Source organism: Enterobacter mori LMG 25706 (assembly GCF_000211415.1).
Lineage (GTDB): Bacteria > Pseudomonadota > Gammaproteobacteria > Enterobacterales > Enterobacteriaceae > Enterobacter > Enterobacter mori.
In genome coordinates, this window is sequence record NZ_GL890776.1 from 119,975 (window position 1) to 175,115 (window position 55,141).

Consider the following 55,141-nt stretch of genomic DNA (forward strand, 5'->3'; position numbering starts at 1 on the left):
TTGTGGTGGTGTAGTTTGACGTTATCGTTGCAGAATATATTGTACAATCTCGATTGTGAGCAGAGAGTTGTACAACGGCAAAATAAGGCTTTGTAAATGCGCTAAATCATTGACGTATAAATTATTTGTTAAGTAATGAATGTGCTATAACAACACTCTATCCACGATCTTTTCGTGGCCGAACCTATAAACCCCCAGGAATAGCATGCTAACAACCATCATTTACCGCAGTCATATCTGCGAGGGCGTTCCGGTGAAAGCGCTGGAAGAAATGGTAGCTGCTGCAAATCGTAAAAATCGGCACTCCGATGTCACGGGGATCTTGCTGTTTAACGGCACACATTTTTTCCAGTTACTTGAAGGGCCAGTCGATAATGTGACGGCCATCTATCAGCATATCTGCCGTGACCCGCGACATCATAATGTGGTGGAACTCATGTGCGATCACGGTCCCTTCAGACGCTTTGGCAATGTGGGCATGGAGCTTTTCGATTTGCGTCAATTTGATACAGACGAGGTGCTCCAGCAGGTGCTTGATAAAGGGACGACGAAGTACCGGTTGACGTATAACGACCGTGCCCTGCAGTTTTTCCGGACCTTCGTTGAGGCCACAGAAAAAGCCAACTACTTTGAACTGCCTCCAGCGAACAGCTGGGATTTTCTTCCTGAAGAGACGCCCTTATCCGCGCAGTCAGAGGTTGTGGCAAAAGGTGCAGATTGCAGCTTTGCGTTTCAACCTATTGTCGATCCCTTTATGCAGCAGATTGTTTCCTGGGAAGCGCTGATTCGTACGCCCGAAGGAGATTCACCTGCGGCCTATTTTCAGACTCTGGCGCGAGACGCGCTTTATGAGGCCGATCTGAAAAGCAAGCAGGTGGCACTGTCGATGGCCAGCGCGCTGGGGTTGCACACCCAAACGCTGTCCCTCAATCTGCTGCCGATGACGCTGGTTAACGTGCCTAACGCGGTTGATTTCCTGCTTACGGTCATTGAGGCGAATGGTTTTGTGCCGGAACAGATCGTTGTCGAGTTCACAGAGAGTGAAGCGATCTCCCGCTTTGACGAATTTACACACTCAGTCAGGCAGTTAAAGAGCGCGGGAATCAGTGTGACGATCGATCACTTTGGCGCAGGGTTTGCCGGGCTGCAGCTGCTGGCGCAGTTCCAGCCGGACAGAATTAAGATTAATCGGGATTTGATTGCCAACGTGCACAAAAGCGGCCCGCGCCAGGCGATTGTACAAGCCATCATCAAATGCTGCGCGTCCCTGGAAATCCAGTTCTGCGCGGTGGGGGTAGAGCTGGCTGAGGAGTGGATGTGGCTGGAATCCGCCGGGATTTCGCAGTTTCAGGGGCATCTGTTCGCCAGCCCGCGTCTGGGCGGGATCCCGGCTGTTGCCTGGCCTGAGAAAAAGAACGATTTCTAAAAACCTGTACATGACACTCGAGAGTTAACTGTACGAAGAGATAAATTTAGACAACAATAGATAAACGAGTGAAAGGATTTGACCCCTTTCACTTGTCTCAGAACGAGGAGTTGGTTATACAAATGCGTTGTACAATCTGATAAGGTTGGTGCGGTTAGGTATGGAAGTGTTGAGCGTGAGGGAGTTAATGGCCTATTACAGTATCGGCGAAGTCGCCGAACGATGCGGTATCAACCCCGTTACGCTGCGTGCCTGGCAACGCCGTTATGGTTTGTTGAAGCCGCAACGCAGCGAAGGGGGCCATCGTCAGTTTGACGATGAGGATATCCTGCGTATCGAAGAGATCAAGCGCCTGATGAAAACCGGCGTCTCGGTCGGAAAAGTCAAAGCGTTACTGGAAAACAAAGAAGAGCTGACGCAGGGCAACTGGATCTCTTTCCAGGAAGAGATGATGACGGTTCTGCGTTACGCCAGCCCAGGTAAACTGCGCGCCAAAATCGGCGAGTTCCGCCGCGATCATGCGATGGATGCGCTGATCGATAACATTATTTCTCCGGTCCGACAGCGAATGAACCAGGACCAAAACACCGTGCGTCACATGGCGAGTCTTTTTGACGGCGTACTGATCGAATTCGCGGTCGCAAGCCTCGCGGAATCCCGCAAGAAAGCCGGTAAAGATGCTCTCCTGATCGGCTGGGAATGCGACGACCGAACGCATCTTTGGCTTGAAGCCGCGCGTTTGGCACAAAAGGGCTGGCATATTGACGTGCTGGCTGAACCCATCGATTCACCACGTCCTGAACTGTTCCCGGGGCAAAAAATCTTCGTCTGGACGGGGAAATCCCCCACACCTCGCCAGCAGGAACAGCTCGATCACTGGCGTGAACAGGGATTTGCTGTTTCATTTCATCACCGATCGTAAGAGGCCTTGAGGGCCTTTTTTTGTTTTTATCACTTCCTGAGCAAAAGCTATCTTAAAAATAGGCATTTCCGATGCATATTTTACTTTTCTCCTGTCCGCCACAAATGCCGCGGCGAAATACATTATTTATCAATGTATTGAACAATTAAATCCATCCTGCCTGCATCCTTCCACAGGGTCTATGCTTAATAAAAGTAACCAAAAAGGGCGGTTTACCCAGATGCCCCTACTGACAGGGGGTTGAAGTGATAATCGTTATCACTAACATGGTGTTATGCCCTGATGGCTATTCAGACGAGGTGGACCTATGGAACTGCATTCAGAAACCTTTAATCCGGCCGATTTTGCCTGGCGTGGTTTAACGCTCACGCCAGCGGCGGCGGCACACATTCACGAGCTGGTGGCGAAAAAGCCCGAGATCCTCGGCGTGCGTTTAGGCGTCAAACAGACCGGATGCGCAGGTTTTGGTTACGTGCTTGATACCGTCACCGAACCCGAGAAAGATGACCTGGTCTTCGAAACCGATGGCGCGAAACTGTTCGTGGCGCTGCAGGCGATGCCCTTTATCGACGGCACCGAAGTGGACTACGTCCGCGAAGGCTTAAACCAGTTATTCAAATTTCATAACCCGAAAGCCCAGAACGAATGCGGCTGCGGCGAAAGCTTTGGGGTATAGGCGGTACTATGTCTCGTAATACTGAAGCAACGAGTGATGTGAACACCTGGAGCGGCGGACACCTGAATTATAAAGAAGGGTTCTTCACGCAGCTGCAGACCGATGAGCTGGCGAAAGGCATCAACGAAGATGTCGTGCGGGCGATTTCGGCCAAACGTAACGAGCCCGAGTGGATGCTCGAATTTCGTCTGAGCGCCTTCCGCGCCTGGCTGGAAATGGAAGAGCCGCACTGGCTGAAAGCGCACTACGACAAGCTGAACTATCAGGATTACAGCTACTACTCCGCGCCCTCCTGCGGCAGCTGTGACGACACCTGCGCCTCGCAGCCGGGTGCGGTACAGCAAACCGGCGCAGAAAACAGCTTCCTGAGCAAAGAAGTTGAAGAAGCCTTTAATCAGCTTGGCGTGCCCGTTCGCGAAGGGAGAGAGGTGGCGGTGGACGCCATTTTCGACTCCGTCTCGGTGGCGACCACCTACCGCGAGAAGCTGGCAGAGCAGGGGATCATTTTCTGCTCTTTCGGCGAAGCGATTCACGACCACCCGGAACTGGTGAAAAAGTACATTGGGACAGTGGTGCCCTCTAACGATAATTTCTTCGCGGCGCTCAACGCGGCGGTGGCCTCCGACGGTACCTTTATTTACGTACCAAAAGGCGTACGTTGCCCGATGGAGCTGTCGACTTATTTCCGTATCAACGCGGAAAAAACCGGCCAGTTTGAACGTACCATTCTGGTGGCCGATGAAGGCAGCTACGTCAGCTATATCGAAGGCTGTTCCGCGCCGGTACGCGACAGCTATCAGTTGCACGCGGCGGTGGTGGAGGTCATCATTCACAAAGATGCTGAGGTGAAATACTCCACGGTGCAAAACTGGTTCCCGGGCGACGGCAACACCGGCGGCATTTTGAACTTCGTTACCAAGCGCGCGCTGTGCGAAGGCGAAAACAGCAAGATGTCCTGGACCCAGTCGGAAACCGGCTCGGCCATTACCTGGAAATACCCGAGCTGCATCCTGCGCGGGGATAACTCCATCGGTGAGTTTTACTCGGTGGCGCTGACCAGCGGCCATCAGCAGGCCGATACCGGCACCAAGATGATCCACATTGGTAAAAACACCAAATCCACCATTATCTCGAAAGGGATCTCCGCCGGGCACAGCCAGAACAGCTATCGCGGGCTGGTGAAAATCATGCCGACGGCCACCAACGCGCGTAACTTTACCCAGTGTGACTCGATGCTGATTGGCGCTGACTGCGGCGCGCATACCTTCCCGTACGTCGAGTGCCGTAATAACACGGCCCAGCTTGAGCACGAAGCGACCACGTCGCGCATCGGGGAAGACCAGCTCTTCTACTGCCTGCAGCGCGGGATCAGTGAAGAAGATGCCATTTCAATGATTGTGAACGGCTTCTGTAAGGACGTGTTCTCTGAACTGCCGCTGGAATTCGCCGTTGAAGCACAAAAACTCCTCGCCATTAGTCTTGAACACAGCGTCGGTTAAGGAAAGCACATGTTAAGCATTAAAGATTTACAGGTTAGCGTGGAAGAGAAAGAGATCCTGCGTGGCCTCAATTTTGACGTCAAGCCGGGTGAAGTTCACGCCATCATGGGGCCGAACGGCTCCGGGAAAAGTACGCTTTCCGCGACGCTGGCAGGACGCGAAGATTACGAAGTCACCCATGGCTCCGTCGAGTTTAACGGCAAAGATCTGCTGGAGATGTCGCCGGAAGAGCGGGCTGGGGAGGGCATCTTTATGGCCTTCCAGTACCCGGTAGAAATTCCGGGCGTCAGCAATCAGTTCTTCCTGCAGACGGCGCTGAACGCGGTGCGCAAATATCGCGGTCTCGACGCGCTGGATCGCTTCGACTTCCAGGATCTGATGGAAGAGAAGATCAAGCTGCTGAAAATGCCGGAAGACCTGCTGACCCGTTCGGTCAACGTCGGCTTCTCCGGCGGTGAGAAAAAGCGTAACGACATTCTGCAGATGGCGGTGCTCGAGCCCGAGCTGTGCATTCTTGATGAGACCGATTCAGGCCTGGACATCGACGCCCTGAAGATTGTCGCAGACGGGGTGAACTCGCTGCGTGACGGCAAGCGCTCGTTTATTATCGTCACCCACTACCAGCGCATTCTTGACTACATCAAACCAGACTACGTCCACGTCCTTTACCAGGGGCGCATTGTGAAATCCGGCGATTTCACGCTGGTTAAACAACTGGAGGAGCAGGGTTATGGCTGGCTTACCGAACAGCAGTAATGCACTCCAGCAGTGGCACCGGCTGTTTGAAACGCAGGGGCAATCGCGTTCTGAACAGGCCCAGCAGCACCTTCAGCAGATGCTGCGTCTGGGTCTGCCGACCCGTAAGCACGAAAACTGGAAATACACACCGCTTGATGGCCTGCTGAACGGCGAGTTTGTCACGCGCTCGGCGGACGTCACTCCGGCCCAGCGAGACGGGCTGGCGTTACCTGTGGATGCGTTGCGTCTGGTCTTTGTCGACGGCGTGTTTCACCCGGAACTCAGTGACGAGACGCGACACAGCGGCTTCGAAATCGCCGTGAATGACGTTCATCAGAGTCTGGCCGCACCGGTACAGCCGGAGGTCTTTCTGCATCTCACCGAAAGTCTGGCGCAGTCTGTGACGCATATCAGCGTAAAACGTAACCAGCGTCCGGCGAAGCCGCTGCTGCTGATGCACATCACTCAGGGGCTGGACGGTGACGAAATCAACACTGCGCACTATCGCCACCATCTTGAACTGGCGGAGGGGGCAGAGGCCACGGTGATTGAACATTACGTCAGCCTCAACGAGACGCGCCACTTTACCGGCTCGCGTCTGACGATGAATGTGGCGGCCAATGCCCAGCTTCACCACATCAAGCTGGCATTTGAGAACCCGCAGAGCCACCACTTTGCCCATAACGACATTTTACTTGGGCAAGATGCCGCGGCCTACAGCCATAGCTTCCTGCTCGGCAGCGCGGTGCTGCGCCACAATACCAGCACCCAGCTTAACGGTGAAAATACCACGCTACGCATTAACAGCCTGGCGATGCCGGTCAAATCTGAAGTGTGCGACACGCGCACCTGGCTTGAGCACAACAAAGGCTATTGCAACAGCCGTCAGCTGCATAAAACGATCGTCAGCGACAAAGGGCGCGCGGTGTTTAACGGCCTGATTAACGTGGCCCAGCACGCCATTAAAACCGACGGACAGATGACCAACAACAACCTGCTGCTGGGGCGTCTGGCGGAAGTGGACACCAAACCGCAGCTGGAGATCTACGCCGATGACGTGAAATGCAGCCACGGTGCGACGGTCGGGCGGATTGACGATGAGCAGATGTTCTACCTGCGCTCCCGCGGTATCGATCGGCAGGCGGCGCAGAAGATGATCATCTACGCGTTTGCCGCCGAGCTGACGGAAGCGCTGCACGATGGCGCGTTAAAACAGCAGGTGCTGGCCCGTATAGGTCAGCGTCTGCCTGGAGGCGAAGCATGAGTTTTCCCGTCGAGAAAGTACGGGCAGATTTTCCCGTTCTGACCCGTGAAGTGAACGGTCTACCGTTGGCCTATCTGGACAGCGCGGCCAGCGCGCAGAAACCGAATCAGGTGGTGGATGCAGAAGCCGAATTCTATCGTCACGGCTACGCCGCCGTGCATCGCGGTATTCATACCCTGAGCGCCGAGGCGACCCAGCGTATGGAAAACGTGCGCACGCAGATTGCCGCCTTCCTCAATGCGCAATCGCCTGAAGAGCTGGTCTTCGTGCGCGGCACCACCGAAGGGATCAACCTGGTCGCCAACAGCTGGGGCAACGCGCAGGTGCATGCGGGCGATAACATCGTCATCACGCAAATGGAGCACCACGCCAATATCGTGCCGTGGCAAATGCTCTGTGAGCGCGTTGGCGCGCAGCTGCGGGTGATCCCGTTGAATGCCGACGGGACGCTTCAGCTTGAGCAGCTTGACGCGTTGCTGGATGAGCACACGCGGCTGGTGGCGGTCACCCAGGTCTCTAACGTTCTGGGGACTGAGAACCCGGTGGCGGAGATTATCGCAAAGGCCCATCAGGCAGGGGCGAAGGTACTGATTGACGGCGCGCAGGCGGTGATGCACCACGCGGTTGATGTCCAGGCGCTGGACTGCGATTTCTATGTCTTCTCGGGACACAAGCTCTACGGCCCGACCGGGATTGGCGTGCTGTATGTGAAAGAAGACATCCTGCAGGCGATGCCGCCGTGGGAAGGGGGCGGGTCGATGATCGCCACCGTTAGCCTCTCAGAAGGGACTACCTACGCCCGCGCGCCGTGGCGTTTTGAGGCGGGCACGCCCAACACCGGGGGCATTATCGGGCTGGGGGCGGCGGTCTCCTACGTTTCTGCGATTGGCCTTGATGCCATTCAGGAATATGAACAGCTGCTGATGCACTATGCGCTTGCCCAGCTTGCCAGCGTACCGGATCTTACCCTCTACGGACCTGCCGACCGGCAAGGGGTGATCGCGTTTAATCTCGGGAAACACCACGCCTATGACGTGGGCAGTTTCCTCGATAACTACGGCGTAGCGGTCCGTACCGGGCACCACTGCGCCATGCCCCTGATGGCGTTTTACCAGGTGCCGGCAATGTGTCGCGCGTCGCTGGTGATGTACAACACAACGGAAGAGGTCGACAGGCTGGTGGCGGGGCTTAAGCGCATTCACCAGTTGCTGGGCTAACGGAGAGGCGAAAGATGGCAGAACTGCCGGATAAAGATAAATTGCTGCGCAACTTCGGGCGTTGCGCTAACTGGGAAGAGAAATATCTCTATATTATTGAGTTGGGGCAGCGTTTAGCGCCGCTCAGCGAAGAGGCGCATAACCCGGATAATATTATTCAGGGTTGCCAGAGCCAGGTGTGGATTGTGATGAAACAATCTGCCGATGGCACTATCAAATTACATGGCGACAGCGACGCTGCGATTGTGAAAGGGCTTATTGCCGTCGTCTTTATTCTCTATCACCAGATGTCGGCGCAGGACATTGTCGCTTTTGATGTTCGTCCCTGGTTCGAAAAAATGGCGCTCACCCAACATCTCACCCCGTCCCGATCCCAGGGACTGGAAGCGATGATCCGCGGCATTCGCGCCAAAGCTGCAATCCTTAGCTAGACTTAGAGAACAGCATTCATTCTGTTTCGCGAGGTGGTTCCCGCCTCGCTGGTTTTTCAGCTTTCTGGCGTTCTGTCAGTGAATAAGGAATCTCAGCATGAAGCGCGCGTCTCTAATAACTCTATTACTCCTTGGTTCGCTCGGTGTGCTTAATTCGGCCCGGGCGGTGGATTATCCGTTGCCGCCCGCAGGCAGCCGTCTGATTGGGCAAAATCAAACCTACACGATTCAGGAAGGCGACAATAAACTGCAGGCCATTGCCCGCCGGTTTAATACGGCTGCGCAGCTTATTCTTGAAACCAATAATACCATTGCACCGGTGAATCCCGCGCCGGGGACGGTGATCACCATTCCTTCTCAAATGCTGCTGCCGGATACCCCGCGGGAAGGGATCGTGGTCAACCTGGCTGAGCTTCGGCTTTACTATTTCCCGCCGGGGGAGAATATTGTTCAGGTCTTCCCGCTCGGTATCGGGCAGCTGGGACTGGAAACGCCGGTGACGACCACCCGCGTGAGTCAGAAAATCCCTAATCCAACCTGGACACCGACAGCGGGCATCAGGGCGCGCTCTCTGGCGCAAGGAATTAAATTGCCGCCGGTCGTGCCAGCAGGGCCAAATAACCCGTTAGGACGCTTTGCGCTGCGTTTAGGCGTTGGGAACGGTGAATATCTTATCCACGGCACCAGCGCGCCGGACAGCGTCGGTTTACGGGTCAGTTCAGGCTGTATGCGGATGAACGCGCCGGATATCAAAGCGCTGTTTGGGCAGGTGCGTGTTGGCACACGGGTCCAGATTATCAATGAGCCGGTGAAGTTTGCCGTCGAGCCGGACGGGAAACGCTACATCGAAGTACATCGCCCGCTGGCGCAGGTTGAGGGGGAAAACCCACAGGTAGCGCCCATTAGCCACTCCGAAGATTTCACGACCTTCGTGTCTCAATCGGGGAGTGATAAAGCGCTTATCGATAAAGCCCTGTCACGTCGTGCGGGGATCCCGGTAGCAGTGTCTGCCGGTAATGGCCCATCAGCCAGCAACAGCGTGTTGTCGGTGCAGAACAGTCGGGTGTCAGCTGCGGTAGCCGAAGAGGAAGGGGAGAGGGTGACGCAGTAGGGGTTTGACGAAGGCAAAAAAAATGGCGCACAATGTGCGCCATTTTATTAACAGGTACTATTACTTACGGTATTTAGTAGCCTGGTTGTCCAGACGCTGGTTAGCGCGAGCTGCGTCGTCTTTAGCAGCCTGAACGTCGGAACGGATTGCGTTCACGTCGTTGCTCAGCTGGTCAACTTTAGCGTTCAGAGTCTGAACGTCAGAAGACAGCTGATCGATTTTAGCGTTGCTGGAGCAACCTGCCAGCAGAGTAGAACCCAGGATTACCGCGCCCAGTACCAGTTTAGTACGATTCATTATTAATACCCTCTAGATTGAGTTAATCTCCATGTAGCGTTACAAGTATTACACAAAGTTTTTTGGGTTGAGAATATTTTTTTGATGGGAATACGCCTATTTTTGATCGTTCGCTCAAAGAAGCAACGAATTTGGCCTTTTTGTCGAAAAAGCCATGTTAAAAAAGGCATTTTTCATCGGATTCATCTTAGATAAATCGCAATTAAATAGAAAAACCCGATTTGCTTTTTGAATAGATAGGGCTAATGACAGGAATAAAAAAAGCGCCTCGAAGGACGCTTTCTATCAAAAAATTATTCGTTCAGAAATTATTACAGTACGTGAACAGATGCAGTGTTAGTGGTACCTGCTGGAACCAGGGCACCAGAAACCATCACCACAACGTCGCCTTTCTGTGCCAGACCGCTTTCCAGCGCCATCGCTTTACCCTGAATGTAGAAATCATCGGTAGACGCGATCTCTTTCACCAGATGGGCAACCACGCCTTTGCTCAGCACCAGCTGACGCGCGGTGGTTTCATTGGTGGTCAGGGCCAGGATGGTGGCATCCGGGAAGTATTTACGCACTGCACGAGCAGATTTACCGCCCTGGGTCGCTACCACGATCAGCGGTGCGTCCAGTTTCTCAGCGGTTTCAACTGCACCGCGGCACACAGCTTCGGTGATGCGCAGTTTGCGGCTGTCGTTGTTGAAGTCCAGACGGCTGGTCATCACGCGGTCAGTACGCTCGCAGATGGTCGCCATGATGCCGACCGCTTCCAGCGGGTATTTACCCTTCGCTGACTCACCGGACAGCATCACTGCATCGGTACCGTCGAGGATGGCGTTCGCCACGTCGCCTGCTTCAGCGCGGGTAGGGCGTGGGTTTTTGATCATGGAGTCCAGCATCTGCGTTGCAGTGATAACCACTTTACGCGCGCGAACGCATTTCTCGATCATCATCTTCTGCGCGAAGATCACTTCTTCAACCGGGATCTCAACACCCAGGTCGCCACGTGCAACCATGATGCCGTCAGACGCTTCGAGGATTTCGTCGAAGTTGTTCAGGCCTTCCTGGTTTTCGATTTTGGAGATGATCTGGATCTTCTCGCCGCCGTGCGCTTTCAGGTGCTCACGGATCTCAACCACGTCAGAACGCTTACGGATGAAGGATGCAGCAACGAAATCAACACCTTGCTCGCAACCAAAGATAAGGTCCTGTTTGTCTTTTTCAGCCAGTGCTGGCAGCGCGATAGAAACGCCCGGCAGGTTAACGCCTTTGTTTTCGCCCAGGTCGCCGTTGTTCAGCACTTTACAGATAACCTTGTTACCTTCGATTGCGGTAACTTCCATACCGATCAGGCCATCATCCACCAGCACGGTGTTGCCGACGGACAGATCGCTGGTGAAGCCTTCGTAGGTCACTGCAACGATTTCGCTGTTACCGACAACGGATTTGTCGGTGGTGAAGGTGAAGGTCTGGCCCGCTTTCAGAGAAACGTCGTTACCGCCTTCCAGTTTAATGGTACGGATTTCCGGACCTTTGGTATCCAGCAGAATAGCGGCTTTTTTGCCGGTCTTGCTCATCACGTTGCGCAAGTTCTGGATACGCTGGCCATGCTCTGCATAGTCGCCGTGGGAGAAGTTCAGACGCATCACGTTCATGCCGGCATCCAGCATTTTGCTCAGCATCTCTTCAGATTCGGTTTTCGGGCCGATAGTACAAACAATTTTCGTCTTTTTCATGACAGTCTTAGTCTTTAAGTTGGGAAGGATATGGAAATCTCGCTCCGGGGGCGCACCGCCGCGGAGTCAAACCTGTGTTGCAAAAGAGTATATGACACGCACTAAGGATAGGAGACATCAAATGAGCGTGCATAAGAAAGTGTGCCTGAGTGTCAGCCCAACGAAGGAGAGGAGAAGTTGTACATTGTTTTTTGTATTCCAAGCGCTGAAACCATTCACCAGGGATTTGGCGCGCATTATACGCTGATTTTAAGATAAAAGGAAAATGGAAACAGCGTTTCAAAAATAATCTGTGCAGATTCACATAAGTTTGTTATCAATGCGTTAAGGCATAATGACAACTTATGGCGGCAGGTGCCTGACCTGCCGCGTTTTGCTTATTTTTGCAGCGCCTGGCTGAGGTCGGCAATCAGGTCTTTTGGATCTTCAATTCCGACTGACAGGCGGATCAACTGCGGCACAATACCGTTGGCCAGGCGTTGTTCCAGCGGAATTGACGCGTGGGTCATGCTGTAGGGCTGGCTCACCAGACTCTCCACGCCGCCCAGGCTTTCCGCGAGGGTGAACAACTTCAGGTTGCGGATCACCTCGGTGGCGCGTTGCGCATCGCCTTTCACCACGACGGAAATCATCCCGCCTGGCAGCGCCATCTGCGTGCGGGCAAGCTGATATTGTGGATGCGATTCCAGACCGGGATAGAAAACGTTTTCCACCAGAGGATGCTGATCGAGCCATTGCGCAATCGCCAGCGCGTTGGTGCTGTGCTTTTCGACGCGCAGCGCAAGGGTGCGAATACCGCGCAGGGTCAGGAAGCTGCTGAACGGATCCAGTACGCCGCCCACCGCGTTTTGCAGATAACCCAGCTTATCCGCCAGTTCCTTGTTGTCCCCGACAATTGCCAGCCCGGCCACCACGTCTGAGTGGCCGTTCAGGTATTTGGTGGCGGAGTGCACCACGATATCGAAACCTGATTCCAGCGGACGGTGGATCACCGGCGACGCGAAGGTGTTATCCGCCACGCTGATGACGTTATGACGACGAGCAATTTGCGCAATGGCCGCCAGATCCGCCAGCTTCAGCAGCGGGTTGGTTGGCGTTTCAACCCACACCATGCGGGTTTCCGGACGAATGGCGGCCTCAAGCCCGGCCAGGTCGTCCGGTTTAACCCAGCTGACCTGCAGACCAGTGCTGCGCTTGCGCACGTTTTCAATCAAGCGATACGTCCCGCCGTAAACGTCATCAATGGCGACAATATGGCTGTCTTTATCCAGCAGTTCGAGCACCGTGGAGATGGCCGCCAGACCGGAGGCAAACGCGTAGCCGCGCGAGCCGCCTTCCAGTTCGGCGATGGCGGTTTCCAGCGCGTGGCGGGTGGGGTTGCCACTGCGGGAATACTCATAGCCGGTATGCTCACCGGGTGACGGTTGCGCAAACGTCGAGGTAGCGTAAATCGGCGGCATGACGGCGCCGTGCTGGTCGTTGAACTCGCCGCTGTGAACGCTCAGGGTTGCCAGGTTTTTCATCTCTTATTCCTTTATTGTTGTAGACGGTTGCGCCAGGCGGTCAGGACGTCGCTGCGCGTGATCAGACCCAAAAAGCGGTCGTTGTCATTAATAACGGCCACCAGGCCACGGTCGAAAATAGCGTTCAGGGCGCTCTCAGGGGCGTGTTTATCAAGGAACTCCACCTGACGCGTCATGGCTGCCGTCACCGGAAGGGCGAAGCGATCGCCATCGCCGCCGATATGCCGCAGCAGATCCCACTCGTCGATGATGCCCACCACCTTGCCGTTCTCCAGCACCGGAAGCTGGGAGATGTCATACAAACGCATGCGCGCCAGTACGGTTGAAAGCGTGTCGTCCGGGGCGGCGGTGACGGTGGCACCTTCATCGTGACGCAGGGCAATATAGTCGGAGAGATCGCCAGCCTGAGGACGCGTGATGAGCCCTTGCTGACGCATCCAGTCATCGTTGAACATCTTCGAGAGGTATTTATTGCCGCTGTCGCAGGCGAAGGTGACCACCCGTTTCGGCGTGGTCTGCGCCTGACAATATTTCAGCGCCGCCGCCAGCAGCGTGCCGCTGGAGGAGCCCGCCAGAATGCCTTCCGTTTTCAGCAGATCGCGTGCGGTGGTGAAGGCTTCCCGGTCGGTGATGCGCCAGGCGCGATTCACCCCTTCGATGTGGGCCAGCGGCGGAATAAAGTCTTCGCCAATCCCTTCAACCAGCCATGAGCCTGCATCGTGATAGCGTCCGGTTTCCACCTGGTCGGCCAGAACCGATCCGGCCGGGTCTGCCAGGACAAACTCCGTATCGGGGGAATGTTCCGCAAACCACGCCTGCAATCCCCCCAGCGTGCCGCCAGAGCCCACGCCGACAACAATGGCATCGATCCGCCCATCAAGCTGTTCAAACAGTTCCGGCGCCGTCGTGGTGCGGTGCGCAAGCGGGTTGGCCTCATTATTGAACTGGTCGATGTAAAACGCGCCGGGCAATTCGTTGGCCAGACGCTGGGCGTAATCCTGGTAATAGGCCGGATGCCCCTTATTCACATCGGAGCGGGTCAACACCACCTGAGCCCCCAGCGCGCGCAGGTGGAAAATCTTTTCGCGGCTCATTTTGTCGGGTACTACCAGAATCAGCGAGTAGCCTTTCTGCGCAGCGATCAGGGCCAGGCCGAGGCCGGTATTGCCCGCCGTCGCTTCTATAATCGTGCCACCCGGCTGCAGTTGGCCGGTGCGCTCCGCTTCGTTGATCATCGACAGCGCAACGCGGTCTTTAATCGAGCCGCCGGGATTTTGGTTTTCCAGCTTCAGGAACAAGGAGCAGGGACCGGTATCCAGTTTGTGCAGCTGGATAAGCGGCGTGTGGCCAATCAGTTCGGTGACGGAGTGATAAATCGTCATGGTCTTTTTCCTTTAACGAGGTCATGACCGGATGATAGGACCATGAAAATTTCTCAATAAAGAACGTTTCACTGCCTTTTAGAACAGAAAGGAATATTCAGCATGTTTTCGGATGTAAGGACAGCAAGACGTAAAGTTGTCTGGATGTGAGGATGGCTATATCGGGATAAAATGCTGCAAAAATGACCATTTTTTCAGCGGGTCAGCCATCGAATATGCGTATGGCAGATAATCATTGCTGAAAATGATCTAAATGCTTTCCAGCCGTTAAATTCACGGTTTATTTCCGAAAGTTATAACAAATTCTTTTTTGTTCATTTAAAACCTGATAACGCCTGTTTACACTCATTTGGACATCCATACTGCTAAACCGCCATGAGCGGAACGGATAACGAATAAGAATGATTGTACTGAGCAATATTTCGAAGGTTTTTGACAACGGAAAGGTGGCATTGACAGCCGTTGATAATGTCAATTTGACGATAGCGCAGGGACAGATTTACGGGATTATCGGTTACAGCGGCGCCGGGAAAAGTACGCTTATCCGCCTGCTGAACGGTCTGGAAAAGCCCAGTACCGGCAGCGTAACCATCAACGGGCAGAATATTTCTGCCGCTAAGGGCGAAGCCTTACGACAGGCGCGACTGAAGATCAGCATGGTGTTCCAGCATTTCAACCTGCTCTGGTCGCGAACGGTTAACGATAACATCGCCTTCTCGATGCAAATCGCGGGCGTGCCAAAAGCCAATATCAAGGCGCGCGTTGCTGAGCTGGTGGATTTGGTCGGCCTGAAAGGGCGTGAGAATGCGTACCCGTCCCAGCTGAGCGGCGGGCAAAAACAGCGCGTGGGCATTGCGCGCGCGCTGGCCAATAACCCGGACGTGCTGCTCTGTGACGAAGCCACGTCGGCTCTTGACCCACAGACCACCGATCAGATCCTCGATCTGCTGCTGGATATTAACCGTCGTTTCAAACTCACCATCGTGCTGATCACTCACGAGATGCACGTGGTGCGCAAAATCTGCGACCGCGTGGCGGTGATGGAGAATGGCAAGGTGGTGGAAGAGGGCGACGTCCTGAGCGTCTTTACCCATCCGCAACAGCCCATCACGCAACAGTTTGTTCGTCAGGTGAGCCAGTACGCCGAGGAAGAGACCTTCAACGCTGAGCTGGCAAATGAACTGGAAGGCACGGTTATCAAGCTGACCTTTACCGGACATAGCACGCATAAGCCTGTCGTCGGTGAATTAACGCTGCGCTATGGCCTGCCGTTTAACATCCTGCACGGAAAAATGACGCAAACCGCCCACGGTGTTTTCGGGCAACTCTGGGTGCACGTAGTGGCATCTGATGAACAACTGAACAATATCCTCGCCGACCTGCAGCACAGCGATATTGAAGGCGAGGTGATTAAACATGGCTGAGGATCTCTTTCCGCATCTGAAGTGGGACCAGCTGTGGGCAGCAACCCAGGAGACGCTGTACATGACCGCGCTCTCCGGCGTGGCGACCTTTGTTCTGGGGCTCGTGCTCGGTCTGGCGCTGTTTTTAACCGCGCGCGGCGGGCTGTTCCATAACCGCACGGTCTACAGTGTGATTTCGATTGTGGTGAACGTTTTCCGCTCCATTCCGTTCATCATCCTGATTGTATTGCTGATCCCGTTCACGAAAACCATCGTGGGGACCATCCTTGGCGCCAACGCGGCACTCCCGGCGCTGATTGTGGGCGCAGCACCGTTCTACGCACGCCTGGTGGAAATCGCCCTGCGTGAAGTGGATAAAGGCGTTATAGAAGCAACGCGCTCGATGGGCGCACGACTGAGCACGTTAGTGTTTCGGGTTTTACTGCCGGAATCATCACCTGCACTGGTTTCAGGTATTACGGTGACGCTGATTGCGCTGGTGAGCTACAGCGCAATGGCGGGGGTGATTGGTGCCGGCGGTTTGGGAAATCTGGCTTATCTGGAAGGATTCCAGCGCAACCATGGTGACGTCACGCTGGTGGCAACGGTGACCATTTTAATCATCGTTTTCATTATCCAGTTCTGCGGCGACATCATTACTTCACTGTTAGATAAAAGATAAACACGAATAACACACAGGAACCATCATCATGAAAAAGACACTGACACTGATCGCCGCAGCAACCCTGAGCGCCCTGAGCTTCGCCTCCTGGGCTGACACGCTGACCGTAGGCGCGTCCAACACGCCGCACGCCGAAATTCTGGAGCAGGCTAAGCCGATTCTGGCGAAGCAGGGTATCGACCTGGAGATTAAACCGTTCCAGGACTATATTCTGCCTAACACCGCGCTGGCGGGACGTGACATCGATGCGAACTATTTCCAGCACATTCCTTACCTGAATAGCGTGCTGAAAGATCATGCGGGCGATAAGGACTACGATTTTGTCAGCGCAGGCGCGATCCACATTGAGCCAATCGGCATCTACTCTAAAAAATACAAGTCGCTGAAAGACCTGCCGGAAGGCGGTAAGATCATTATGCGTGACGCGGTTTCCGAAGAGGGTCGCATTCTCTCTATCTTCGAGAAAGAGGGCGTGATCAAGCTGAAGCCGGGCATTGATAAAGTGACCGCGCGCATCAGCGATATCGTCGAAAACCCGAAAAAACTGCAGTTCACACCTAACGTCGAAGCGTCTCTGCTGCCGCAGATGTACAACAACGACGAAGGCGCTGCGGTGGTGATCAACGCCAACTACGCGATTGATGCAGGTCTGGACCCGGTTCACGATCCGATTGCGGTAGAGAGTGGTGAAAATAACCCGTACGCCAACATCATTACCGTACACCGCGGTGATGAGAAGAAAAAAGACATCGTCGCGCTGGTGAACGTCCTGCACTCCAAAGAGATTCAGGACTGGATCCGCACCAAATACAAAGGCGCGGTCATTCCCGTAAACAACTAATTAGCTGATTTTACAGATGAAGCCCGGCGAGTCTCTCGTCGGGCTTCTTTTTTGTATCCGGCAGGAGAATCATTTAAGCTCAACGTTTAAAAGGCAATGGAGTGATGACGATGGGTAACGTGACCAAAGATGAAGCGCTTTACCAGGAGATGTGCCGGGTGGTCGGGAAGGTCGTGCTTGAGATGCGTGATTTAGGGCAGGAGCCAAAGCATATCGTGATTGCCGGCGTGCTGCGAACCGCGCTGGCGAACCAGCGCGTCAAACGCAGTGAATTGACAACCGAAGCGATGGAAACGGTGGTTAAAGCGCTGGCCGGGTAATGCGCCAGCGCTTCGCGAGTTGCTCAAGCGAGCAGCACAGCAGGTAGTAAACCACCCCCGTAAAGATAAAAATGGCCGCCGGGTAGATTTGCACCCGGTTGTTCACCTGGCCCGCCACGGTGGTCAGTTCAGGTACGTTCACAATAAACGCCAACGACGTATCCTTCAGCAGGCTGATAAATATCCCCACCAGAGACGGCAGAATATTGCGCATCACCTGCGGGAGCAGCACGCGCCACAAGGTTTGCCGCGTGCTGAATCCCTGAGTCAGTGCCGCTTCATATTGCCCGGCGGGCAACGCGTTTAGTCCGGCGAGTACCGAATGCATGACCGATGCCGCCGTGAACCAGGCCAGCGCCAGCGTCACGGTAAGAGCGCCGGGCAGATCGCCGCCGGTCATCAGGGGCAGCAGATACCACATCCAGAAAATCACAAAGATGAGCGGAATGCCGCGTATCAACTCTGCCCACAGGAACAGCGCCTTACGCACAAGCCCGGGATAGCGCCACGCGGCGCACGCCAGCGCAATTCCGCAGGGCAGAGCAAGTATGGCGGCGCCCGCGGCCATCAGCAGCGAGAGCAACACGCCGCCGGGTTCACCCGCAGCAGCACGTCCCCACAGCAGATAATCCAGGTTATCAACAATCACGTTAAATCCGGCAATCATGCTGAGTCCTCCCTGCGCGGGGGCCGAGTCGCGTCAGTAGCATACCCATTAGCACGCCGGTAAGCAGATACAGTGCGGTTCCCACGGTAAAGGCCTCCAGCGCGTGCGCGTTAAAGCTTTCAATCTGCCGCACCTGATAGGTGAGTTCGGCAAAGCCAATGCCGCTGGCGAGTGAGGAGAGCTTCATCAGGTTGAGATACTGACCGATGACAGGCTGCCAGGCATTCGCCAGTCCTTGCGGCAGCAGAATGTAGCGAAATAACCGCCACGCAGAAAACCCCTGCGCCAGCGCCGCCTCCCGCTGTCCATTGGGGATGGAACGCAGCCCGGACTCAATCTCCTCAATTAAAAAGGCCGAGGTGAACACGCCCAGCCCCCAGGCAGAACATAAAAATTCAGGCGTGAACCACCAGACGTCACCGGGCAAAATCGACCAGGCGTGATTGGCATTCACGACGTCCCGAAACCCGAGCGGCAGCCCGTTCCAGGCGGCGAAGTACCAGAACAGGAGCTGCACCAGCAGCGGCGTGTTGCGAAACAGCGACACCCAGCCGCTGACGACGGCATGACCGAACCGTCCTGCGGAGAGGCGAAGCAGCAGAAAAAACAACGCAAGCAGGGTGGCAAGTACCACGCCCGCGAGCGTGACCCACAGCGTGGTGATAAAACCGGATACTATCCACTGCAGAGGTTGCCCGGTCAGCACTCCCTGCCAGTCGAGCGCGGCCATTACAGCGGCTCCTGGTGAAGCGGGTCGAGCACTTTTTGCAGGAACCGTTGGGCGCGTGGATGCGACGGTTGACTGAAAAATTGCGCAGGCGGGGCGGTTTCGAGAATGTGTCCGCCGTCGATAAAGACGATCCGGTCAGCAATCTCCCGGGCAAACTGCATCTCGTGCGTCACCACAATCATGGTGATCCCGCTGTGGGCGAGGGCTTTCATCACATATAACACTTCGCCAATCATCTCGGGATCGAGGGCTGACGTCGGTTCATCAAAGAGAATGATTTGCGGCGACGAGGCCAGCGCGCGAGCAATCGCCACGCGCTGCTGCTGGCCGCCGGAGAGCTGTGCGGGAAAATGATGGGCTTTTTCCAGCATCCCGACCTTTTCCAGCAGCGCCAGCGCGCGCTCCTGGGCGGGCTGCGGCTTCCAGCCGTGAACGTGCTCCAGCGCCAGAGTGATGTTCTGGCTGGCGGTGAGGTGGGCGTAAAGGTTAAATTGCTGGAACACAAAACCGACGCGGCTGCGTAACTGGCGCAGTGCCGCAGTGGCAAGCCGGGCGGTGGGTTTGTTATCAATCAGAATGTCGCCGTCACTGAGGGTTTCAAGCTGGTTGATAAGACGGATCAACGTCGATTTCCCTGAACCGGATGGACCGAGGATCGCCACCACTTCACCCGGAGAAATGCTGAGGTTAATGCCTTTTAATACCTCATGGTCGCCGTAACGTTTTACGACGTCACGAAACTCGACGCTGGCGTGTTCCAGATGTGAAAAATCCGCGGCACCGGCCGCGGAGTGTGAAAATAAACCTGAGAGCATATTACTGGGCTTCTATTTTAAAGGCGCGAGGCTGTGGAGCGGGCGTGTTTGGGCCAAACCAGACATCGTAGATTTTTGCCGCCTGACCGTTCTTTTCGAGATTAACCAGCTCATCGTTAACGGCCTTCAGCAGCGCGGTTTCACCTTTTTTCACCCCAACGCCAATCTCTTCCTTGCTGAGCAGGTCGGGCAGGATTTTAAAGTTCGCCTTATCCGGGGCCTGTGCCAGCAGGCCTGCAAGAATAGTGCTGTCCTGGGTGATGGCCTGCACGTTGCCGTTGCGCAGCGCCGTCAGCGCCAGAGGAATGTCATCATAAGAGAGCACGCGAGACTGCGGGAAACGCTGGTGCAGCGCCTGCTCGCCCGTTGTCCCTTTCACCGCACCAATGCGTGCCCGGCTGTATTCATCCAGCTTATCGGGTGATTTGGCGGGGACCAGGAACTGTTGGCCGGTCACGAAATAGGGGGTGGAGAAATCAATCACCTGTGCGCGTTCCGGGGTGATGGTGATATCCGCCACGATCAGATCTGCTTTACCGGACTGAAGCAACGGAATTCGGTTCGCCGGATTGGTGGCAACCAGTTCAAGCTTCACGCCGAGTGATTTTGCCAGCGCTTTGGCGAAGTCTACGTCGTAACCCACGATGTCGTGCGTCTTTGCATCAATAGAGCCAAACGGCGGATTGGCGTCAAAGGTGGCGACTTTCACCACCCCTGCGGCCTTAATATCCGCCAGCTGATCGGCCTGTACCTGCGCTGAAAGCAGGCTCCCGGCTGCCAGTAATCCCAGAACCAGTGTCCGTTTGTTAAACCCTTTCGTTTTTGCTGCCATAGTCATACGTCATCCCGTCGTTTTTTGTTTTGTCCCTTTACGCTCCCATAAGCGAAAGCTATCGCCAAATAAGAAATCGTTCTTTGCTATAAGCAAAAAAGCATTAGTGAACAGGGTGTTATGAACAGGTAAATGAAAGGGGACGCTATTTGCAGATACTGCACATGAACAGACGATATTGGTATTTCCCTCGCGCTGAAGTTGAGTGTTTAACTTAGGTCAGGCAAAGCGAAGAGGGGTAAAGACAATGAAAAAATGGATAAGCACGTTACGGCGGCTTTTTCCGACCCCGCAGGTCAATGCGGAGAACAGCGCGCAACGGGTTCTTGAGTCGATACTGCCTGTCGCCAGCCTGTATGGCGTGGACGTTGCCAACATCGATCCGGAGTGGTTCTATGATAAAACGTCACGCTGAATTGCGCCGGACGCGCGAAATGTACTGGAATGAGCTGTGCGCTTTTTTGTTATGACAATCGTTAACTGTTAATGTGACAGGATGTAACACCTGCCAGTTAACGGAATGAAAAACACACTGTTCACGCGCGCCATCATTGTCTGGATCGCCGTCTGCTTTGTCAGCGGTATCCTGCTCTATGCCGAACAAATCCGCCGACAGTACTGGGAGCGCGATCGGGAGTATTCGGCGCTCTTTTCTGAGATTAGCGCCGTCCTTACCCAGAACGAGTCTGTATTGCCGCTACTGAGCGGTGATGAAGATATCACGGCACTGAATAAAAAATTCCCCCATCTTCTTGCGCTGGAGAAAACAACCGGACGCGCGCTGGACGCCGCCCGCGTTGAGCCCGCCAGCGATCGACAATACTGGCTCTACAATCCCTGGCGGCAAATCCGTGTACGGGTTGATCTTGCCCCACTACTCAATACGCATCATGCCTTTGAGCGCCTCGACGTCTATTATTCGAAGCGAAGCGAACCACACCCTTCAGATGCCTTCTGGCACTGGGCACGCTCCTTCCCACAGGTAACGCAACCCTTCGTGCTTTCAGCCGATGCTCAGCCAGACTGGCTCGGTATTCAGTGGTTTATCTTCCTGGTAGTCTTTACTGGATGGGGTGTGGTCATTGCGGTGGGCAGCGTGGCGCTCTGGCAGCGCAAGGCAAGACGAGACGCAGAGCAGCGCGCCTTGTATTACCAGCATGCCCGACTCAACACGCTGGGGGAGATCACTGCGGGTATTGTCCATGAGATCAACCAGCCGCTCACGGCCGTGCAGACCTGGATCCAGGGCGCGCAGCGACAGCAAAAGCTGGACAATCCACAGGCGGTGTCCCAGGCACTGGCAGCAGCGCTGGTGCAAACACAGCGTATCAGCGCCCTGTTAACCCGTTTTCGTGAACACGTGGTGCAGGAGAAAGTGACGCTGCGCGAAACCGACCTGGCGCAATGCTGGCAGCAGGTTGTGAATTTACTGGAGCACGAGAGACGCGCTGAACATATCATCGTTACCCATGCGTTTACACCGGAGGCAACGACGGTTCTGGCTGACAGACTCTGGCTTGAGCAGGTCCTGCACAATCTGCTCAGCAATGCGATTCAGGCTCAACAGGCGAACGCGCAGGGTTGGGTGCGGATCGAAAGCCGGAAAGGCGCAAATGGCATTCAGGTAATCGTGACGGATGGCGGCCCCGGTTTTAGCCCGGAGGCGCTACAGAATGCCTTTATGCCGTTTTACAGTGGTAGAGAAGAGGGAATTGGCCTGGGGATGACCTTAACGGAGTCACTGATGACGCGCATGAACGGATCGATTACGCTGGGGAATTCGCCGGAGGGAGGGGCGCGAATCGTCCTGCAACTGGCTAATGGAAAGGAGACGACGCATGGATAATATAATCTGGCTGATCGATGACGATGAATCCATCAGAGAGTCGATGGCATTTTTACTTTCAGGCATGGGCTGGGAAGTGAAGACATTCGGGAGTATCGACGCGTTTACCACGGCCCATGTTAAGGACTCAACGCTCGTCGGCTGCCTGCTACTGGATATGCGCATGCCGGGAAAAGGGGGGCTGACGTGGCTGGAAGAGGGCGAGTGGCCGTGGCCTCTGCTGCCGGTAATTATCATGACCGGGCACGGCAGCGTCGACGCCTGCCGCCGGGCGTTCCGTAACGGCGTCTTTGAGTTTTTCACCAAGCCGCTGGATGCGGACAAGCTTATCGAATCCGTGGGGCTGGCGTGCGAGGAGAGCCAGCGACGGTTCGCCGACTGGCAGGCGCTCTCACGAATAAAAGCGCGCTTTGAACAACTCACCGCGCGGGAACATGAGGTATTGGCGGTGTTGATGGAAGGGCTCAGCAATAAAGAGGTGGCGGCGCGACTTGACCTGTCGCCGCGCACGGTGGAAGCGCATCGTGCAGCTGCGTTTGCCAAGCTGGGCGTCACGAGCCTGGTTCAGGCAAGCCGCGAGTACGATAAATTGCAATCCGTATAATTACCAGGATGCGTGCGTAATCAACCGAATTACGCGTCGTTGCCTGACCCGATATCCTCGAATGGTCTTCAGTTATTCTATTCGAGGTTATGCAATGAAAAAGTTAATGATGGCGGCAGCGCTGGTCTCGGGTAGCGTAAGTCTGACTGCGCAGGCAGATTCCGTGAGCCAGAAGAATCTCTCCCTGGCACAGGCCAATGCGCTGGCAAACTCTGCCGTTCAGGCGTGTCTGGCGAAGAACTATCAGGTTTCGGTGACCGTGGTTGACCGTGCGGGTGTGGTGAAAGCGGTACAGCGCACCGATAATGCGGGCCCACATACGGTCAAAGCCAGTGAAATGAAAGCCTTCACGGCGCTCAGCTCGAAAAATGCCTCAGGCAAAGTGATGGAAGCGGCGCAGAACAACGCGGGTGCGCAGAATATGCGTGATATCCCAGGCTTCCTGCTGCTGGCGGGTGGCTTACCCGTTAAAGAGGGCGATGAGGTGATCGGGGCGATTGGTATCGGCGGGGCGCCGGGCGGTCATCTGGATGAGGCCTGTGCTCAGGCTGCCATTGACGGGCTGAAGAAGTAACATCAAAAAAAGCACCGGCTTTACCGGTGCTTTGCAATCAGATCTTGCAGGCGTCGCCGCAGTCATCATCGGCAACCATCGCCTGCGCTTTTTTGTCTGCGTCGTCCAGACGTTCGGCGTTACGCTCTTCTGCTTCATCCAGTCCGTTAAAGACCAGGTTATCGAGATCAATTTCCATGTGGCACCTGCTATGTTCAGTTTTTGATACTGGCACAGTATAGGGCAAAAAAAACCAGGAATGTACCTCGCAGCACATAAGGATAATCCCTGCCATACTCAGTGCGTTGTCACTGAGGAAAGCACATGATTATACTCTGTAAAGCCTGCGGGACCTCGTATGCGTATCAACCCGACAGATGCCCTGTCTGCGAGGATGAACGCCAGTATGTTCCAGTTACCGGGCAGGCGTGGACCGAACTTGAAACCGTCACTGCCACGCATACCAACAAATGGCAGCAGCTTGAACCGCAGCTCTTTAGCATCAAAACGGTGCCCGCCTTTGCCATCAATCAACGGGCACTGCTGCTGCGCACCCCACACGGCAATATTCTGTGGGATTGCATCGCCAACCTCGACCCGGCAACCCGAACGCTGATCGCCGCCCTCGGGGGTATCAGTGCCATCGCCATTTCACACCCTCACTATTACACCACCATGCAGGACTGGGCGGAGACGTTCGACGCGCCGGTGTATCTTCATGCGAGCGATCGGGAGTGGGTCATGCGCGACAGTCCGGCCATTCACTTCTGGCACGGCGAAACGCCGGAGATTGCCCCCTCCGTGACGTTGCTGCGTCTCGGCGGCCACTTTGCGGGCGGAACGGTGCTGCACTGGCAGGAGGGCGAAGGGGTTTTGCTGGCGGGGGATATTCTGCAGGTCACGCCGGGGAAAGACGCCGTTTCGTTTATGTGGAGCTATCCGAATATGCTTCCGCTACCCGCCCACACCGTAGCGTCCGTCACCCATCGCCTTGAAGGCAGAAAATTTGAACGTCTGTATGGCGCGTTCGAGGGGCAGAACATCCAGGCTTTCGCGGACGATATTGTGCAGCGGTCGGGCCAAAAATATATTGCTTGTCTGAAGTAAAGCACGGTGGGTAAACTTTACGAGTGTGATCGCGATCATACCTAAACTACAACAGATAAAAGAGAAATTGCTATGCAACATATCATTGAAGGTTTTCTCAGCTTTCAAAAAGAGATTTTCCCGCAACGTAAAGAGCTCTTCCGCAGTTTAGCGTCCAGCCAGAATCCCAAAGCGCTGTTCATCTCCTGCTCCGACAGCCGACTGGTGCCAGAACTGGTCACGCAACAAGAGCCAGGACAACTCTTTGTCATTCGTAATGCTGGCAATATTGTGCCGCCGTTCGGGCCAGAGCCAGGCGGCGTCTCCGCCACTATCGAATACGCGGTTGTCGCGCTGGGCGTGACCGATATCGTGATCTGTGGCCACTCTAACTGTGGTGCGATGAAAGCGATTGCCGACAATGCAAACCTGGAGCCGATGCCTGCGGTCTCCCACTGGCTGCGCTACTCTGATGCGGCTAAAGCCGTGGTGGAGAAGAAATCCTGGGACCAGCCAATCGATAAAGTGAATGCGATGGTGCAGGAGAACGTGTTTGCGCAGCTGAGCAACATTAAGACCCACCCGTCCGTCGCGGTGGGCCTGCGTAATAATTCCATCCGTCTGCACGGCTGGGTGTACGACATTGAAAGCGGTGACATTCGCGCGCTGGATAAAGCGACGAAAACCTTTATCTCTCTGTCTGAAAACCCGGAGGTTTTCTTCGAGTAATCAGACCGTTCAGGGCAGGGAGGCCCTGTCAGTTATCCATAAAAGGTAACTTTTTGCGCGTAACCGACGCAGGTTTATTTGCCGCTTTTGCCATTGCTTCCCCAATCTCTGCGCACTCTGCGAGCCCCTGGACAAAGGGGTGGTCGTGCATCAGCCACGGTATCGCACCAAAGGCAATACGTCCGCGAAGCGTATCGGGTGCCAGCAGTGTGTAATCTTCACCAACATCGGGTATGTCGTCGCCTGTCGTTTGTAGCAGTTTACGCAAGGACGGGAAGGGTAAATCTTCTGTCTTGAGGGGTTTCTGCCCGCGCGCATCAATAAAGACGTCGAAGCGGTAGCGGTGCTCTTTGGTGGTAATGACCGTTTCAGCACTACCGATATCCAGAGTGTAATCCTCACCCAATGCCACTACGCTTATGATCCCCGCCTCGCGCAAGGCAAGCAGCCTGCGAATAGACTGAGGGGGGATGGCGGCATAGTTATCAATAAACACGCGCTCCAGCCCGGCTTTGAACCGCGCTCTGTCCTTTTCGTTCAGGGCGGGTACGATTTCTGCAACGATCTCGTGCAGGCGAAGTATGGTATAGCGCCAGGCTACGGTGCGCCGTTCACGTTTGTTTCGCTCGACCTCTTTAAGATTCTCTTCTGCCCAGGTAAAGGGACCGTGCTGTTTACGCTCTTCAAACCACGCCTCGCGAAGGCTGTCTGCGTCCCGTTGCCTCAGCGATATGGCCTCGCACCACGCCGGGTCGGCAAGTTCAAGCTCTTTAACCATCAGGGCGAAGATGCGGTCCAGCAAGCCGTCTGCTCCTTTAGCAATCTCGGTTTGAACCACGAATTCGGTCAGTACCGACAGCGGCTCGTAAGGGATCGGGCAGTAAAAATCGGCCTCTGGTAAAATGCCGGTCCGGGACATCAGGACAATTTTTAGCGCCTCGCTTCCTTTATCCAGAATGAACGCGTCGTCCACAAACTGACCATGCTGCATCACCACCGCCATGGCCGCGTCCAGGCCGCTCAAAGACGTTCCCATAATGCCCACCTTGCAGGGGCGGATTTCGGCGTCCATGAGTCCTGACCACGGGCTTGGGAAGAACGTGCGCGTGGCTTCATCTTCGTCTGGCCAGACGTGACCGGTGGCGATAACCGCAAGGTCATACCGATCGGCGAGCGCATCACCGTTAACTGAAAGCGTGATGGCGTTTGAGTTGACCTCGATATCTGTGACTTCCGAGGATTCGTGGATCTCGACCTTGAATCCTAATTTTTTAGCCTCTTTTACAACCGTGAGAAAGCTGTCGCGGAAATACTCACCCAGCAGGAGTCGGGGCAGGAACTGTCGGTCATGCAAACGGGCTTTATCAACCTTAAAGCGCGCCAGATGGGCTTCGCTCTGGCCCTTAAGCCAGTCGAGATAGGTCATAAAAATGGGCGGGATTTCAATGCTTGCAATGTTCGCCAGCATCAGACGAGAGTTTTCGTCGTCGTTATAGGGCATACCCACGCCAGCTTCCTCAGCTTGTTCAAAGACGGAGACCGAAAGCGGCTGCGGATTTTTAAGCAGTGCGTAAAAGGTGTAAATCCCTGTTGGGCCGGAGCCAATAATCGCGATTTTCTTCATCGGCGTTCTTCCTGCTTTTTTTGTCATGAGAAAAGCGTAGCAGGAGAATAATTAAGAAATCAGGAGATTGAGATAATTCAGAACATAAAGAGAGGATTTGCACCATTTCAGGACTGAAATGGTGCGTCCGAGTGGACTCGAACCACCGACCCCCACCATGTCAAGGTGGTGCTCTAACCAACTGCGGACGCAGAATGGTGCGTTCAATTGGACTCGAACCAACGACCCCCACCATGTCAAGGTGGTGCTCTAACCAACTGAGCTATGAACGCAACGTGTTGTCGGTGACAACGGGGACGAATATTAGCGGCACAGCATCGTTGAGGCAAGAGGGAAAACGCATTTTTCTCTCTGAATTCACGCGATTGCTTCATTACCGCGCAAAGTGAAGAGAAAGTAGCCGCCAGCTGGCGGCTACTGCCTGTTTAACGTGCGGCGCGTTGCAAAATGACCGTAGAAGGCTGGCGTTGCAGAAAACGCATACGCAGCATCATCATGATGGCCGCAGAGGTCAGACCGATGATAAAGCCCATCCAGAACCCTGCCGGACCCATGCGATCCACCACCAGGTCGGTAAGCGCCAGGATGTAGCCTGTCGGCAGTCCCAACACCCAATAGGCGATAAAGGTAATAAAGAAAATTGAGCGCGTATCTTTATATCCGCGCAGCACGCCGCTGCCAATCACCTGGATGGAGTCAGAGATCTGGTAAATCGCGGCCAGCAGCATCAGGTGCGACGCCAGCGTGACGACTTCCGGATTGTCGTTGTAGAGCAGCGCAATCTGCTCGCGTAATGCAACGGTAAAGAGCGCCGTACAGACGGCCATGCAGACGCCGACGCCCAGCCCGGTCCGGGCGGCCGTTTGCGCATCTAGCGTTGACCCCTGGCCCAGACGGAACCCTACGCGAATCGTCACCGCCGCGGCCAGCGACATCGGCAGGACGAACATCAGGGAACTGAAGTTCAGCGCAATCTGGTGGCCCGCGACATCAATAATGCCCAGCGGGGAGACCAGCAGGGCGACCACGGCAAACAGGGTCACTTCGAAGAACAGCGCCAGCGCGATAGGCAGCCCTAACTGCACCAGGCGCGTCATGATGTTCCAGTCCGGCGTGCTAAATCTTTTCTCGTTGCGAATATCGCGCATGGAACGGGCGCGTTTTACAAAGGTGATCATCGAGAAGAACATCACCCAGTAAACGGCTGCCGTCGCCACGCCGCACCCGACGCCGCCCAGTTCCGGCATGCCGAAGTGGCCGTAAATAAAGATGTAATTCACCGGGATATTGACCAGCAGACCGATAAAGCCCATCACCATACCGGGCTTGGTTTTTGCCAGACCTTCACACTGGTTACGCGCGACCTGGAAAAAGAGGTAGCCAGGCGCGCCCCAGAGCAGCGCGCGCAGATAGCCCACGGCTTTATCCGCCAGCGCCGGGTCGATGTTATGCATCGCGCGGATGATATGCCCGGCGTTCCAGAGCACCACCATAATCAGCACGGAGACAAACCCTGCCAGCCAAAAACCCTGGCGAACCTGGTGGGCAATGCGCTCGCGGCGGCCCGAGCCGTTCAGCTGTGCAATAACTGGCGTGAGCGCGAGCAGTAAACCGTGACCAAACAGGATGGCCGGTAGCCAGATAGATGTGCCGATTGCCACGGCAGCCATATCGGTGGCGCTGTAGCCACCTGCCATTACCGTATCCACAAATCCCATTGCGGTTTGGGCCACTTGCGCGATGATCACTGGTATAGCCAGTGCCAATAACTGGCGCGCTTCATTCATGTACTTCTGCACGTGAACACCTTTATTTTGTAGTTATTTGAGAGACTAAAAAAGCCGCCGTAACTGGCAGCAAGAAGAAAATGCAGGGGGGTGCCAGCTATTGTAGCGGGCTTTAACTATTTATCTAGTGAAAAAATCGCCAGAAAATGCGCTCCACTGGCAACCTGTTTTTCCAACTGTTATTGTGATGGGATTAAACGGTGTCACCACCGTCCGGAAAAAACAGGAGTTGTAAGCATGTTTACTGGTATTGTGCAGGGCACCGCCAAAGTGGTGTCCATTGATGAAAAACCCAATTTCCGAACTCACGTGGTTGAGCTGCCGGAATATATGCTCGACGGCATAGAGACCGGCGCCTCGATTGCACATAACGGCTGCTGCCTGACGGTGACCGAAATTAACGGTAACCAGATTAGCTTTGATTTAATGAAAGAGACGCTGCGTATCACCAACCTGGGTGAACTGGTGGTTGGGGATACCGTCAACGTTGAGCGCGCGGCGAAGTTCAGCGACGAGATCGGCGGCCATCTGATGTCGGGCCACATCATGACCACCGCCGAGGTCGCAAAAATTGTGACCTCGGAAAATAACCGTCAAATCTGGTTTAAAGTTCAGGATCCCGCATTAATGAAATACATCCTGTATAAAGGATTTATTGGTATTGATGGGATTAGTCTGACGGTCGGAGAAGTGACGCCGACGCGCTTTTGCGTGCATTTAATTCCCGAAACGCTGCAGCGCACAACGCTGGGCGCAAAAAAACTGGGGCATCGCGTGAATATCGAAATCGATCCGCAAACCCAGGCGGTTGTGGATACCGTTGAACGCGTCCTGGCGGCAAAAGAGGCGGCGATAATAAAAGCCGTTGAGGAAGAATAAAAAATAACCCCGGATATCCGGGGTTATTTTTTTAGCGGGCGACACGTAATCCGTGTTCAATGCCGCGACTGAAAACAACCTGCCAGAGCTGAATATCCCGCGCACGGAACGCACCCGCACAGGCATTCAGGTAATAGCTAAACATGCGTTTGAACCGTTCGGAATAGTTGTCTGCAATCTCAGGCCAGGCTTCCTGAAAACGGGAGTGCCATGCCATCAATGTGGTGTCGTAATCCGCGCCGAAGTTATGCCAGTCTTCCACAATGAAGTGGGGCTCGCTGGCGTTAGCAATCTGGCGCACGGACGGTAAACAGCCATTCGGAAAGATGTATTTATTGATCCACGGGTCCACGTTATTGTCGGTGCGTTTAGAACCAATGGTATGGAGCAGGAAAATGCCGTCAGGCTTCAGGTTTCGGTCGGCAACGTCAAAATAGGTTCTGTAGTTTTTCGGACCCACGTGCTCGAACATGCCAACGGAAACGATGCGGTCGAACTGTTCGTTCAGGTCGCGGTAGTCCTGAAGCCGAATATCGACATCCAGCTCCTGGCAACGTGTCTGAGCCATTTTTTGTTGCTCAGCTGAAATCGTCACACCCACAACGCTGGCACCGTAATGCTTCGCCATGAAATACGCCAGACCGCCCCAGCCGCAGCCGATATCCAGCACGCGCATACCCGGTTTTAACTGCAGCTTCTCGCAGATTAGACGCAGTTTATCTTGCTGCGCCTCTTCAAGCGTTGTGGCCTTTTTCCAATAGCCGCAGGAATATTGCATTAAGGGATCGAGCATACGACTGAACAGGTCATTACCGAGATCGTAGTGCTCTTTACCGACGATCCATGCCCGCTTTTTACTTTGCAGATTGAACAGTCGAGCGGAGGCGATACGCAGCGTGTCTTTGAAGTGGCGAGGGAGCTGATTTTCAAGACCGGCGCGCAATACGCTGGAGAAAAACATGTCCAGCCGTTCACACTCCCACCAGCCGTCCATATAGCTTTCGCCCAGGCCTAACGATCCCTCCTGCAAGACGCGTTTAAAAAAATCGGGATGTTTGACCTGCGGATCGGCGGGGGAAGACCCATTAATCGTGATGCCCGCACGCCCCAACAGTTCACTGACGATCCGGGACCAGTTATCGTCCGGAACGCTGACTTCTTCTATACACGATGAACTCATAGCTTCTCCATCACCTTGCTGTGATCAGAACCTTAAAACAGCGTAGACGCTTTTTTGGGTTTGTGAGAAATCTCACGGTAAATGCCCGCGAGGCTAATATCCGACGTAGAACAGAGGAAGGGAGATAACCCTTGCCGAAAAGCCTTCCATGGTAAAACGGGAGCACTCCGGCTCCCGTTAACACTTAATATTTATCGTATTTAATCGAACCAAATTTAGTATAGGCCTCAAAATTTGGTGATTCAATAGAAAATTCTTAGCAACCTAATCACTGTGTCTTAACATAATTTCTGGTGCGATTATGCGTGCGACGTTTCCACTTTCTGCCGCGCATTCTGCTCGCGCTGAGCGGAAGACTGCATACGGTAGCCAAGGGCAGCCAGCGCAACGGTCACCAGCATCACACTGGTGGTGGTCAGGAGCGGCGTGGCAATCAACGCAGAGACCACCAGACTCGCCAGGAAGCACAGACCCAGCTGTAACGTGTTCTGCAGCGCGGCGGCGCGTCCCGTCGCCTGTGGGAACGGACGTAACGCCTGCGCTACCACGATTGGGTAAATAGCACCGTTAGCGACCGCCATGACGCAGAACGGAATCAAAATTTCGGTCAGGCCCGTACCCGGAATAAACCCGACGGCCCATGTGCCGAAAACGCTTAACGCGAACAGCACCAGTAGCCAGGGCAGCATCTGCTGGCCTTCCCACTTCTGCAGCGCTGCACGACAGCCGTAGCCGCCGACCAGGAAAGCGATGGTCTGTGGAACATAACTCAGGCCGATTGCCGCCGGGCTGTATCCCATATCGTGCAGAATGAACGGCGAGCCAGTCAGCCACGCGAAGAAACTGGCGGAACAGGCCGCGTAAATCAGGACGTTGCCACGATACGCTTTTGAACGCAGCAGCGAGGCAAAGGTAATCGGCTTCGCGTCAGGATGCGTCTCTTTTTTATGCGCAGGCTTGAGGAAAAACGCAGGCAGCATCAGTATCAGCGTGATGGCAAAGAGCGTGGCGAAGATCGCCTGCCAGTCGAAATGGGCCAGGATCCAGCTTCCGAGCAACGGTGCAAGGGCAGGCGAGAGACCGACCAGCGGCATAATGGTGGCGAAAATTCGGTTAGTGCGGGATGCAGGATAATAATCGGTCACCAGCGCCTGCCAGGTGACCGCTGCAGCACAGACGCCAACGGCCTGAATGAATCGCAGTACCAGCAGCCAGGTAGCATCGCGTACCCACAGCATGCCCAGGCAGCCCACGGCAAAAATAGCCAGACCCAGCAGCAGCACGGGTTTACGACCAAAGCGGTCGGAGAGTGGCCCCCAGAGGAGTTGTGCGAAGGCAAAACCGGCGAGGAACAGGCTCAGGCTGGCGCTGATAGCGGCTGCGGGGGTTTGCAAATCTTCCTGCATCGCGGCAAATGCGGGCAGATACATGTCGGTCGCTAAAAAGCCCAGCACGCTTAAGCCGCCGAGCCAGACTAAAAATCCTTTCCTGGGTTGCATTGTTTTATTCTCCTGAGGAGGCAGGTGTACGTTGGCGCAGAGTGTAGGGAGTGCAAAGCGGCTTGTGAAACGCTAATATTTGCTGAGTGCATTCAAATTTTTTGCAGGCAGAACATGTGGTCAGATTATTCTCTTGAAGTTGTGGATGCTGTTGCCCGTAACGGCAGTTTCACCGGTGCCGCGCAGGAGTTACACCGCGTACCCTCGGCGATCAGTTACACCGTGCGTCAGCTGGAAGAGTGGCTGGCGGTTCCGCTGTTCGAGCGGCGTCATCGCGACGTGGAATTAACGCCTGCAGGCGCGTGGTTTTTGAAGGAAGGGCGTTCTGTCATCAAAAAAATGCAGATCACCCGCGAGCAGTGTCAGCAGATCGCTAACGGCTGGCGAGGCCATCTCTCCATTGCGGTGGATAATATCGTTAAGCCGGAACGGACCCGGCAAATGATCGTGGATTTCTATCGTCATTTTTCTGATGTCGAACTGCGGGTCTCCCAGGAGGTATTCAACGGCGTCTGGGATGCGCTGGCGGATGGCAGGGTGGAGATGGCGATTGGTGCTACGCAGGCGATCCCCGTTGGGGGACGCTATGCGTTTCGCGACATGGGGATGCTGAGCTGGACCTGCGTTGTCGCCCGCGAACATCCGCTGGCGGCAATGGAAGGCCCGCTCAGCGATGACACGCTGCGCAACTGGCCGTCGCTGGTGCTGGAAGATACCTCGCGCTCGCTGCCCAAGCGCATCACCTGGCTCCTGGACAACCAGCGCCGCGTGGTGGCCCCTGACTGGGAATCGTCGGCAACCTGTCTTTCTGCGGGGCTGTGCGTGGCGATGGTGCCCGTTCACTTCGCGCGTCCGCGCATCGATACCGGAGAGTGGACAGCGCTGACGCTGGAAAATCCGTTCCCGGATGCGGCCTGCTGTCTGACCTGGCAGCAAAACGACGTATCGCCTGCGATGGCCTGGCTTCTGGATTATCTGGGAGACAGTGAAACGTTGAATCGGGAGTGGCTACGGGAGCCAGCATAACTGGCTCCGTAAGCGATTAACGGCGATAGTCGCGGAAAGGACCGTCCGCCACGGAGCGGCGCTCGATGAGGCGCGGGTGAACTTCAATCGACTGGGATTCTTCACGCTTGTTGACGATCCTGTCCATCAGCATGTTGAAAGCCGTTTCGCCCAGCGAGTCTTTTGGCTGGTGAATGGTGGTCAGCGCCGGGGTGAAGAAGCGCGCATTACGCACGTTGTCATACCCGATTACGGAAATATCCTGCGGCACCCGCAGGCCCAGCTCGTCGGCGGCGCAGAGTGCGCCCATCGCCATAATATCGCCGCCACAGAAAACAGCCGTCGGGCGATGCGGTTGGGAGACAATCTGCTGCATTGCGCGGTAACCGGATTCCGGCTCAAAGTCGCCTTGAACGATCCAGTTTTCCGGCACGGTGATGAGCGCCTCTTCCATTGCCTTCATAAACCCGGCCAGACGGCCCGCACCGGTGTTGCGCTCCAGCGGACCCGGGATCACGCCAATCTCGCGGTGACCGCGTTCGATCAGATAACGACCGGCCATATAGCCGCCTTCAAAGGCATTATCGATAACGGAATCGGTGAAGTCCGCGCGCGCTTCGCCCCAGTCCATCACCACCATCGGGATGTGGCGGTACTCTTCCAGCATGGAAAGTACGGACTCTGGGTACTCGGAACACATTACCAGCAGGCCATCGACGCGCTTTTGCGCCATCATCGACAGGTAGGCGCGCTGCTTCTCAATGCTGTTCCACGCGTTGCCCAGAATCAGCGTATAGCCTTTCTGGAAGCAGTTTTTCTCAACGGCTTCGATGATTTCGGCAAAATAGGCCGCTTCACTGCTGGTCGCCAGCAAGCCAATCGACTTGGTGTGATTCACCTTCAGGCTGCGCGCAACCGCACTTGGGGAGTAATGTAACTCCTTGATCGCCGCCCAGACGGCGTTGCGCGTCTCTTCCGCGACGAAGCGGGTTTTGTTAATTACATGTGATACGGTTGTAGTGGAAACGTTTGCGCGTTTTGCTACGTCTTTTATTGTTGCCATTCAATGTCACTCCAGACCATATCCTAAACTCCTGAAAAACTTGAAGGTAAACGTTTGCCTTCTCTCACCCTTATTACGCAATCTTGAGTTGCGACACGCCGGGAAAACGACACAGGACGTCAGGAGGGGGTCAATGGCCGGTACGCTAATAAATTTAGCGTGGAATTTTGTCCTATCTTGATGAAAAGGGGAAGAGCTAAAGTGGATATCAGTTTAAATCCAGGAAGATTTTTGACGTAAACTGTGTAAAAATGAGCAAGCTCACTTTTCGTGGGGTGATTAAAAGGAGAAAAATTGATGAGTTCCGATCTGAAGTTTTCGCTGGTGACCACCTTTATCGTGCTGGCATTGATTGTTGCCGGTGGTTTGACGGCTGCGCTGCACTGATTTACGCGGGGGGAGAGTCTTCTCCCTCCTCATTTTCTTCCTATTGTTACCTCTCCGGCAAAAATCTTTTGCCAAAATGTTAACTTCTCAAATTTTGTGATTGATGTCATGCTTTTGACTTCTTAGTTCTGTGTCGCGTGATGACACGGCATCCGGAGTTGACTCATGAAAATCAATTTTCCTCTGCTGGCCCTGGCGATTGGCGCTTTTGGGATTGGCACCACTGAATTCTCCCCGATGGGGTTACTGCCTGTTATCGCACGCGGTGTAGACGTCTCTATTCCTGCGGCCGGGATGTTAATCAGCGCCTATGCCATCGGCGTGATGGTCGGGGCCCCGCTGATGACGCTGCTGCTGTCGCACCGCGCGCGTCGCAATGCGCTGATATTTTTGATGGCGATCTTTACGCTGGGCAACGTGCTCTCCGCGATTGCGCCGGATTACACCACTCTGATGCTGTCGCGTATTCTGACCAGCCTGAACCATGGCGCATTTTTCGGTCTGGGCTCGGTTGTTGCGGCAAGCGTGGTTCCGAAGCACAAGCAGGCCAGCGCGGTGGCGACCATGTTTATGGGGCTGACGATCGCCAACATAGGCGGTGTGCCTGCGGCCACCTGGCTGGGTGAAGTCATTGGCTGGCGAATGTCTTTCCTGGCGACTGCAGGTCTGGGCGTGGTGGCGATGGTGGCGCTGTTCTTCTCCTTACCGAAGGGGAGCGCCGGGGAACGTCCTGACGTGCGCAAAGAGCTGTCGGTGCTGATGCGTCCTCAGGTGCTTTCCGCGCTGCTGACCACGGTGCTGGGGGCCGGTGCGATGTTTACCCTCTACACCTATATTTCACCGGTGTTGCACGATATTACCCACGCGACGCCGATCTTTATTACCGCGATGCTGGTGCTGATAGGCGTGGGCTTCTCTATCGGTAACTATCTGGGCGGGAAACTGGCCGATCGCTCCGTGAGCGGTACGCTGAAAGGCTTTTTAACCCTGCTGATTGTCATCATGATTGCGATCCCGTGGCTGGCACGCAACGAATGGGGTGCTGCGATCGCAATGGTCGTGTGGGGTGCTGCCACCTTTGCCGTGGTACCACCGCTTCAGATGCGGGTGATGCGTGTCGCCCATGAAGCGCCAGGTCTCTCTTCTTCCGTGAATATCGGTGCGTTTAACCTGGGTAATGCGCTGGGGGCTGCAGCGGGCGGGGCGGTGATTTCCGGTGGGCTGGGATACAGTTTTGTGCCGGTGATGGGGGCAATTATTGCCGCACTCGGCCTGCTGTTAGTGCTGATGTCCGGTCGTAAACAGCCAGAAGCTGCCTGCGCGGCGGAATAAACAAAAACGCAGAAGGGCGAACCCTTCTGCGTGTCTCTTACGCGGCGAAGTTCTTCGCCACAAAGTCCCAGTTAGCCAGTGCCCAGAAGTGCTCCAGATAGTTAGGACGCGCGTTACGGCAATCAATGTAGTAAGCGTGTTCCCATACGTCCACGGTCATCAGCGGTTTAGCGCTGGTGGTCAGCGGGGTACCCGCATTAGAGGTGGAAACGATAGCCAGCTTGCCATCCGCTTCTTTGACCAGCCACGTCCAGCCGGAACCGAAGTTTTTGATGGCCGCATCGGTAAACTTCGCTTTGAAGTCCGCGAAGCTGCCAAAAGCGGCGTTAATGGCGCTCGCCAGCTCACCGTCAGGTTCACCACCGGCATTTGGCGCCAGGCAGTGCCAGTAGAAGGCGCGGTTCCACACCTGAGCCGCGTTGTTAAACACGCCACCCTCTGAGCTACGGACGATCTCTTCCAGCGTTTTGCCTTCGAAATCGGTACCTTTAATGAGGTTGTTCAGATTGGTGACATAGGTTTGATGATGTTTGCCGTAATGGTACTCCAGCGTTTCCGCAGAAATGTGTGGTGCCAGGGCGTCTTTTGCATACGGTAGTGCAGGTAATTCGAACGACATTGCTTCTCTCCTTATTTTATTTGTACGTTGTCAATAACCCTACAGACAACAGGGAAAGGATAGCAAATTGAAAGAGTATGCAAAAGAGGAACTTACCCTGCCACGCGAGCGACAGGGCAGGGGTTAGCGAATGGTTTCTGGCGTCATCACACGGCGCGCGCCAACGTAATGACGAACCCAGTAGTCTTCACTGAGTGAGGTAATCTGGATGTCCTGGCCGCTACGCGGTGACTGAATGAATTTTCCGTTGCCGACATAGACCCCGACATGGTCAGCCGTGCCGCGACCCTGGGTACGGAAGAACACCAGGTCACCGTTCTCCAGATCACCACGATTGACCGGTGCGGCGTCGCGCAGGTGGTACATTTCATTGGCGGTACGCGGAATACGGAACTTCACCAGGTCTTTATATGCGTAATACACCAGGCCACTGCAATCGAAACCCGTTCGTGGAGAAGTGCCACCCCAGTGATACGGTTTACCTATTTGCCCCATTAATTTATTCATCGCCGTTTTTTGCGCTTTCTGCATACGGACTTTATGCACTTCGGCTAATTTCGTGACTTTCGTGCACTTCGCTTTGTGACCTTTACGGGTAGTGCATTTTTCTGTCACGAGGTTGGCGGCCGTTTGCGAGGCTTTACGTCGGCTAGAATGTGCGGTGTGGATTGGGGATGTTTTCGTCTTACTGGAGGCGGTCTTTTTGGTCTGTGTGGGTGTTTTTTTCTTTACGGTCTTGCTGGTGGTTTTTTTCTTACGTTCTGTGGACTTAACCAGATGCGATTTTTGTACAGCAGAATGCCGCGCCTGTTCAGAGGCGTTCGCCGCTGGCGTGAAAGTGAGTGATGTAAACAGTAAAGCACAGAGCGTGATCGAGATTTTATTTATCCGCGCCACTGGGCAGTCCCCTGATTGATGCAGGCCATCAATAATACCCGCGTATGATTTACAAAGCCTGTCGATTCTAATCCATAAAAACCCGAGAAGTTAATAGCATTTTTCATTCTAAAATCATGTTTCGTTAGCAAGTGCAAAAAAATTCATCGTTCTGTCGCACTATTGTTCACTCCCTAAGCAAAACTGTACTGCAAACAGGGATAAACGTCATTTGCGATGCATCTTTTAGCGTTAGCCGTTAAAATAGTAAAACGTGACAAAAATGTTATTTTCCGATGTCTGTCTGAACCGCTACAATGTCAGACTAATGCCGTAACAGAAGTTAAAGGAAGCAAGACATGAGCACCACTATTGAAAAAATTCAGCAACAAATCGCTGAAAACCCGATTCTCCTGTACATGAAAGGTTCTCCGAAGCTGCCAAGCTGCGGTTTCTCCGCGCAAGCGGTTCAGGCGTTATCTGCCTGTGGTGAGCGTTTTGCTTACGTTGATATCCTGCAGAACCCGGACATCCGCGCTGAGCTGCCAAAATACGCAAACTGGCCGACTTTCCCACAGCTGTGGGTTGACGGTGAGCTGGTGGGCGGTTGCGACATCCTGATTGAAATGTATCAGCGTGGCGAACTGCAGCAGCTGATCAAAGAGACGGCGGCGAAGTACAAAACGGAAGAACCAGACGCAGAGTAAGTTTCTGCGTTAATAAAAAAGCGACCCGCTTAGTGTGGTCGCTTTTTTTTTGCCGGGCGGCGCTGCGCTTTCCCGGCCTACAATTGGCGATCGGCCTCATCATCCATCGGCAGAGGCCAGCCGCCCAGACGTTTCCAGCGGTTCACAATTTCACAGAATAGTTCTGCCGTACGCTCTGTATCGTAGAGGGCCGAGTGCGCCTGGGTGCCGTCAAACTCAATCCCTGCCGTGATGCAGGCTTTAGACAAGACCGTTTGCCCCAGCGCCAGACCGCTTAGCGCTGCGGTGTCAAAGGTCACAAACGGATGGAACGGGTTGCGTTTCAGCGAGGCGCGCTCTGCGGCGGCCATCGTAAAGCTGTGGTCGAACGTCGCGTTGTGGGCCACCATAATGGCGCGGCTACAGTCATTCTCTTTCATGCCTTTGCGCACCATTTTAAAAATGGCGTGCAGCGCGTCATATTCGCTGACCGCGCCACGTAACGGGTTTTTCGGATCAATACCGTTAAAGGCCAGCGCCTCTGGCTGCAGGTTTGCCCCTTCGAAAGGTTCAACATGGAAATGCAGCGTGGTGTCCGGTGTAAGCCAGCCCTGTTCATCCATCTTCAGCGTGATGGCGGCAATTTCAAGCAGCGCATCGGTTTTAGCGTTAAATCCGGCTGTTTCTACATCAATGACAACGGGATAAAAACCACGAAAACGGTCGCACAGACCGGTAAATTGAGCGTTATCGGACATCAGGGTCTCTTACAAGGGGAAAAAAGCAGTGCGCATTATGGCAAATTTTGAGAGGGGATGCAGTAAAACTACGGGCGCAAAGTGCGCCCTGCGGGATCAGTTGCCCAGACCGCGGCCAGCGTCTTTGGCTTCGATCAGTTCGATTTTATAACCGTCGGGATCTTCAACAAACGCAATCACGGTGGTGCCGCCTTTTACCGGGCCCGCTTCACGCGTAACGTTGCCGCCGTTGCTGCGGATACGCTCGCAGGCTTCCGCTGCGTTGTCCACTTCCAGCGCGATATGACCGTATGCGGTGCCCAGCTCATAGCTGTCCACGCCCCAGTTATAGGTCAGCTCAATGACGGCTTCATCGGTTTCCGGGCCGTAACCCACGAATGCCAGCGAGTATTTGTATTCAGGGTTTTCGCTGGTGCGCAGCAGCGTCATGCCCAGAACGTTAGTGTAGAAATTGATGGAACGTTGCAGGTCGCCAACGCGCAGCATGGTGTGAAGTAGGCGCATAATTTCCTCATTAACCAATAGAATGGAGTAACTTTTTGAACAGAAACGATGTTTTAGTATAGCGGCGAAATGTCGCCGCTATCAATGCACAATGGGGGATTACAGCGAAGGGTAGTCGGTATAGCCTTCCGCGCCGCCGCCGTAGAAGCTTTCAGGGCGCTGTGGGTTCAGCTCCGCTTTCTTCTGCAGACGGGCAACCAGATCCGGGTTCGCAATAAAGTCACGGCCAAACGCGACTGCGTCAATAAGGCCTTTGCCGATCAGATCTTCCGCTTTTTCTGGGGTATACGCACCCGCACCGATGATCACACCGTGGAAGCGCTCGCGCACTTTCTGGCGGAATGCTTCTGTATAAGGCTGGCCGCCTGCCCAGTCCGGCTCGGACATGTGCAGATAAGCAATACCGCGTTTCGCCAGCTCTTCAATCAGATACAGCGCGTCCGCTTCTTCGTTCGGACCGTTGTCGACGTTCTGGAAAGAACCTATTGGGGAGACGCGAATACCAATACGGTCTGCGCTCCACTCTTTACAAACCGCATCCACCACTTCCAGGACCAGGCGCGCGCGGTTTTCGACGCTGCCGCCGTACTGGTCCGTGCGGTGGTTAGAAGACGGTGACAGGAACTGGTGCAGCAGGTAACCGTGTGCAGAGTGCAGCTCAACCAGGTCGAAACCGGCTTCACGGGCGTTCGCCACGGCCTGACGGAAATCGTTCACGATGCCAGGGATCTCGTTCAGCTCCAGCGCGCGCGGCATGGAGGTATCGACGCGAATCGCATTGCCGTTTTCATCGCGCAGGGACGTTCGGGTATTTGCGCTCAGGGCAGAAGCGGACACCGGAGCCTGACCGCCAGGCTGGATGCTGCTGTGCGAGATACGGCCGGTGTGCCACAGCTGAACCGCAATGCGGCCATCTTCTGCGTGTACGCCTGCGGTAATTTTCTTCCACGCGGCAATCTGTTCCGGGCTGTGCAGACCGGGCGCACCGGCATAGCCTTTCGCCTGGGCTGAAATCTGCGTGGCTTCTGAGATGATAAGGCCTGAGCTTGCGCGCTGACGGTAATATTCACCCATCAGAGGCGTTGGGATATCACCCGGCTCGATGCTGCGAAGACGGGTCAGCGGGGCCATAAACACACGGTTTGGCGCGGTAACGGCACCCACTTTCAGTGGGGTAAATAACTTTTCAGCGGACATAACGACTCCTGAGTAGACCAGTCGACTAGTAATAATGTAAATAAAAACGCCTGCTAAGCGCCAGGCGCAGTAATACTGCTTTTTACATGTGCCAGCGCGCTTTCGAGCGGCACGGCACTGCGAGAAATCTTGGCCTGCAGGTTGGCTCCTAACCAGAGGGAGTATAAAACCTGAGCCTGTGTTAGCGGGTCACCGGGGAACGAGAGCGTGTTTTCATCACGGCCCTTCGTCAGCGCCTGCGCGAGCAGGGCGATAACCCCGCTGGCACCTTTATCCATCGCCGCGCGCATATCTTCAGAGAGATCGCACACTTCCGCAGAGAGTTTTACCGTCAGGCAACCGCTGATGATGCCCTGCTGACAGAACTGCGTCAGCGTTTCCTGATAGTAGTTCAGAACACGATCCCGGTAGTTACCTGCACCGCTGGCGAAGTGGGTGGCAAGGCGCTGATGATAGCTGGCGTAGTGCCGCTCCAGCATGGCCACGCCGAAGGCTTCTTTGGAGCGGAAGTAGTGATAAAACGACCCCTTCGGCACCTCAGCGGTTTTCAGTAACTCACTCAACCCCATACCGGTAAACCCGCGGTGCATGCAAAGACGCTCGCCGGTTGCCAGTAAATGTTCGCGTGTATCGTGTTCAGTGTGTCTGCTCATGGGTGCACTCTAATAGACCGTTCGGTCTAATGCAAGCCCGCTCAGTGACGACATGGCGACAAAATATCCATCTGTTGCTGATAAACCGTTGATTTCACGTCCATCATACCCAGTACGGTGGCGAACAAATTGTCCTGCGATACCGCATCTTTTGCTGCATGGTCACGCAAACACTGCTCGTTGACGCCATAATTTTTCGCGTAGTCAGGGGAGAGCCAGAACATAAAGGGAATATGCGTTTGCTGCTCTGGCGCCAGCATGTACGGCGTACCGTGCAGATAAATCCCGCTTTCACCCAGTGATTCACCGTGATCGGAAAGATATATCAGCGCCGTGTTCATGTTGGCCTGACGGGCTTTTAAGGCGTCAATCGTTTTACTGACCACACTGTCGGTATAGAGGATGGTGTTGTCATAGGTATTCATCAGCGCCTGATGATCGCAGTCCTGAATTTCGTTGGTATCACAGGTTGGCGTAAATTTTCGGAAACTGTCCGGATAGCGTTTGCTATACGCCGGACCGTGACTACCCATCAGATGGATAACCAATACCGTGTCTTGCTGCAGGCCGTCCAGAACATTATCCAGACGATAGAGATTCACATCATCAATGCAGCTTTTGTCTTTGCAGAATTGATCCAGCTTCCACTGCGTCATATCTGTATGCGGCACACGGTCGCAGGCACCTTTACAGCCGCCGTCGTTATCGCGCCACAGCAGATTGACACCTGCATGGTTAAGCACGTCGAGCAGACCTTCCTGGTGACGCGCGAGGTCGGCATCGTATTTTTTCCGGGTCATGCCGGAAAACATACAAGGGACAGAAACGGCGGTTTCGGTACCACAGGATGAGGCCTGCGGGAAGTTAATGACGTCTTGCTTTTTCAGTTCCGGGTTAGTTTCGCGCCCGTAACCGTTGAGAGAGTAGTTTGCCGCGCGTGAGGCTTCACCGACGACCAGAACCAACACGGTTTTTTTCTGCTGCCCGGCAATCAGTGGGCCTTTATGGGCATCTTCACCGATGCGTACCAGCGTTTGGTCGCCCGCAAACCAGCGCATTTTGCTGTATTTCACGACGGCGCTGACGTAGTTCGCCGGCGTGACCATTTTGACAATGCTTTTATTATTCCGAAACAGCGAGGCGTAATCTTTATAAAAGACGGCTGCCACCAGAATAATGACCAGAAGTGCCCCCAGCATTGCTGCAAAGCGCATCAGGAGGGCATACCACCATTTCCCGGTACGGATCCGCGTCAGGGCGAGTATGACGGAAGGGACAATACCGGCAACGGCAATCCACAGGATCATCTGCGGCGTGAGCAGTGCCGTGGCTTCCTGGGAATTGGTTTCAAACACGTTCACAATCATGTTCTGATCGATAACCGCGCCGTAGGTGTACATAAAGTAGGTCGCGGCAGCACATCCCATGGTCAGGACAATCAGCAGCGGCTTACGAATAAAGGGAATATTAAGCAGGCTAAAGACAACCACCCAGCCGCAAAACAGCACCAGCGGTACGGAAGCGGCGAAGAGGATATCGTGCAGATGTGCAGGGGCGATAATGGCCCAGCTGCGCTGAATAAAAAGTGCATTTAGCGCAGTGAAGAAAAGCGCACAACCCAGAGTGAATTTTATATCGTTACAGTGTAACTTTTTTGCAAACCACATCATAAGCAAACCATTCTTTATAGTGATGCGGCGAGTATAGAGAGGGAAGATTAGTGAAACCTTAATGCCACAAAACGGTGGTAAATCTCTTGCACAGTAGGCGCATAACGTCTTCACTGTAAGTGATGGTCGGTTTGTGGAGGTGAGTGTGGCAGAGCAACTGGAATTTTTCCCCATCCAGAGCCCGTGCCGGGGGATTTGTCAGGTTGATGAACGCGGCTATTGCCGTGGGTGTATGCGTACCCGTGACGAGCGGTTTAACTGGCAAAACTTTAGCGATACACAAAAGCAGGACGTGCTTCGCCTCTGCCGACAGCGTCTGCTGCGCAAAATTCGCGCAAACAAAGCGGGGGAAACCGAAGAACCCCAGCAACCTTCACTGTTTTAACACGGTAATTGCGTATACTCATGACATCACGTTCTTGAGGAAAATGTTATGGTTCAGCGTATTACCCTTGCCCCGCAGGGCCCGGAATTCTCCCGTTTTGTCATGGGCTACTGGCGTTTGATGGACTGGAATATGTCCCCGCTTCAGCTGGCAAGCTTCATTGAAGAGCATCTCGACTTAGGCATCACCACCGTCGATCATGCCGACATCTATGGCGGCTATCAGTGTGAATCCGCCTTCGGTGAGGCGCTAAAGCTGGTGCCTGCCCTGCGTCAGCGGATGGAGATCGTCACCAAGTGCGGGATCGCCACCACCGCGAAACCTGAAAACGCGCTCGGCCACTATATTACCGACAGCGCACACATTATTAAGAGTGCCGAGCAATCTCTGGTGAATCTGGCAACCGATCATATCGATCTGCTGCTGATCCATCGTCCGGACCCGTTGATGGATGCCGATGAGGTGGCGGAAGCGTTTTTGAATCTGCACCAGAATGGCAAAGTCCGACACTTTGGCGTGTCTAACTTCACCCCGGCGCAGTTTGCGCTCCTGCAATCGCGTCTGCCGTTTACCCTGGCCACTAATCAGGTCGAGATTTCTCCAGTACACCAGCCGCTGTTGCTGGATGGTACGCTCGATCAGCTGCAGCAGCTGCGCATCCGTCCTATGGCGTGGTCGTGCCTGGGCGGCGGTCGTTTGTTCAATGACGATGAATTCCAGCCCCTGCGTGACGAACTGGAAACCGTTGCCCGCGAACTGAATGCCGAAAGCATTGAGCAGGTGGTCTATGCGTGGATCCTGCGTCTGCCGTCTAAACCACTGCCGATTATCGGTTCGGGTAAAATTGAGCGTGTGCGGTCCGCGTTGGCGGCCGAAGAGCTGCAGATGAGCCGTCAGCAGTGGTTCCGCATCCGCAAGGCCGCGCTGGGTTACGACGTGCCATAAACCGCCATAAGGTGACTTTCCGGTGAAATCTTTGCCTCTGGTATACACTTAAGGGGCAAAAAATAACCAGCGGAGGTCATATGAAGCGTTTTGCTCTGGCATTGGTCACGCTGGTTGTTTGCGCAGGGGCGCAGGCAGCCAGCGACGAAGTAGAAATGAATCTCGTCACCTCACAGGGGGTAGGTCAGTCCATCGGTACGGTGAAGATCACGGAGACCGATAAAGGGCTGGAGTTCGCCCCCAACCTCAAAGCACTTCCTCCCGGTGAACATGGTTTCCATGTCCATGCTAAAGGCAGCTGTCAGCCCGCTTTAAAAGAAGGCAAACCGTCGGCGGCGGAAGCAGCAGGGGGTCACCTCGATCCGCAGCATTCCGGCAAGCATGAAGGCCCGGAGGGAATGGGGCATTTAGGCGATTTGCCTGTGCTGGTGGTGAACAATGACGGTAAAGCGACGGATCCGGTGGTGGCGCCTCGTCTGAAAAAGCTGGATGAGGTGAAAGGGAAAGCGCTGATGATCCATGTCGGTGGCGATAACATGTCCGATCAGCCTAAACCCCTCGGGGGTGGCGGAGCACGCTATGCCTGTGGTGTGATCTGATCCCCAATCGTTCCCGGTGGAGGTGCCTGTTCCAGCTGCGACAGCGAGCAGTGCAGGCGCCAGATTATCGAGGCCAAATCACGAGCCGCGGGCAGATGATGCCGCGCAAGGGTATCGCAGATCCGTTGCAGTTCAGCCAGCGTGGTTTCCAGCGGCCGCTGCTGGACGCCGCGCTCGCTCATTACATCGCGTAGCAGGGAGAGGCAGACATCGCGCACCTGCGACAGCGGGTCGGAACGCGTTTCCCACGCACGAAGCTGCCAGACGACGTGTGAACAGTTCAGCAGTACCACGCCCCAGCGTAACAGCCAGCGGCGAGAAAGAGAGTCCTGGCTATTATTGAGCTGGCTGACATGGTGATAAACCAGCGATTCATACCCGCTTTCACGCAGATGCGGTTTACGGCTAAGCTGGTCGACAAAACCCCGTCTTAGTTCACGGATATGTCTACGGCTTTTACGCGCATCAGAACCTGGCCGCAGTACGGCGAACGCCAGCCACGCCAGACCCACGCCGAGGATCTTCGCCAGATTGTCATTGAGAAAGTCGGCGTAATCATACACCGGTGGATTCGTCACTGAGATAAACGACCCCATAAAGACAATCAGTTGCCCCCAAAGACCGGCCAGCCTGGGCATTTGCAGCTTCAGCAGCTGCATGGTGGTTAACAGCGGGAACAGGAACAGCAGGAACTGCCACAGGTCGCTTATCTGAACCATCAATCCAAACTTCACCACAAAACTGAACAGCGACAGCAACAGCAACGTGCGTAACAGCAGCGTAAGCGAGTTAAACGGTGACGCGGCAACGGAATAGAGCACGCAGCTGATGGCGGCAAGCGTCAAGGCCGCAGAGCCGGATTCCCACTGCGTGGTGATGCTCCACGCGCCAACGAGGGTAAGGGCGCAAAAGGTGCGAAAACCGCTCCACAGCGCTTCCATATAGCCGGTGTGGCGCGCCAGCGCCGGGCTGCTGGGGACGGTGAATTCCGTTATTGGAGTGGCATTTTCGACCGCGTTGATCCAGCGACTGCTTCGCAGATACAGCCGACAAAAATAGTTCAGGCGCTGCCAGAACGCGCGGTGACGGTAATCGTATTCATCGACGGGAGCGAGCGGGGCGATGATCCTTGCCACGGTGTAGATGTCCGTATCCGGGCGGGCGAGGGCAGCGAGCAAGGTATCAATGACGGCGCGCGTGTTGGCAGGCGGCGCGGGCCAGTTGAGCAGCATTCGACGCAGGCTGGAGATAGCGCTGGTCATCCGCAACTGCTGATGCAGCAAATAGTTGAGGAGTTTGTTCTGCCGACGAAAGCGATAGTGGCTCCAGAAGGCCTGAATGCGCAGAAGATTCATGGTCAGGATCTGCCCGATGACCTTTTCGTGGGCCAGACGGCTTTCATCGTTGGTATCTGGCTGCCAGAGAAGGCTTGCATGCTCCAGTAGGCGGGCATGCATGGTCTTCAGGGCGGTGATAAGCGCTGTACCGTCGGAGGTACTGGGCAGGATCATCATCATAAACCCACCGCTAAGAATGCCGACAATCACTTCACAGACGCGCGCCTGGGCAATGTCCCATAGCTCGGTGGTGTCGAGTACATTCACTACGGGAAAGGCAATAATGGCGGCGGTATAACCCGCCCGCTGGAATGCGTAGGCAACGTTATTGGTAAAATGGGCGCAGGCCCAGGTACAAAACCCCAGCCAGGCCGCCATGCTCAGTAAAAAGAGCCACGGATCGTTTAGCGTATGCCCCGCAATGATTAACGCCGCGGTGGCTCCCAGCAGGCTTCCGGCCACGCGCCCCAGACTTTTGCTGATGACCCCACCGACGGTCGGGAAGCTTACCACCGCCGCAGAGGTCATCGCCCAATAGGGTTCATCCAGATTCAGGTAATAGGCGACGGTCAGCGCAAGGCACATGGCAATGCCGTTTCGCAGCGCGTAACGCCACTGAGGACGCGATGCTTTTACCCACGGAAGGTTTTGCCAGGAGAGCACCCGCAGGTTCATCTGCGCGTTCCGATAGAAACAGTACAGGTCGTGCCTGAAACCAGCGTGAGATTCTGGGGCAGGTTATCAAACTCTACGCGAACCGGAACGCGCTGTGCCAGACGAACCCACGGAACGTTAGGTTTAATATCGGGTACCAAGCCGGAATCCGTCTCAACGCTTTGATCGTAAATGGCGCGTCCAATGCTGGAAACGTGACCCTGTAACCTGTTCGAACCGCTGTAGAGGGTGATGGTCGCAGGCGCACCTTCCTGAATATGCCGAAGCTTGGTCTCTTCAAAATAGCCCACGACATAAAAAGAGTGGCTGTCGACTAAGGCAAAAACAGGTTGACCGGTAGTGGCATAGTTCCCCACGCGGGCAGAGAGGTTAGTCACCCAGCCATCGACCGGTGCTTCCACCACCGTTTGCGTTAACGCCCACTGCGCCTGCTTGAGCGTTGCTTCCGCCACGTTAACGCTGGCTTGCATAGCCTTAACGTTTATGTTGGCAGTGTCTAAATCTTCGGCAGAGATATAGTTTTGCGACAAATGCCGACGGCGGGTCGCTTCGTTATTGGCTTTCGCGAGATCGGACTGCGCTTTCGCTAGCTGTGCCTGGGCGTTGAGGATGGCGATATGAAAGGGCGTATCATCAATACGGAATAAAACGTCTCCCTTTTTGACGAACTGGTTATCCTTAACAAGAAGCGTCGTGATGCTTCCTGACACCTGCGGTGTGATGCTGACCTGCTCTGCGCGAATTTTACCGTCGCGTGTCCAGGGGGACTGCATGTAGTAGTTCCACATCCACCAACCGGCAACCAGCGCCAGCGCCAGAACAAGAAGAGTGGAAAAGTATTTCAGCGTTTTCAGAGACATATTCACCACACGGTCAACACAGCAAGGCCCAGGCATACGGAGAGGGCAAACAGGGAGAGATCCATCAGCATTGGGTGCCAGATCTCGCCGGAATACATCCAGTCTCGCAGGAGCCGGTGTGCGACAAGCCAGATAGCAAAGCCCACCAGTACGGCTTTAAACAGGGGAGGAAAATAGACTGATGCACCAAAGATCAGGTCCTGGAGGGGTAACCCCGTGGAGTTTAACGAGAACGTCACGAGCAGTGGTCCTTTGCAGTGAACTGAGTGCCACGATGGCCTGTCTTACAATGAAGTAACATCTGTATTCAGTGTAAATCATACTTTTATTAATGTTGAATGCAGTAATGCATTTGTTTTGGCAATATAAATACTGCACACTATTCTAAAATCAGTATAATAACTTAGCAAGCTAATTATAAGGAGATGAAATTGGAATCGCCATTAGGTTCTGATCTGGCAAGGTTGGTACGCGTCTGGCGTGCTCTGATTGACCATCGCCTGAAACCTCTGGAATTGACACAGACGCATTGGGTCACGCTGCATAACATTCATCAGCTACCGCCCGAGCAGTCCCAAATTCAACTGGCAAAAGCGATCGGTATTGAGCAACCGTCACTGGTGCGCACGCTCGATCAGCTGGAAGAGAAAGGACTCATCTCCCGGCAAACCTGTGCCAGCGATCGTCGCGCGAAGCGGATTAAACTGACGGAAAAAGCGGCGCCTATCATTACTGAGATGGAAGCCGTTATCAGTAAAACGCGAGGTGAAATCCTGTCCGGGGTATCACCTGAAGAACTGGAAATGCTCATCAGCCTCATTGGACGCCTTGAGCAAAACATTCATGAGTTGCAGTCACGCGACTGAGAAGTAAAAAAAGGCCTTGCATGAGCAAGGCCTTTCTCTTTTTACTGGAAAATCACCACGCGGTTTCGGCCAGTCTCTTTGGCCTCGTACATCGCCTTATCCGCACTTTCCACGCACTTCTCGGCGGTTATGTCCGGCGATGTTGCCGTGAAGACGCCCATACTGATCGTAATCGGCTCGGGCAGCTGCCCCTCACTGCTGGCTTTATCAAAATTGCTTAACTTTATACGGATGCGTTCAGCGACCTGGCGTGCCTCTTCTGAAGAGGTATTTTCCAGCATCAGGACAAACTCCTCGCCGCCGATACGTGCCGCGATATCTTGCGGTCGCACGGAATCCATCAGCAGGTTAGAGACAAACTGCAGCACCTTGTCGCCCTGCAAGTGCCCGTAGTTGTCGTTAATACGTTTGAAGCGATCGAGATCGCTGACAATCACCGAAACCGGACGGTTGGCTTTGGCGATAGCCAGCGCCTGATTTAATGAATCATAAAAATAACTGCGGTTATAAAGACGCGTCAGCGGATCGCGAATCGCGTTCTGATAAGACTGCTGATATTTTAAATGTGATTCACGATACACATTGAAAACGTCGTAAAGCAGGACAAAAATAATAAGCAGCGTCGCGACAGTCTCAAATAAACGGGCGCGATACCAGGAGATATCTTCGGCATGCCCACCCACTAACAGCATTGACAGCGTGACCACATAACAGACGCAGAGGAAATTCCCCCCGACCCAGAATAGGTTGCGTACGCGCGTAATAAACATCAGCGTTGCTAATGTCACTATCCACAGCACAATTAATGAAATATTGATGCACTGGCTCCAGAGAACCATAAACTGGCGGGTTTCATTATCCACCAGGTCAATTGATAACAAATCTGAATGACTTGAATAGAGCCAGGCCAGAAACACGGCACAAAAGGTAAAGACAAATAACCCGCTAATAATTGACACATGCGCCAGCCGTGACAGTGGCCGACTCCGCGTGGTGTAGAGTAATGCCGAGACGATGATCAGTATCGCCATTAACAGATGGCGGAACATGTAGTAAATCATCGCATCGTTATAGTTGACGACATTGAATTGATAGAGATCCAGCCAGGCCGGGAAACTCGACAGCGTGCCAATCATCAACAATGCCGAACCGGCAAAGGCGAAGGCGATCGCTACCAGATACAACCGTTTCCTGTCACACCAGTATTTCATTGCCATAAAACAGGCAATAAAGAGGTGAAATACCAGCAGGAAAATGGTGAGCGTCGGGAACAGAAACGGTGAAAAGGAGGGTATCCATTCCACCAGTTTGATAAATAACGTTTGTAATATCCCGATGACAACAATGCAACCGAGACAGAACGAGATATAACGACCTTTTACAAAACGACTCATCGCAAGCATATAATTTTTAACAAAGTTATAATGAATTAAAAGAGGTAAGTGCGATGAGTCTAATCTATTAATTCAATAAATACTTTGCGCAGAAACAATATCAGATAACATTAATAATAAATGCAATAAATATATATTGTAAATATATTCATTCAAATGATGTATTTTGTAAATGGATGTGGCCCGAGAGCCACATCCGTTATCAGATTAACGCGGGGAAACCGTCACCTGACGACCATTGCTCGCCAGAACAACACGCTGGCCAGCGGAGAAACGGGTGTTGCCTTGTTTCTGAACGACCATAATGGTGCTACCGTCATCTTTGCGGATTTCCAGCTCCACGCCCTGGGTTTTGTTCATTGCACCCTGAACGCCCTGGCCTGCGACACCACCGGCAACGGCACCTGCTGCTGTCGCCAGCGAACGGCCCGTACCACCGCCTACGGTGTTACCGAGGAAGCCGCCCAGAACCGCACCGCCGATAGCACCCATTACATTGTTTTCATCGCCGCCCTGAATTTGAACAGGACGCGCATTAACAATGGTACCGTAAGTCACGTTCTGAACTTGTTTAGCTTCAGAAGCGCTATAGACGTCGCCAGAAAGTGAACTGTCATTCACACAACCAGCGAGTGTTAAACCAATCAGCGAAACGCCCAGTACACGTAAAATCATTTGAATCTCCTGTTCCCCCAAAACGCCCGGTTCGGGCATCCATTATGGCTAAATTATATGGCATTACGGGCCATACTTCATATCTTTGCACTAACTATCAGAAAATTGTACTTGAATTTGGCTTAACGGAAGATAAACGGACTTCCCGCGTGCCGCCTGTCTGACATTGTTAAAAAATATTATCTCCGCATAGCAAAGCACCGCTGTTTATGGTGGAGTGGATATCCTTAGCCCACTCAACGTAAGGAAAGCGCATGAAATCGGGTCGCTATATCGGTGTGATGTCTGGAACCAGTCTTGACGGTGTCGATGTCGTTCTGGCCGCCATTGATGAAAACATGGTGGCGCAGCAGGCGAGTCTGACCTGGCCTATCCCCGTTTCGCTCAAAGAAGACATTTTGAGCATTTGCCAGGGTCAACAACTGACGCTTTCGCAGCTGGGACAGCTCGATGTGCGGCTGGGGGCGCTGTTTGCAGAGGCTGTTTTAGCCCTGATGCGCAAAGAGAATCTGCACCCGCAGGATGTGGTCGCCATTGGTTGTCACGGTCAGACCGTCTGGCATGAACCCACTGGCGACGCGCCGCACACGTTGCAAATCGGTGATAATAATCAGATTGTGGCAAAAACAGGTGTCACCGTGGTGGGGGATTTTCGTCGCCGCGATATTGCGCTGGGCGGGCAGGGTGCGCCGCTGGTACCAGCGTTCCATCACGCGTTGCTGGCACATCCGGTTGAGCGCCGTATGGTGCTTAATATCGGCGGGATTGCAAACCTGTCGATGCTGATCCCCGGTCAGCCCGTGCGCGGGTACGATACGGGGCCGGGCAATATGTTAATGGATGCCTGGATCTGGCGTCAGTGCGGAAAGCCCTATGATGAAGACGCGGAGTGGGCCAGCGAAGGCAAAGTCATTCTTCCGCTGCTGCAGTCCATGCTAAGCGATCCCTGGTTTGCGCTGCCTGCGCCGAAGAGTACGGGGCGCGAGTATTTCAACTACGGCTGGCTTGAACGCCAGCTGGCGCAGTTCCCTGCGCTGGCACCACAGGATGTTCAGGCCACGCTCACCGAATTGACCGCAGTGTCGATATCCGAACAGGTTCTCCTCAGCGGAGGGTGCGAACGCCTGCTGGTGTGTGGCGGAGGGAGCCGGAATCCGCTGGTGATGGCGCGTCTGGCGGCGCTACTGCCGGGTACTGAAGTCACCACAACGGATGAAGCCGGGATCAGCGGTGATGATATGGAAGCGCTGGCTTTCGCCTGGCTTGCCTGGCGTACCGTTGCCGGTTTGCCCGGTAATTTACCTTCTGTCACCGGCGCGCGGGAGGCGAGCGTCCTCGGAGCGATTTTCCCGGCAAATCCGCGTCATAATCAGAGTTAACTGAAATTCATCGTGGCGTGTCGTCGTTAGAATGGAACGAAACAGGAGGGCAGCGATGTCCTCCAGGACCAGGAAAGTCTTCGGAATACGCCCATGAAAAAACTTCTTCTTATTGCCGCGCCTTTATTGCTGTCAGGATGCAGCGTCTATAACCAGCTCCTTGAGCGCATGCAGACCGATACGCTGGCGTATCGCTGCGATGAAAAGCCGCTGACCGTTAAGCTGAATAATCCGCGTCAGGAAGCCAGTTTTGTCTACGACAACAAACTGCTGACCCTGAAACAGGGGATGTCGGCTTCCGGGGCGCGTTATACGGACGGGATTTACGTGTTCTGGTCGAAAGGTGACAGCGCAACGGTCTACAAACGTGACCGCATTGTGCTGAACAATTGCCAGCTCGAAAATCCGAAGCGTTGAGATTTTTACAGGGGCGGCGCACAATAGCGCCTCCCACTCTCAATGTCAGCTAACGCCATGTCAGATAACGACGAACTGCAGCAAATTGCGCATCTGCGCCGTGAATACACCAAAGGCGGCCTGCGTCGCCAGGATCTTCCCGCTGAACCCCTTGTGCTTTTCGAACGCTGGCTGAAACAGGCCTGCGAAGCGAAACTGGCCGACCCCACCGCCATGGTTGTCGCGACGGTTGATGAAAACGGTCAACCGTATCAGCGCATCGTATTGCTCAAGCATTATGACGAGAAAGGGCTGGTGTTCTATACCAACCTGGGCAGCCGCAAAGCGCACCACCTGGAAAACAATCCTCGCATCAGCCTGCTGTTTCCGTGGCACATGCTGGAGCGTCAGGTGATGGTGACAGGCAAAGCGGAACGTCTTTCGACGCTGGAAGTGGTGAAGTATTTCCACAGCCGCCCGCGCGACAGCCAGATTGGCGCCTGGGTTTCAAAACAGTCCAGCCGTATCTCTGCCCGCGGCGTGCTGGAAAGCAAATTCCTCGAACTCAAACAGAAGTTCCAGCAGGGTGAAGTGCCGCTGCCAAGCTTCTGGGGCGGTTTCCGCATCCCCATTGAGCAGATGGAATTCTGGCAGGGGGGCGAACACCGCCTGCACGACCGCTTTTTATACCAGCGCGACAACGGCGGCTGGAAAATCGACAGACTGGCACCGTAATCCCCGAAATTTGTTGATTTAAGCGCTAGCGCACACCGCGCTTGCGCTTTATTCTATGGTCCTTTCGCATCAGGCGAAAAGTCGTGTACCGGCAAAGGTGCAGTCGTTTATACATGGAGAATTTGATGGCAAGCAGTAACTTGATTAAACAATTGCAAGAGCGGGGCCTCGTGGCCCAGGTGACGGACGAGGAAGCGTTAGCAGAGCGACTGGCGCAAGGCCCGATCGCGCTCTATTGCGGCTTCGATCCCACCGCTGACAGCTTGCATTTGGGGCATCTTGTTCCATTGTTATGCCTGAAACGCTTCCAGATGGCGGGCCATAAGCCTGTTGCCCTGGTGGGCGGCGCGACCGGTCTGATTGGTGACCCAAGCTTCAAAGCCGCTGAGCGTAAACTGAACACAGAAGACACTGTGCAGGAGTGGGTGGATAAAATCCGCAAACAGGTGGCACCGTTCCTCGACTTCAACTGTGGCGACAACTCCGCAATTGCTGCTAACAACTACGACTGGTTTGGTGGCATGAACGTGCTGACCTTCCTGCGTGATATCGGCAAACACTTCTCCGTTAACCAGATGATTAACAAAGAAGCCGTGAAGCAGCGTCTGAACCGTGACGACCAGGGCATCTCCTTCACCGAGTTCTCCTACAACCTGCTGCAGGGCTATGACTTTGCCTGCCTGAACAAACTGCACGGCGTTTCCCTGCAGATTGGCGGTTCTGACCAGTGGGGTAACATTACCTCCGGTATCGATCTGACTCGTCGCCTGCATCAGAACCAGGTCTTTGGTCTGACCGTTCCGCTGATCACCAAAGCCGACGGCACCAAATTCGGTAAGACCGAAGGCGGCGCGGTATGGCTCGATCCGAAGAAAACCAGCCCGTACAAATTCTACCAGTTCTGGATCAACACGGCGGATGCCGATGTTTATCGCTTCCTGAAGTTTTTCACCTTTATGGACATTGAAGAAATCAATGCGCTGGAAGAAGAAGACAAGAACAGCGGTAAAGCGCCACGTGCTCAGTACGTGCTGGCGGATGAAGTGACCAAACTGGTCCACGGTGAAGACGGTCTGGCCGCGGCAAAACGCATTACCGCAAGCCTGTTCAACGGTACCCTGAGCGATCTGAGCGAAGCGGACTTCGAACAGCTGGCGCAGGACGGCGTGCCAATGGTTGAGATGGAGAAAGGGGCTGACCTGATGCAGGCGCTGGTGGATTCTGAGCTGCAGCCGTCTCGCGGTCAGGCGCGTAAAACCATCGCGTCTAACGCCATCACCATTAACGGTGAGAAGCAGGCTGATCCGGAATACACCTTCGTTGACGGCGATCGTCTGTACGGACGTTACACGCTGCTGCGTCGCGGTAAGAAAAATTACTGTCTGGTCTGCTGGAAGTAATTAAAAGTACACAGGGGCGTGGGAAACCACGCCCCTTTTGTTTTTACAGGGTTTGGTAAGAAAAAATGAAGAACATCCTCGCCATCCAGTCCCACGTTGTTTTTGGGCATGCTGGCAACAGCGCAGCGGAATTCCCGATGCGCCGCCTCGGTGCCAACGTCTGGCCCCTCAATACCGTACAGTTTTCAAACCACACGCAATACGGCAAATGGACCGGCTGCGTGATGCCGCCATCGCACTTGACGGAGGTTGTGCAGGGTATTGCCGAAATCGACCAGCTTAAGCGCTGTGACGCGGTGCTGAGCGGCTATCTCGGTTCAGCAGAGCAGGGGGAACATATCCTGGGGATCGTTCGCCAGGTGAAAGCGGCGAATCCTGCGGCAAAGTATTTTTGCGATCCGGTCATGGGCCACCCTGAAAAGGGCTGTATTGTCGCACCCGGCGTGGCGGAGTTTCAC

General features: G+C 54.5%; 60 protein-coding genes and 2 tRNA genes. 33 read left to right on the forward strand and 29 right to left on the reverse strand.

Features of this window, described 5'->3' with window-relative positions; genetic code table 11:
* Window positions 1–205 precede the first annotated feature (205 nt).
* The 9 genes from ENTMO_RS0110415 (at window position 206) to ldtE (ending at window position 9,284) form a co-directional block, all read left to right on the forward strand.
* Entirely contained in the window at window positions 206–1,426 is a 1,221-nt protein-coding gene (locus tag ENTMO_RS0110415; protein ID WP_010430222.1) for a diguanylate phosphodiesterase, read from the forward strand.
* A 187-nt stretch (window positions 1,427–1,613) separates the two neighbouring features.
* Window positions 1,614–2,348, forward strand: coding sequence for a MerR family transcriptional regulator (locus tag ENTMO_RS0110420; protein WP_010430225.1), 735 nt, complete (start codon window positions 1,614–1,616; stop codon window positions 2,346–2,348).
* A 307-nt stretch (window positions 2,349–2,655) separates the two neighbouring features.
* Window positions 2,656–3,024 carry a Fe-S cluster assembly scaffold SufA gene (gene sufA / locus ENTMO_RS0110425; protein WP_010430228.1) on the forward strand — a complete coding sequence of 123 codons (369 nt, stop codon included), beginning with the start codon at window positions 2,656–2,658 and terminating at the stop codon, window positions 3,022–3,024.
* Window positions 3,025–3,032: 8 nt separating this feature from the next.
* Entirely contained in the window at window positions 3,033–4,523 is a 1,491-nt protein-coding gene (gene sufB / locus ENTMO_RS0110430) for a Fe-S cluster assembly protein SufB (protein WP_010430231.1), read from the forward strand.
* 9 nt (window positions 4,524–4,532) lie between these two features.
* A complete protein-coding gene (gene sufC, locus ENTMO_RS0110435) occupies window positions 4,533–5,279 on the forward strand; it encodes a Fe-S cluster assembly ATPase SufC (RefSeq protein ID WP_010430234.1) in 747 nt (248 codons plus the stop codon).
* Window positions 5,254–6,525, forward strand: coding sequence for a Fe-S cluster assembly protein SufD (sufD, locus tag ENTMO_RS0110440; protein ID WP_010430237.1), 1,272 nt, complete (start codon window positions 5,254–5,256; stop codon window positions 6,523–6,525). Before sufC ends, sufD begins: the two co-directional genes overlap by 26 nt.
* Window positions 6,522–7,742 (forward strand): cysteine desulfurase SufS, encoded by a 1,221-nt coding sequence (sufS, locus tag ENTMO_RS0110445; RefSeq protein WP_010430238.1) that lies wholly within the window; start codon window positions 6,522–6,524, stop codon window positions 7,740–7,742. Before sufD ends, sufS begins: the two co-directional genes overlap by 4 nt.
* Before the next feature lie 14 nt (window positions 7,743–7,756).
* Complete coding sequence (gene sufE / locus ENTMO_RS0110450) at window positions 7,757–8,173, forward strand: cysteine desulfuration protein SufE (RefSeq protein ID WP_010430239.1); 417 nt, start codon at window positions 7,757–7,759, stop codon at window positions 8,171–8,173.
* Window positions 8,174–8,270: 97 nt separating this feature from the next.
* Window positions 8,271–9,284: a L,D-transpeptidase LdtE gene (gene ldtE / locus ENTMO_RS0110455; RefSeq protein ID WP_010430240.1), complete on the forward strand. Its 1,014-nt coding sequence runs from the start codon at window positions 8,271–8,273 to the stop codon at window positions 9,282–9,284.
* 60 nt (window positions 9,285–9,344) lie between these two features.
* On the opposite strand, the gene lpp is transcribed toward ldtE, so the two are convergent.
* From lpp to ENTMO_RS0110475, 5 genes are all read right to left on the reverse strand, one after another.
* Window positions 9,345–9,581, reverse strand: a complete 237-nt coding sequence (gene lpp, locus ENTMO_RS0110460; RefSeq protein WP_010430241.1) for a murein lipoprotein Lpp — start codon at window positions 9,579–9,581, stop codon at window positions 9,345–9,347.
* Window positions 9,582–9,892: 311 nt separating this feature from the next.
* The gene (pykF, locus tag ENTMO_RS0110465; protein ID WP_010430242.1) at window positions 9,893–11,305 is read right to left on the reverse strand and encodes a pyruvate kinase PykF; all 1,413 of its coding nucleotides are present in this window, start codon (window positions 11,303–11,305) and stop codon (window positions 9,893–9,895) included.
* A gap of 7 nt (window positions 11,306–11,312) precedes the next feature.
* Window positions 11,313–11,609 (reverse strand): protein YnhH, encoded by a 297-nt coding sequence (gene ynhH / locus ENTMO_RS27005; protein WP_458860950.1) that lies wholly within the window; start codon window positions 11,607–11,609, stop codon window positions 11,313–11,315.
* Between the two features lie 73 nt (window positions 11,610–11,682).
* On the reverse strand, window positions 11,683–12,828 hold the full coding sequence (locus tag ENTMO_RS0110470; RefSeq protein ID WP_010430244.1) for a trans-sulfuration enzyme family protein: 1,146 nt from the start codon (window positions 12,826–12,828) through the stop codon (window positions 11,683–11,685).
* 11 nt (window positions 12,829–12,839) lie between these two features.
* A complete protein-coding gene (locus ENTMO_RS0110475; RefSeq protein ID WP_010430245.1) occupies window positions 12,840–14,210 on the reverse strand; it encodes a pyridoxal-phosphate dependent enzyme in 1,371 nt (456 codons plus the stop codon).
* A gap of 401 nt (window positions 14,211–14,611) precedes the next feature.
* Between ENTMO_RS0110475 and ENTMO_RS0110480 the strand changes: the two genes are divergently transcribed.
* From ENTMO_RS0110480 to fumD, 4 genes are all read left to right on the forward strand, one after another.
* Window positions 14,612–15,634, forward strand: a complete 1,023-nt coding sequence (locus ENTMO_RS0110480; protein WP_010430248.1) for a methionine ABC transporter ATP-binding protein — start codon at window positions 14,612–14,614, stop codon at window positions 15,632–15,634.
* Entirely contained in the window at window positions 15,627–16,295 is a 669-nt protein-coding gene (locus tag ENTMO_RS0110485; RefSeq protein ID WP_010430251.1) for a methionine ABC transporter permease, read from the forward strand. The genes ENTMO_RS0110480 and ENTMO_RS0110485 overlap by 8 nt, the downstream gene beginning before the upstream one ends.
* Before the next feature lie 28 nt (window positions 16,296–16,323).
* Window positions 16,324–17,136 carry a MetQ/NlpA family ABC transporter substrate-binding protein gene (locus tag ENTMO_RS0110490; protein WP_010430254.1) on the forward strand — a complete coding sequence of 271 codons (813 nt, stop codon included), beginning with the start codon at window positions 16,324–16,326 and terminating at the stop codon, window positions 17,134–17,136.
* A gap of 110 nt (window positions 17,137–17,246) precedes the next feature.
* Window positions 17,247–17,456 (forward strand): fumarate hydratase FumD, encoded by a 210-nt coding sequence (fumD, locus tag ENTMO_RS0110495; RefSeq protein WP_008500615.1) that lies wholly within the window; start codon window positions 17,247–17,249, stop codon window positions 17,454–17,456.
* On the opposite strand, the gene ENTMO_RS0110500 is transcribed toward fumD, so the two are convergent.
* From ENTMO_RS0110500 to ENTMO_RS0110515, 4 genes are read right to left on the reverse strand one after another with little or no spacing between them, the layout of a single operon-like run.
* Window positions 17,437–18,123, reverse strand: coding sequence for an amino acid ABC transporter permease (locus ENTMO_RS0110500; RefSeq protein WP_010430258.1), 687 nt, complete (start codon window positions 18,121–18,123; stop codon window positions 17,437–17,439). The genes fumD and ENTMO_RS0110500 overlap by 20 nt on opposite strands.
* Complete coding sequence (locus ENTMO_RS0110505; protein ID WP_010430261.1) at window positions 18,107–18,853, reverse strand: amino acid ABC transporter permease; 747 nt, start codon at window positions 18,851–18,853, stop codon at window positions 18,107–18,109. Before ENTMO_RS0110505 ends, ENTMO_RS0110500 begins: the two co-directional genes overlap by 17 nt.
* Window positions 18,853–19,668, reverse strand: a complete 816-nt coding sequence (locus ENTMO_RS0110510) for an amino acid ABC transporter ATP-binding protein (protein ID WP_010430263.1) — start codon at window positions 19,666–19,668, stop codon at window positions 18,853–18,855. Before ENTMO_RS0110510 ends, ENTMO_RS0110505 begins: the two co-directional genes overlap by 1 nt.
* 1 nt (window position 19,669) lies before the next feature.
* The gene (locus ENTMO_RS0110515) at window positions 19,670–20,500 is read right to left on the reverse strand and encodes an ABC transporter substrate-binding protein (protein ID WP_029485049.1); all 831 of its coding nucleotides are present in this window, start codon (window positions 20,498–20,500) and stop codon (window positions 19,670–19,672) included.
* A 247-nt stretch (window positions 20,501–20,747) separates the two neighbouring features.
* On the opposite strand from ENTMO_RS0110515, the gene ENTMO_RS26260 reads away from it, so the two are divergent.
* From ENTMO_RS26260 to ENTMO_RS0110535, 4 genes are all read left to right on the forward strand, one after another.
* Window positions 20,748–20,915 (forward strand): hypothetical protein, encoded by a 168-nt coding sequence (locus tag ENTMO_RS26260; RefSeq protein WP_010430268.1) that lies wholly within the window; start codon window positions 20,748–20,750, stop codon window positions 20,913–20,915.
* Between the two features lie 105 nt (window positions 20,916–21,020).
* A complete protein-coding gene (locus ENTMO_RS0110525) occupies window positions 21,021–22,346 on the forward strand; it encodes a sensor histidine kinase (protein ID WP_010430269.1) in 1,326 nt (441 codons plus the stop codon).
* Complete coding sequence (locus tag ENTMO_RS0110530) at window positions 22,339–22,950, forward strand: response regulator transcription factor (RefSeq protein WP_010430272.1); 612 nt, start codon at window positions 22,339–22,341, stop codon at window positions 22,948–22,950. Before ENTMO_RS0110525 ends, ENTMO_RS0110530 begins: the two co-directional genes overlap by 8 nt.
* Before the next feature lie 94 nt (window positions 22,951–23,044).
* Window positions 23,045–23,524, forward strand: coding sequence for a GlcG/HbpS family heme-binding protein (locus ENTMO_RS0110535; RefSeq protein WP_029485050.1), 480 nt, complete (start codon window positions 23,045–23,047; stop codon window positions 23,522–23,524).
* Window positions 23,525–23,561: 37 nt separating this feature from the next.
* On the opposite strand, the gene ENTMO_RS25915 is transcribed toward ENTMO_RS0110535, so the two are convergent.
* Window positions 23,562–23,702 carry a hypothetical protein gene (locus ENTMO_RS25915; protein WP_010430278.1) on the reverse strand — a complete coding sequence of 47 codons (141 nt, stop codon included), beginning with the start codon at window positions 23,700–23,702 and terminating at the stop codon, window positions 23,562–23,564.
* A gap of 125 nt (window positions 23,703–23,827) precedes the next feature.
* Between ENTMO_RS25915 and ENTMO_RS0110545 the strand changes: the two genes are divergently transcribed.
* Entirely contained in the window at window positions 23,828–24,610 is a 783-nt protein-coding gene (locus tag ENTMO_RS0110545) for an MBL fold metallo-hydrolase (protein WP_010430281.1), read from the forward strand.
* A 72-nt stretch (window positions 24,611–24,682) separates the two neighbouring features.
* Window positions 24,683–25,318, forward strand: coding sequence for a carbonic anhydrase (locus ENTMO_RS0110550; protein WP_010430283.1), 636 nt, complete (start codon window positions 24,683–24,685; stop codon window positions 25,316–25,318).
* Window positions 25,319–25,346: 28 nt separating this feature from the next.
* Here the strand turns inward: ENTMO_RS0110550 and ENTMO_RS0110555 are convergent, their stop codons facing one another.
* The 4 genes from ENTMO_RS0110555 to mdtK all read right to left on the reverse strand — a co-directional run bounded on the left by ENTMO_RS0110555 (window position 25,347) and on the right by mdtK (window position 28,741).
* Window positions 25,347–26,942: an FAD-NAD(P)-binding protein gene (locus ENTMO_RS0110555; RefSeq protein ID WP_010430286.1), complete on the reverse strand. Its 1,596-nt coding sequence runs from the start codon at window positions 26,940–26,942 to the stop codon at window positions 25,347–25,349.
* A 119-nt stretch (window positions 26,943–27,061) separates the two neighbouring features.
* A tRNA-OTHER gene (locus ENTMO_RS0110560) sits at window positions 27,062–27,133 on the reverse strand.
* A gap of 4 nt (window positions 27,134–27,137) precedes the next feature.
* A tRNA-Val gene (locus tag ENTMO_RS0110565) sits at window positions 27,138–27,214 on the reverse strand.
* A 153-nt stretch (window positions 27,215–27,367) separates the two neighbouring features.
* Window positions 27,368–28,741: an MdtK family multidrug efflux MATE transporter gene (gene mdtK / locus ENTMO_RS0110570; protein WP_010430289.1), complete on the reverse strand. Its 1,374-nt coding sequence runs from the start codon at window positions 28,739–28,741 to the stop codon at window positions 27,368–27,370.
* A gap of 225 nt (window positions 28,742–28,966) precedes the next feature.
* On the opposite strand from mdtK, the gene ENTMO_RS0110575 reads away from it, so the two are divergent.
* A complete protein-coding gene (locus ENTMO_RS0110575) occupies window positions 28,967–29,608 on the forward strand; it encodes a riboflavin synthase (protein WP_010430291.1) in 642 nt (213 codons plus the stop codon).
* A gap of 31 nt (window positions 29,609–29,639) precedes the next feature.
* Here ENTMO_RS0110575 and cfa read toward each other — a convergent pair whose 3' ends face one another.
* The gene (cfa, locus tag ENTMO_RS0110580; RefSeq protein ID WP_010430293.1) at window positions 29,640–30,788 is read right to left on the reverse strand and encodes a cyclopropane fatty acyl phospholipid synthase; all 1,149 of its coding nucleotides are present in this window, start codon (window positions 30,786–30,788) and stop codon (window positions 29,640–29,642) included.
* A 299-nt stretch (window positions 30,789–31,087) separates the two neighbouring features.
* Window positions 31,088–32,287, reverse strand: a complete 1,200-nt coding sequence (punC, locus tag ENTMO_RS0110585) for a purine nucleoside transporter PunC (RefSeq protein WP_010430296.1) — start codon at window positions 32,285–32,287, stop codon at window positions 31,088–31,090.
* 114 nt (window positions 32,288–32,401) lie between these two features.
* On the opposite strand from punC, the gene punR reads away from it, so the two are divergent.
* Window positions 32,402–33,313: a DNA-binding transcriptional activator PunR gene (punR, locus tag ENTMO_RS0110590; protein ID WP_010430299.1), complete on the forward strand. Its 912-nt coding sequence runs from the start codon at window positions 32,402–32,404 to the stop codon at window positions 33,311–33,313.
* A gap of 16 nt (window positions 33,314–33,329) precedes the next feature.
* Here punR and purR read toward each other — a convergent pair whose 3' ends face one another.
* Complete coding sequence (gene purR / locus ENTMO_RS0110595; RefSeq protein WP_010430302.1) at window positions 33,330–34,355, reverse strand: HTH-type transcriptional repressor PurR; 1,026 nt, start codon at window positions 34,353–34,355, stop codon at window positions 33,330–33,332.
* Window positions 34,356–34,652: 297 nt separating this feature from the next.
* Between purR and cydH the strand changes: the two genes are divergently transcribed.
* A complete protein-coding gene (gene cydH, locus ENTMO_RS25920; RefSeq protein ID WP_042717882.1) occupies window positions 34,653–34,742 on the forward strand; it encodes a cytochrome bd-I oxidase subunit CydH in 90 nt (29 codons plus the stop codon).
* Window positions 34,743–34,907: 165 nt separating this feature from the next.
* Window positions 34,908–36,074 (forward strand): MFS transporter, encoded by a 1,167-nt coding sequence (locus tag ENTMO_RS0110605; RefSeq protein ID WP_010430305.1) that lies wholly within the window; start codon window positions 34,908–34,910, stop codon window positions 36,072–36,074.
* Between the two features lie 37 nt (window positions 36,075–36,111).
* Here the strand turns inward: ENTMO_RS0110605 and sodB are convergent, their stop codons facing one another.
* The gene (gene sodB, locus ENTMO_RS0110610) at window positions 36,112–36,693 is read right to left on the reverse strand and encodes a superoxide dismutase [Fe] (RefSeq protein ID WP_010430307.1); all 582 of its coding nucleotides are present in this window, start codon (window positions 36,691–36,693) and stop codon (window positions 36,112–36,114) included.
* A 123-nt stretch (window positions 36,694–36,816) separates the two neighbouring features.
* The gene (locus ENTMO_RS0110615) at window positions 36,817–37,590 is read right to left on the reverse strand and encodes a C40 family peptidase (protein ID WP_010430310.1); all 774 of its coding nucleotides are present in this window, start codon (window positions 37,588–37,590) and stop codon (window positions 36,817–36,819) included.
* A gap of 338 nt (window positions 37,591–37,928) precedes the next feature.
* Here ENTMO_RS0110615 and grxD point away from each other — a divergent pair, with 338 nt between their 5' ends.
* The gene (grxD, locus tag ENTMO_RS0110620) at window positions 37,929–38,276 is read left to right on the forward strand and encodes a monothiol glutaredoxin 4 (RefSeq protein WP_010430312.1); all 348 of its coding nucleotides are present in this window, start codon (window positions 37,929–37,931) and stop codon (window positions 38,274–38,276) included.
* A 77-nt stretch (window positions 38,277–38,353) separates the two neighbouring features.
* Here grxD and rnt read toward each other — a convergent pair whose 3' ends face one another.
* The 5 genes from rnt to eptA form a co-directional block, all read right to left on the reverse strand.
* Entirely contained in the window at window positions 38,354–39,013 is a 660-nt protein-coding gene (rnt, locus tag ENTMO_RS0110625) for a ribonuclease T (protein WP_010430314.1), read from the reverse strand.
* Window positions 39,014–39,109: 96 nt separating this feature from the next.
* Window positions 39,110–39,517, reverse strand: a complete 408-nt coding sequence (gene gloA, locus ENTMO_RS0110630) for a lactoylglutathione lyase (RefSeq protein ID WP_010430317.1) — start codon at window positions 39,515–39,517, stop codon at window positions 39,110–39,112.
* Window positions 39,518–39,616: 99 nt separating this feature from the next.
* Complete coding sequence (gene nemA, locus ENTMO_RS0110635) at window positions 39,617–40,714, reverse strand: alkene reductase (protein WP_010430318.1); 1,098 nt, start codon at window positions 40,712–40,714, stop codon at window positions 39,617–39,619.
* 53 nt (window positions 40,715–40,767) lie between these two features.
* Entirely contained in the window at window positions 40,768–41,367 is a 600-nt protein-coding gene (locus ENTMO_RS0110640; RefSeq protein WP_010430321.1) for a TetR/AcrR family transcriptional regulator, read from the reverse strand.
* Between the two features lie 41 nt (window positions 41,368–41,408).
* Entirely contained in the window at window positions 41,409–43,034 is a 1,626-nt protein-coding gene (gene eptA, locus ENTMO_RS0110645) for a phosphoethanolamine transferase EptA (RefSeq protein WP_029485051.1), read from the reverse strand.
* Between the two features lie 148 nt (window positions 43,035–43,182).
* On the opposite strand from eptA, the gene ENTMO_RS0110650 reads away from it, so the two are divergent.
* The 3 genes from ENTMO_RS0110650 (at window position 43,183) to sodC (ending at window position 44,966) form a co-directional block, all read left to right on the forward strand.
* Window positions 43,183–43,422: a DUF1289 domain-containing protein gene (locus ENTMO_RS0110650; RefSeq protein ID WP_010430327.1), complete on the forward strand. Its 240-nt coding sequence runs from the start codon at window positions 43,183–43,185 to the stop codon at window positions 43,420–43,422.
* 48 nt (window positions 43,423–43,470) lie between these two features.
* Window positions 43,471–44,367, forward strand: coding sequence for an aldo/keto reductase (locus ENTMO_RS0110655; protein WP_010430330.1), 897 nt, complete (start codon window positions 43,471–43,473; stop codon window positions 44,365–44,367).
* An 80-nt stretch (window positions 44,368–44,447) separates the two neighbouring features.
* Complete coding sequence (gene sodC, locus ENTMO_RS0110660) at window positions 44,448–44,966, forward strand: superoxide dismutase [Cu-Zn] SodC (RefSeq protein ID WP_010430333.1); 519 nt, start codon at window positions 44,448–44,450, stop codon at window positions 44,964–44,966.
* Here the strand turns inward: sodC and ENTMO_RS0110665 are convergent.
* From ENTMO_RS0110665 to ENTMO_RS0110675, 3 genes are read right to left on the reverse strand one after another with little or no spacing between them, the layout of a single operon-like run.
* Window positions 44,945–46,978 carry an FUSC family protein gene (locus ENTMO_RS0110665; protein ID WP_010430334.1) on the reverse strand — a complete coding sequence of 678 codons (2,034 nt, stop codon included), beginning with the start codon at window positions 46,976–46,978 and terminating at the stop codon, window positions 44,945–44,947. The genes sodC and ENTMO_RS0110665 overlap by 22 nt on opposite strands.
* Entirely contained in the window at window positions 46,975–47,838 is an 864-nt protein-coding gene (locus ENTMO_RS0110670; RefSeq protein ID WP_010430336.1) for an efflux RND transporter periplasmic adaptor subunit, read from the reverse strand. The genes ENTMO_RS0110665 and ENTMO_RS0110670 overlap by 4 nt, the downstream gene beginning before the upstream one ends.
* Before the next feature lie 2 nt (window positions 47,839–47,840).
* Window positions 47,841–48,077 (reverse strand): DUF1656 domain-containing protein, encoded by a 237-nt coding sequence (locus ENTMO_RS0110675; RefSeq protein WP_010430338.1) that lies wholly within the window; start codon window positions 48,075–48,077, stop codon window positions 47,841–47,843.
* Window positions 48,078–48,263: 186 nt separating this feature from the next.
* On the opposite strand from ENTMO_RS0110675, the gene slyA reads away from it, so the two are divergent.
* Window positions 48,264–48,704 (forward strand): transcriptional regulator SlyA, encoded by a 441-nt coding sequence (gene slyA / locus ENTMO_RS0110680; RefSeq protein WP_029485052.1) that lies wholly within the window; start codon window positions 48,264–48,266, stop codon window positions 48,702–48,704.
* 41 nt (window positions 48,705–48,745) lie between these two features.
* Here the strand turns inward: slyA and ENTMO_RS0110685 are convergent, their stop codons facing one another.
* Both ENTMO_RS0110685 and slyB read right to left on the reverse strand, forming a co-directional pair.
* Window positions 48,746–50,107, reverse strand: coding sequence for a sensor domain-containing diguanylate cyclase (locus tag ENTMO_RS0110685; protein ID WP_010430342.1), 1,362 nt, complete (start codon window positions 50,105–50,107; stop codon window positions 48,746–48,748).
* 198 nt (window positions 50,108–50,305) lie between these two features.
* A complete protein-coding gene (slyB, locus tag ENTMO_RS0110690; protein WP_010430343.1) occupies window positions 50,306–50,773 on the reverse strand; it encodes an outer membrane lipoprotein SlyB in 468 nt (155 codons plus the stop codon).
* 254 nt (window positions 50,774–51,027) lie between these two features.
* Between slyB and anmK the strand changes: the two genes are divergently transcribed.
* From anmK to pdxY, 5 genes are all read left to right on the forward strand, one after another.
* The gene (gene anmK, locus ENTMO_RS0110695; RefSeq protein ID WP_010430345.1) at window positions 51,028–52,152 is read left to right on the forward strand and encodes an anhydro-N-acetylmuramic acid kinase; all 1,125 of its coding nucleotides are present in this window, start codon (window positions 51,028–51,030) and stop codon (window positions 52,150–52,152) included.
* A gap of 93 nt (window positions 52,153–52,245) precedes the next feature.
* Entirely contained in the window at window positions 52,246–52,569 is a 324-nt protein-coding gene (gene mliC, locus ENTMO_RS0110700) for a C-type lysozyme inhibitor (RefSeq protein ID WP_010430347.1), read from the forward strand.
* Window positions 52,570–52,626: 57 nt separating this feature from the next.
* Window positions 52,627–53,283, forward strand: a complete 657-nt coding sequence (pdxH, locus tag ENTMO_RS0110705; RefSeq protein ID WP_003857601.1) for a pyridoxamine 5'-phosphate oxidase — start codon at window positions 52,627–52,629, stop codon at window positions 53,281–53,283.
* Window positions 53,284–53,408: 125 nt separating this feature from the next.
* Window positions 53,409–54,683, forward strand: coding sequence for a tyrosine--tRNA ligase (gene tyrS, locus ENTMO_RS0110710; RefSeq protein WP_010430352.1), 1,275 nt, complete (start codon window positions 53,409–53,411; stop codon window positions 54,681–54,683).
* 65 nt (window positions 54,684–54,748) lie between these two features.
* Window positions 54,749–55,141: pyridoxal kinase (gene pdxY, locus ENTMO_RS26550; RefSeq protein ID WP_010430356.1), on the forward strand; the 393-nt coding region annotated here is incomplete at its 3' end.

Excerpts from the sequence above, each read along its gene's own strand:
- slyB (WP_010430343.1), bottom strand. The coding sequence starts at position 50,773 with ATGATTTTACGTGTACTGGGCGTTTCGCTGATTGGTTTAACACTCGCT.
- grxD (WP_010430312.1), top strand. The coding sequence starts at position 37,929 with ATGAGCACCACTATTGAAAAAATTCAGCAACAAATCGCTGAAAACCCG.
- ENTMO_RS0110490 (WP_010430254.1), top strand. The coding sequence starts at position 16,324 with ATGAAAAAGACACTGACACTGATCGCCGCAGCAACCCTGAGCGCCCTG.
- sufB (WP_010430231.1), top strand. The coding sequence starts at position 3,033 with ATGTCTCGTAATACTGAAGCAACGAGTGATGTGAACACCTGGAGCGGC.
- ENTMO_RS0110415 (WP_010430222.1), top strand. The coding sequence starts at position 206 with ATGCTAACAACCATCATTTACCGCAGTCATATCTGCGAGGGCGTTCCG.
- ENTMO_RS0110525 (WP_010430269.1), top strand. The coding sequence starts at position 21,021 with ATGAAAAACACACTGTTCACGCGCGCCATCATTGTCTGGATCGCCGTC.
- nemA (WP_010430318.1), bottom strand. The coding sequence starts at position 40,714 with ATGTCCGCTGAAAAGTTATTTACCCCACTGAAAGTGGGTGCCGTTACC.
- mliC (WP_010430347.1), top strand. The coding sequence starts at position 52,246 with ATGAAAAAACTTCTTCTTATTGCCGCGCCTTTATTGCTGTCAGGATGC.
- ENTMO_RS0110515 (WP_029485049.1), bottom strand. The coding sequence starts at position 20,500 with ATGGCAGCAAAAACGAAAGGGTTTAACAAACGGACACTGGTTCTGGGA.
- ENTMO_RS0110575 (WP_010430291.1), top strand. The coding sequence starts at position 28,967 with ATGTTTACTGGTATTGTGCAGGGCACCGCCAAAGTGGTGTCCATTGAT.
- sufD (WP_010430237.1), top strand. The coding sequence starts at position 5,254 with ATGGCTGGCTTACCGAACAGCAGTAATGCACTCCAGCAGTGGCACCGG.
- cfa (WP_010430293.1), bottom strand. The coding sequence starts at position 30,788 with ATGAGTTCATCGTGTATAGAAGAAGTCAGCGTTCCGGACGATAACTGG.
- ENTMO_RS0110535 (WP_029485050.1), top strand. The coding sequence starts at position 23,045 with ATGAAAAAGTTAATGATGGCGGCAGCGCTGGTCTCGGGTAGCGTAAGT.
- ldtE (WP_010430240.1), top strand. The coding sequence starts at position 8,271 with ATGAAGCGCGCGTCTCTAATAACTCTATTACTCCTTGGTTCGCTCGGT.
- sufA (WP_010430228.1), top strand. The coding sequence starts at position 2,656 with ATGGAACTGCATTCAGAAACCTTTAATCCGGCCGATTTTGCCTGGCGT.
- ENTMO_RS26260 (WP_010430268.1), top strand. The coding sequence starts at position 20,748 with ATGAAAAAATGGATAAGCACGTTACGGCGGCTTTTTCCGACCCCGCAG.
- cydH (WP_042717882.1), top strand. The coding sequence starts at position 34,653 with ATGAGTTCCGATCTGAAGTTTTCGCTGGTGACCACCTTTATCGTGCTG.
- ENTMO_RS0110550 (WP_010430283.1), top strand. The coding sequence starts at position 24,683 with ATGCAACATATCATTGAAGGTTTTCTCAGCTTTCAAAAAGAGATTTTC.
- ENTMO_RS0110545 (WP_010430281.1), top strand. The coding sequence starts at position 23,828 with ATGATTATACTCTGTAAAGCCTGCGGGACCTCGTATGCGTATCAACCC.
- ENTMO_RS0110530 (WP_010430272.1), top strand. The coding sequence starts at position 22,339 with ATGGATAATATAATCTGGCTGATCGATGACGATGAATCCATCAGAGAG.
- ENTMO_RS0110670 (WP_010430336.1), bottom strand. The coding sequence starts at position 47,838 with ATGTCTCTGAAAACGCTGAAATACTTTTCCACTCTTCTTGTTCTGGCG.
- purR (WP_010430302.1), bottom strand. The coding sequence starts at position 34,355 with ATGGCAACAATAAAAGACGTAGCAAAACGCGCAAACGTTTCCACTACA.
- punC (WP_010430296.1), bottom strand. The coding sequence starts at position 32,287 with ATGCAACCCAGGAAAGGATTTTTAGTCTGGCTCGGCGGCTTAAGCGTG.
- sufC (WP_010430234.1), top strand. The coding sequence starts at position 4,533 with ATGTTAAGCATTAAAGATTTACAGGTTAGCGTGGAAGAGAAAGAGATC.
- sufE (WP_010430239.1), top strand. The coding sequence starts at position 7,757 with ATGGCAGAACTGCCGGATAAAGATAAATTGCTGCGCAACTTCGGGCGT.
- ENTMO_RS0110605 (WP_010430305.1), top strand. The coding sequence starts at position 34,908 with ATGAAAATCAATTTTCCTCTGCTGGCCCTGGCGATTGGCGCTTTTGGG.
- punR (WP_010430299.1), top strand. The coding sequence starts at position 32,402 with ATGTGGTCAGATTATTCTCTTGAAGTTGTGGATGCTGTTGCCCGTAAC.
- anmK (WP_010430345.1), top strand. The coding sequence starts at position 51,028 with ATGAAATCGGGTCGCTATATCGGTGTGATGTCTGGAACCAGTCTTGAC.
- ENTMO_RS0110480 (WP_010430248.1), top strand. The coding sequence starts at position 14,612 with ATGATTGTACTGAGCAATATTTCGAAGGTTTTTGACAACGGAAAGGTG.
- ENTMO_RS0110685 (WP_010430342.1), bottom strand. The coding sequence starts at position 50,107 with ATGCTTGCGATGAGTCGTTTTGTAAAAGGTCGTTATATCTCGTTCTGT.
- pdxH (WP_003857601.1), top strand. The coding sequence starts at position 52,627 with ATGTCAGATAACGACGAACTGCAGCAAATTGCGCATCTGCGCCGTGAA.
- sodC (WP_010430333.1), top strand. The coding sequence starts at position 44,448 with ATGAAGCGTTTTGCTCTGGCATTGGTCACGCTGGTTGTTTGCGCAGGG.
- tyrS (WP_010430352.1), top strand. The coding sequence starts at position 53,409 with ATGGCAAGCAGTAACTTGATTAAACAATTGCAAGAGCGGGGCCTCGTG.
- sufS (WP_010430238.1), top strand. The coding sequence starts at position 6,522 with ATGAGTTTTCCCGTCGAGAAAGTACGGGCAGATTTTCCCGTTCTGACC.
- ENTMO_RS0110640 (WP_010430321.1), bottom strand. The coding sequence starts at position 41,367 with ATGAGCAGACACACTGAACACGATACACGCGAACATTTACTGGCAACC.
- ENTMO_RS0110420 (WP_010430225.1), top strand. The coding sequence starts at position 1,614 with ATGGCCTATTACAGTATCGGCGAAGTCGCCGAACGATGCGGTATCAAC.
- pykF (WP_010430242.1), bottom strand. The coding sequence starts at position 11,305 with ATGAAAAAGACGAAAATTGTTTGTACTATCGGCCCGAAAACCGAATCT.
- eptA (WP_029485051.1), bottom strand. The coding sequence starts at position 43,034 with ATGTGGTTTGCAAAAAAGTTACACTGTAACGATATAAAATTCACTCTG.
- rnt (WP_010430314.1), bottom strand. The coding sequence starts at position 39,013 with ATGTCCGATAACGCTCAATTTACCGGTCTGTGCGACCGTTTTCGTGGT.
- ENTMO_RS0110505 (WP_010430261.1), bottom strand. The coding sequence starts at position 18,853 with ATGGCCGCGCTCGACTGGCAGGGAGTGCTGACCGGGCAACCTCTGCAG.
- ENTMO_RS0110475 (WP_010430245.1), bottom strand. The coding sequence starts at position 14,210 with ATGACGATTTATCACTCCGTCACCGAACTGATTGGCCACACGCCGCTT.
- slyA (WP_029485052.1), top strand. The coding sequence starts at position 48,264 with ATGAAATTGGAATCGCCATTAGGTTCTGATCTGGCAAGGTTGGTACGC.
- ENTMO_RS0110500 (WP_010430258.1), bottom strand. The coding sequence starts at position 18,123 with ATGATTGCCGGATTTAACGTGATTGTTGATAACCTGGATTATCTGCTG.
- ENTMO_RS0110555 (WP_010430286.1), bottom strand. The coding sequence starts at position 26,942 with ATGAAGAAAATCGCGATTATTGGCTCCGGCCCAACAGGGATTTACACC.
- ENTMO_RS0110470 (WP_010430244.1), bottom strand. The coding sequence starts at position 12,828 with ATGAAAAACCTGGCAACCCTGAGCGTTCACAGCGGCGAGTTCAACGAC.
- gloA (WP_010430317.1), bottom strand. The coding sequence starts at position 39,517 with ATGCGCCTACTTCACACCATGCTGCGCGTTGGCGACCTGCAACGTTCC.
- ENTMO_RS0110655 (WP_010430330.1), top strand. The coding sequence starts at position 43,471 with ATGGTTCAGCGTATTACCCTTGCCCCGCAGGGCCCGGAATTCTCCCGT.
- ENTMO_RS0110510 (WP_010430263.1), bottom strand. The coding sequence starts at position 19,668 with ATGCTCTCAGGTTTATTTTCACACTCCGCGGCCGGTGCCGCGGATTTT.
- ENTMO_RS0110485 (WP_010430251.1), top strand. The coding sequence starts at position 15,627 with ATGGCTGAGGATCTCTTTCCGCATCTGAAGTGGGACCAGCTGTGGGCA.
- sodB (WP_010430307.1), bottom strand. The coding sequence starts at position 36,693 with ATGTCGTTCGAATTACCTGCACTACCGTATGCAAAAGACGCCCTGGCA.
- ENTMO_RS25915 (WP_010430278.1), bottom strand. The coding sequence starts at position 23,702 with ATGGAAATTGATCTCGATAACCTGGTCTTTAACGGACTGGATGAAGCA.
- fumD (WP_008500615.1), top strand. The coding sequence starts at position 17,247 with ATGGGTAACGTGACCAAAGATGAAGCGCTTTACCAGGAGATGTGCCGG.
- lpp (WP_010430241.1), bottom strand. The coding sequence starts at position 9,581 with ATGAATCGTACTAAACTGGTACTGGGCGCGGTAATCCTGGGTTCTACT.
- ENTMO_RS0110665 (WP_010430334.1), bottom strand. The coding sequence starts at position 46,978 with ATGAACCTGCGGGTGCTCTCCTGGCAAAACCTTCCGTGGGTAAAAGCA.